The organism is Clostridium niameyense (assembly GCF_001243045.1).
Taxonomy (GTDB): Bacteria; Bacillota; Clostridia; order Clostridiales; family Clostridiaceae; genus Clostridium_F; species Clostridium_F niameyense.
In genome coordinates, this window is the sequence record NZ_LN849007.1 from 230687 (window position 1) to 276969 (window position 46283).

Annotated in this window: 40 protein-coding genes, 10 tRNA genes and 1 riboswitch (1 of these 51 cut by a window edge); of the genes, 45 read left to right on the plus strand and 5 right to left on the minus strand. The window is 28.6% G+C overall.

Annotated features, from left to right (window positions below; all coding sequences use genetic code 11):
* A protein-coding gene (locus BN1711_RS02080) for a TIGR01906 family membrane protein (RefSeq protein ID WP_050606547.1) crosses the window boundary here: on the minus strand, positions 1-455 show its 5' portion. It extends 199 nt beyond the left edge of the window; 455 of the gene's 654 nt are visible here — the first part of the coding sequence; the start codon lies at positions 453-455; the stop codon falls past the left edge of the window.
* A 299-nt stretch (positions 456-754) separates the two neighbouring features.
* Between BN1711_RS02080 and groES the strand changes: the two genes are divergently transcribed.
* Together groES and groL are read left to right on the plus strand one after the other, a co-directional pair.
* Positions 755-1042, plus strand: coding sequence for a co-chaperone GroES (groES, locus tag BN1711_RS02085; RefSeq protein WP_050606548.1), 288 nt, complete (start codon positions 755-757; stop codon positions 1040-1042).
* A gap of 27 nt (positions 1043-1069) precedes the next feature.
* Complete coding sequence (groL, locus tag BN1711_RS02090) at positions 1070-2695, plus strand: chaperonin GroEL (protein WP_050606549.1); 1626 nt, start codon at positions 1070-1072, stop codon at positions 2693-2695.
* Between the two features lie 55 nt (positions 2696-2750).
* Here groL and BN1711_RS02095 read toward each other — a convergent pair whose 3' ends face one another.
* The gene (locus tag BN1711_RS02095) at positions 2751-3488 is read right to left on the minus strand and encodes a tRNA lysidine(34) synthetase (RefSeq protein WP_050606550.1); all 738 of its coding nucleotides are present in this window, start codon (positions 3486-3488) and stop codon (positions 2751-2753) included.
* Positions 3489-3742: 254 nt separating this feature from the next.
* Positions 3743-3840: riboswitch (purine riboswitch) on the plus strand.
* An 87-nt stretch (positions 3841-3927) separates the two neighbouring features.
* On the opposite strand from BN1711_RS02095, the gene guaB reads away from it, so the two are divergent.
* The 19 genes from guaB (at position 3928) to BN1711_RS02190 (ending at position 26123) form a co-directional block, all read left to right on the plus strand.
* Entirely contained in the window at positions 3928-5382 is a 1455-nt protein-coding gene (gene guaB, locus BN1711_RS02100; protein ID WP_050606551.1) for an IMP dehydrogenase, read from the plus strand.
* A gap of 11 nt (positions 5383-5393) precedes the next feature.
* Positions 5394-6926: a glutamine-hydrolyzing GMP synthase gene (guaA, locus tag BN1711_RS02105; RefSeq protein WP_050606552.1), complete on the plus strand. Its 1533-nt coding sequence runs from the start codon at positions 5394-5396 to the stop codon at positions 6924-6926.
* A gap of 482 nt (positions 6927-7408) precedes the next feature.
* Positions 7409-8722: a branched-chain amino acid transport system II carrier protein gene (brnQ, locus tag BN1711_RS02110; RefSeq protein ID WP_050606553.1), complete on the plus strand. Its 1314-nt coding sequence runs from the start codon at positions 7409-7411 to the stop codon at positions 8720-8722.
* 375 nt (positions 8723-9097) lie between these two features.
* Positions 9098-10705 carry an AMP-binding protein gene (locus BN1711_RS02115; protein WP_050606554.1) on the plus strand — a complete coding sequence of 536 codons (1608 nt, stop codon included), beginning with the start codon at positions 9098-9100 and terminating at the stop codon, positions 10703-10705.
* A 182-nt stretch (positions 10706-10887) separates the two neighbouring features.
* On the plus strand, positions 10888-12126 hold the full coding sequence (fldA, locus tag BN1711_RS02120) for a 3-(aryl)acryloyl-CoA:(R)-3-(aryl)lactate CoA-transferase FldA (protein ID WP_050606555.1): 1239 nt from the start codon (positions 10888-10890) through the stop codon (positions 12124-12126).
* Positions 12126-12920 carry a phenyllactyl-CoA dehydratase activase FldI gene (gene fldI / locus BN1711_RS02125; RefSeq protein WP_050606556.1) on the plus strand — a complete coding sequence of 265 codons (795 nt, stop codon included), beginning with the start codon at positions 12126-12128 and terminating at the stop codon, positions 12918-12920. Before fldA ends, fldI begins: the two co-directional genes overlap by 1 nt.
* 5 nt (positions 12921-12925) lie before the next feature.
* Positions 12926-14149, plus strand: coding sequence for a phenyllactyl-CoA dehydratase subunit FldB (fldB, locus tag BN1711_RS02130; RefSeq protein WP_050606557.1), 1224 nt, complete (start codon positions 12926-12928; stop codon positions 14147-14149).
* Position 14150: 1 nt separating this feature from the next.
* Positions 14151-15275 carry a phenyllactyl-CoA dehydratase subunit FldC gene (fldC, locus tag BN1711_RS02135; RefSeq protein ID WP_050606558.1) on the plus strand — a complete coding sequence of 375 codons (1125 nt, stop codon included), beginning with the start codon at positions 14151-14153 and terminating at the stop codon, positions 15273-15275.
* Between the two features lie 137 nt (positions 15276-15412).
* Positions 15413-16546 (plus strand): acyl-CoA dehydrogenase family protein, encoded by a 1134-nt coding sequence (locus BN1711_RS02140; protein WP_050606559.1) that lies wholly within the window; start codon positions 15413-15415, stop codon positions 16544-16546.
* Between the two features lie 12 nt (positions 16547-16558).
* Positions 16559-17353 carry an electron transfer flavoprotein subunit beta gene (etfB, locus tag BN1711_RS02145; protein ID WP_050606560.1) on the plus strand — a complete coding sequence of 265 codons (795 nt, stop codon included), beginning with the start codon at positions 16559-16561 and terminating at the stop codon, positions 17351-17353.
* 17 nt (positions 17354-17370) lie between these two features.
* Complete coding sequence (locus BN1711_RS02150; RefSeq protein ID WP_050606561.1) at positions 17371-18573, plus strand: electron transfer flavoprotein subunit alpha; 1203 nt, start codon at positions 17371-17373, stop codon at positions 18571-18573.
* A 157-nt stretch (positions 18574-18730) separates the two neighbouring features.
* Positions 18731-19867: a YkvI family membrane protein gene (locus BN1711_RS02155; protein ID WP_129582113.1), complete on the plus strand. Its 1137-nt coding sequence runs from the start codon at positions 18731-18733 to the stop codon at positions 19865-19867.
* Between the two features lie 555 nt (positions 19868-20422).
* Positions 20423-21412, plus strand: a complete 990-nt coding sequence (locus BN1711_RS02160) for a D-isomer specific 2-hydroxyacid dehydrogenase family protein (protein ID WP_050606563.1) — start codon at positions 20423-20425, stop codon at positions 21410-21412.
* A 170-nt stretch (positions 21413-21582) separates the two neighbouring features.
* Positions 21583-21882 (plus strand): DUF4491 family protein, encoded by a 300-nt coding sequence (locus tag BN1711_RS02165; RefSeq protein ID WP_050606564.1) that lies wholly within the window; start codon positions 21583-21585, stop codon positions 21880-21882.
* A 111-nt stretch (positions 21883-21993) separates the two neighbouring features.
* A complete protein-coding gene (locus BN1711_RS02170; RefSeq protein WP_050606565.1) occupies positions 21994-22938 on the plus strand; it encodes a DUF1002 domain-containing protein in 945 nt (314 codons plus the stop codon).
* Between the two features lie 262 nt (positions 22939-23200).
* Positions 23201-23875, plus strand: a complete 675-nt coding sequence (locus BN1711_RS02175; RefSeq protein ID WP_050606566.1) for a TetR/AcrR family transcriptional regulator — start codon at positions 23201-23203, stop codon at positions 23873-23875.
* 168 nt (positions 23876-24043) lie between these two features.
* A complete protein-coding gene (locus tag BN1711_RS02180; RefSeq protein WP_050606567.1) occupies positions 24044-24211 on the plus strand; it encodes a zinc-ribbon domain-containing protein in 168 nt (55 codons plus the stop codon).
* 121 nt (positions 24212-24332) lie between these two features.
* On the plus strand, positions 24333-25679 hold the full coding sequence (locus BN1711_RS02185; RefSeq protein ID WP_050606568.1) for a glucose-6-phosphate isomerase: 1347 nt from the start codon (positions 24333-24335) through the stop codon (positions 25677-25679).
* A gap of 3 nt (positions 25680-25682) precedes the next feature.
* A complete protein-coding gene (locus tag BN1711_RS02190; protein ID WP_050606569.1) occupies positions 25683-26123 on the plus strand; it encodes a YaiI/YqxD family protein in 441 nt (146 codons plus the stop codon).
* 18 nt (positions 26124-26141) lie between these two features.
* Here BN1711_RS02190 and BN1711_RS12500 read toward each other — a convergent pair whose 3' ends face one another.
* A complete protein-coding gene (locus tag BN1711_RS12500; protein ID WP_163249016.1) occupies positions 26142-26306 on the minus strand; it encodes a hypothetical protein in 165 nt (54 codons plus the stop codon).
* Positions 26307-26436: 130 nt separating this feature from the next.
* Here BN1711_RS12500 and BN1711_RS02195 point away from each other — a divergent pair, with 130 nt between their 5' ends.
* The 12 genes from BN1711_RS02195 to BN1711_RS02250 all read left to right on the plus strand — a co-directional run bounded on the left by BN1711_RS02195 (position 26437) and on the right by BN1711_RS02250 (position 41966).
* Positions 26437-28440, plus strand: a complete 2004-nt coding sequence (locus tag BN1711_RS02195) for a triple tyrosine motif-containing protein (RefSeq protein ID WP_050606570.1) — start codon at positions 26437-26439, stop codon at positions 28438-28440.
* 59 nt (positions 28441-28499) lie between these two features.
* Complete coding sequence (locus tag BN1711_RS02200) at positions 28500-29168, plus strand: lytic transglycosylase domain-containing protein (protein ID WP_050606571.1); 669 nt, start codon at positions 28500-28502, stop codon at positions 29166-29168.
* A 249-nt stretch (positions 29169-29417) separates the two neighbouring features.
* Positions 29418-30134, plus strand: a complete 717-nt coding sequence (locus BN1711_RS02205; RefSeq protein WP_050606572.1) for a pseudouridine synthase — start codon at positions 29418-29420, stop codon at positions 30132-30134.
* Between the two features lie 279 nt (positions 30135-30413).
* Positions 30414-30713, plus strand: coding sequence for a YerC/YecD family TrpR-related protein (locus tag BN1711_RS02210; RefSeq protein WP_050606573.1), 300 nt, complete (start codon positions 30414-30416; stop codon positions 30711-30713).
* 142 nt (positions 30714-30855) lie between these two features.
* Positions 30856-33066, plus strand: coding sequence for a DNA helicase PcrA (gene pcrA / locus BN1711_RS02215; RefSeq protein ID WP_050606574.1), 2211 nt, complete (start codon positions 30856-30858; stop codon positions 33064-33066).
* Positions 33067-33080: 14 nt separating this feature from the next.
* Entirely contained in the window at positions 33081-35078 is a 1998-nt protein-coding gene (ligA, locus tag BN1711_RS02220; RefSeq protein WP_050606575.1) for an NAD-dependent DNA ligase LigA, read from the plus strand.
* Positions 35079-35183: 105 nt separating this feature from the next.
* Positions 35184-35453 carry a hypothetical protein gene (locus BN1711_RS12890; RefSeq protein ID WP_050606576.1) on the plus strand — a complete coding sequence of 90 codons (270 nt, stop codon included), beginning with the start codon at positions 35184-35186 and terminating at the stop codon, positions 35451-35453.
* Positions 35454-35627: 174 nt separating this feature from the next.
* On the plus strand, positions 35628-36839 hold the full coding sequence (locus BN1711_RS02230) for a dicarboxylate/amino acid:cation symporter (RefSeq protein ID WP_050606577.1): 1212 nt from the start codon (positions 35628-35630) through the stop codon (positions 36837-36839).
* Positions 36840-36983: 144 nt separating this feature from the next.
* Positions 36984-37271, plus strand: a complete 288-nt coding sequence (gene gatC / locus BN1711_RS02235) for an Asp-tRNA(Asn)/Glu-tRNA(Gln) amidotransferase subunit GatC (RefSeq protein WP_050606578.1) — start codon at positions 36984-36986, stop codon at positions 37269-37271.
* 33 nt (positions 37272-37304) lie between these two features.
* Positions 37305-38762 carry an Asp-tRNA(Asn)/Glu-tRNA(Gln) amidotransferase subunit GatA gene (gene gatA / locus BN1711_RS02240; RefSeq protein ID WP_050606579.1) on the plus strand — a complete coding sequence of 486 codons (1458 nt, stop codon included), beginning with the start codon at positions 37305-37307 and terminating at the stop codon, positions 38760-38762.
* A gap of 35 nt (positions 38763-38797) precedes the next feature.
* The gene (gatB, locus tag BN1711_RS02245) at positions 38798-40228 is read left to right on the plus strand and encodes an Asp-tRNA(Asn)/Glu-tRNA(Gln) amidotransferase subunit GatB (RefSeq protein ID WP_050606580.1); all 1431 of its coding nucleotides are present in this window, start codon (positions 38798-38800) and stop codon (positions 40226-40228) included.
* 181 nt (positions 40229-40409) lie between these two features.
* Positions 40410-41966, plus strand: a complete 1557-nt coding sequence (locus tag BN1711_RS02250) for a peptide ABC transporter substrate-binding protein (protein WP_050606581.1) — start codon at positions 40410-40412, stop codon at positions 41964-41966.
* A gap of 4 nt (positions 41967-41970) precedes the next feature.
* On the opposite strand, the gene BN1711_RS02255 is transcribed toward BN1711_RS02250, so the two are convergent.
* Together BN1711_RS02255 and BN1711_RS02260 are read right to left on the minus strand one after the other, a co-directional pair.
* The gene (locus BN1711_RS02255) at positions 41971-42132 is read right to left on the minus strand and encodes a hypothetical protein (protein ID WP_050606582.1); all 162 of its coding nucleotides are present in this window, start codon (positions 42130-42132) and stop codon (positions 41971-41973) included.
* A 177-nt stretch (positions 42133-42309) separates the two neighbouring features.
* Positions 42310-43686: a hypothetical protein gene (locus BN1711_RS02260; RefSeq protein ID WP_050606583.1), complete on the minus strand. Its 1377-nt coding sequence runs from the start codon at positions 43684-43686 to the stop codon at positions 42310-42312.
* A gap of 109 nt (positions 43687-43795) precedes the next feature.
* Here BN1711_RS02260 and BN1711_RS02265 point away from each other — a divergent pair, with 109 nt between their 5' ends.
* The 12 genes from BN1711_RS02265 (at position 43796) to BN1711_RS02320 (ending at position 45859) form a co-directional block, all read left to right on the plus strand.
* Positions 43796-44395, plus strand: a complete 600-nt coding sequence (locus BN1711_RS02265; RefSeq protein WP_050606584.1) for an XTP/dITP diphosphatase — start codon at positions 43796-43798, stop codon at positions 44393-44395.
* Positions 44396-44407: 12 nt separating this feature from the next.
* Positions 44408-44881, plus strand: coding sequence for a metallophosphoesterase (locus BN1711_RS02270; RefSeq protein ID WP_050606585.1), 474 nt, complete (start codon positions 44408-44410; stop codon positions 44879-44881).
* Positions 44882-45009: 128 nt separating this feature from the next.
* Positions 45010-45085: transfer RNA gene (locus BN1711_RS02275), tRNA-Pro, on the plus strand.
* Positions 45086-45088: 3 nt separating this feature from the next.
* Positions 45089-45162, plus strand: a tRNA-Gly gene (locus BN1711_RS02280).
* Positions 45163-45168: 6 nt separating this feature from the next.
* Positions 45169-45245 (plus strand) — tRNA-Arg (locus tag BN1711_RS02285).
* 9 nt (positions 45246-45254) lie between these two features.
* Positions 45255-45330 (plus strand) — tRNA-His (locus BN1711_RS02290).
* A gap of 3 nt (positions 45331-45333) precedes the next feature.
* Positions 45334-45408: transfer RNA gene (locus tag BN1711_RS02295), tRNA-Gln, on the plus strand.
* A 5-nt stretch (positions 45409-45413) separates the two neighbouring features.
* Positions 45414-45489: transfer RNA gene (locus BN1711_RS02300), tRNA-Lys, on the plus strand.
* A 10-nt stretch (positions 45490-45499) separates the two neighbouring features.
* Positions 45500-45583 (plus strand) — tRNA-Leu (locus BN1711_RS02305).
* Between the two features lie 16 nt (positions 45584-45599).
* A tRNA-Gly gene (locus tag BN1711_RS02310) sits at positions 45600-45674 on the plus strand.
* Positions 45675-45685: 11 nt separating this feature from the next.
* A tRNA-Gly gene (locus BN1711_RS02315) sits at positions 45686-45759 on the plus strand.
* Positions 45760-45782: 23 nt separating this feature from the next.
* A tRNA-Arg gene (locus BN1711_RS02320) sits at positions 45783-45859 on the plus strand.
* Positions 45860-46283 lie beyond the last annotated feature (424 nt).

The following is a 46283-nucleotide window of genomic DNA, read 5'->3' on the forward strand; positions in this document are numbered from 1 at the left end:
TTTAGAGAAAAAGGAATTAGTAATAAAGGAAAAGAAAGCAATAAAATAGAAGAATATTTTAAAAACTCTAAATTTTTATTTTTTAAATTTGTATAAATTAAAGGTAATGATATAATTAGTGAAACATTAAATATATTATATATGTTCAATATTATACTTTTTACCTCTTTAAAATGAATTACTCCTTCTTTAGAGGAAGGTAAATAAGGTAATATAAAATCGATATTTTTACGGGAATTTAAATAATAGATTAAATAATCATAAATGTTTTTTATTTGATCTATAGTTAAGTCGACATCTTTATATATGAATAGATTATATATATCATTGTAGTATAATGTTTTATAACTAAGAGTTATTTTTATGGATAGAACTATAAATATTATAGATATTAATATGGATGATATAATATTTATAATAAAATTTCTTTTGTACATAATATTAATTCCTTTCATAGAAAAATTATATATTTATATTTTATCCAAAATTATGTATAAAATATACTATTAAGTGATAATAATAGATATATATGAATAACATAGAAAATAATATTAAAATGATAAAATAACGATATAAACTAAAATAAATTGAAATAATCAATAAAATTAACTTAATTACTAGGTATTTAATATTTGATATTATGCATATAATTATCTATTATAATAATTGTATTAGCACTCAACGATTAAGAGTGCTAACAAAATATAAGAGTTAAAAATATTTAATTTATAAATAAATTGAAGGAGGGGTTTAAATGAATATTAGACCACTTGGAGACAGAGTCGTTATTAAAACAGTAGAAGCAGAAGAAACTACAAAAAGCGGAATAGTTTTACCTGGAGCAGCTAAGGAAAAACCACAAGTAGCAAAGGTTTTAGCTGTTGGACCTGGTGGATTAGTTGATGGCAAAGAAACAAAAATGGAAGTTAAAGTAGGGGATAAGGTATTATTCTCAAAATATGCAGGTAATGAGATAAAACTTGATGGAGAAGAAGTAATTATTTTAAAGCAAGATGATATATTAGCAGTAGTAGAAGGCTAATAATTAAAAAAATAGGAGGGAATGTAAATGGCAAAGACTTTATTATTTGGAGAAGAAGCTAGAAGAGCAATGCAAGCTGGTGTTGATAAGCTAGCTAATACAGTAAAAGTTACACTTGGACCTAAGGGTAGAAATGTTGTTTTAGATAAAAAATTTGGTTCACCATTAATCACTAATGATGGTGTTACAATTGCTAGAGAAATAGAACTTGAAGATGCATATGAAAATATGGGAGCTCAACTTGTAAAAGAGGTTGCTACAAAGACTAATGATGTAGCAGGAGACGGTACTACTACAGCTACAGTTTTAGCTCAAGCTATAATAAGAGAAGGATTGAAAAATGTTACAGCAGGAGCTAATCCTATACAAATAAGAGAAGGAATAAAAATGGCTGTATCAAAAGCAGTAGAAGAAATAAAAGCTATATCAAAGCCTATAAATGGAAAAGAAGACATAGCTAGAGTTGCTGCAATTTCAGCTGCTAGTGAAGAAATAGGAAAATTAATCGCAGATGCAATGGAAAAGGTAGGAAATGACGGAGTTATAACTGTAGAAGAATCTAAATCTATGGGAACTGAATTAGAAGTAGTTGAAGGTATGCAATTTGATAGAGGTTATGTAAGTCCATATATGGTAACTGATACTGAAAAAATGGAAGCATTACTAGATGACCCATATATATTAATTACAGACAAGAAGATAACTAACATACAAGAGATATTACCAATATTAGAACAAATAGTTCAACAAGGTAAAAAATTATTGATTATTGGTGAAGATATAGAAGGAGAAGCTTTAGCTACATTAGTAGTTAATAAATTAAGAGGAACATTTACTTGTGTAGGAGTTAAAGCTCCGGGATTTGGTGATAGAAGAAAAGAAATGCTTCAAGATATAGCTATACTAACTGGTGGTGTAGTAGTTTCAGAAGAATTGGGAAGAGAATTAAAAGATGTTACTATAGATATGTTAGGAAGAGCTGACAGCGTAAAAGTTAGTAAGGAAAATACTACTATAGTAAATGGTAGGGGAGATAAAAATGCTATAAGCGAAAGAGTATCTCAAATTAAAGTACAAATAGAAGACACAACTTCTGAATTTGATAAAGAAAAGCTCCAAGAAAGACTTGCTAAATTAGCAGGAGGAGTTGCTGTTATAAGAGTTGGAGCAGCTACAGAAACTGAACTTAAAGAACAAAAATTAAGAATAGAAGATGCTCTTGCAGCTACAAAAGCAGCAGTAGAGGAAGGAATAGTTCCAGGTGGTGGAACAGCTTATATTGATATAATACCTAAAATGTCTGATTTAACATCTAATGTAATGGATATTAAATTAGGCGTAGATATTATAAAAAAATCTTTAGAAGAGCCATTAAGACAAATTGCTAATAATGCAGGAGTTGAAGGTTCTGTAATTATTGAAAAAATTAAAGCTAGCGAATTAGGTGTAGGTTATGATGCTTTAAATAATAAATATGTAGATATGTTAAAGGTTGGTATAGTTGATCCTACTAAGGTTACTAGATCAGCATTACAAAATGCAGCTTCTATAGCGTCTACATTCTTGACTACAGAAGCAGCTGTAGCAGATATTCCAGAAAAGGAAAATCCAATGCCAGCAGCTCCAGGAATGGGAATGGACGGAATGTATTAATAAGAACTTTTTAAATAAAGTTATAAAAATAAAACCTTATGCAGTGCATAGGGTTTTATTTTTGTTTCCATAAATTTAACATATCTACATTTGATAGTGAAGTTAAGATTCTATCTATAGATTCAGGATATAGATTTTCTAATTTTATTATTAAATTTTTCATTTCTTCTCTAGTGGTTTTTTTATCTTCAGGACAATTACTTTGTATTACTGGTAAATTATATTGTTCTACCAAAGATTTTATAAGATCCTCTCTTAAATACACTAAAGGTCGTATAATGTGAACATATTTATCTTTATAGGTTACGTGAGGATGAAAGGTACCCATTTTACCTATTTTAAGTACATTCATAAATAAAGTTTCAATTACATCGTCACAATTATGTCCTAATGCAATTTTGGTTGCACCTATAGATTTTGCAACTCTAACTAGTGCACCTTTTCTAAGTTTAGAGCAAAGAGAACAAGGGTTTTTTTCTTTACGATCATTAAATATAACATCACCTATATTAGTTTTTTCTATAATCAATTCTATTTCATTTTCTTTACAAAAGTTTATTAGAGGATCTAAATTCATGCCTAAACCTAAATCTATGTTTATTCCTACTATACTTATATTTTTAAAAGCTGTTAGTTTAATAAGTTGTAGGCAATATAATAAGAATATACTATCTTTTCCACCAGAAAGGGCTACAGCTATTTTATCTGTAGGTTCTATCATATTATAATCATCAATAGCTCTTCGTACATATTTTAGAAAAAGTTTATTATAACTTTTATGAAATTTTATCAAATTAACAACCTCCATATATTAATTATATTTTAATTTATATTACAAATAATAAGATAGTTGAATCAAATACGTCAATAATGTTTTAAAAAATATTTAAAAAAACCGAAAAAACAGCTATTTAATTATAATTTTATAGCTAAATTTATATATTTTAGCTATAAAGCATATTTGCTATTGAATTTATTCTTTTTATGAAGTATAATACTAACAAATATTTTTAATAAAAAGAATTTTTTATTTCTTTAAATAGAAATAATGCAATAAAAGATTCAACTCATATATCCCCAAAATATGGTTGGGAGTGTCTACCGGAAACCCTAAATTTCTGACTATGAGTGATTATTAATATAGCTTTTTAGCATATTAATTTTCACTTATAGTTATAGTAAGTAGGGAATTGATATGTTTTTTTATATATTTTAAAGAAAGGATGATAGTTTTGGCAAAAATAATTAAACAAGCATATACTTTTGATGATGTACTTTTGGTTCCAAATAAATCTGAGGTGTTACCAAAAGAAGTTAGTTTAAAAACTCAACTAACTAAAAAGATAAAATTAAATATTCCACTTATGAGTGCAGGTATGGATACTGTTACTCAAGCTAAAATGGCTATTGCAATAGCTAGAGAAGGCGGTATAGGTATTATACATAAAAACATGACTATAGAACAACAAGCAAATGAAGTAGATAAAGTTAAAAGACAAGAAAATGGAGTAATTACAGATCCTTTTTATCTTTCACCAAATAATACTATACAAGATGCATTAGATCTTATGAGCAAATATAGAATATCAGGAGTTCCTATAACTAAGGCGGGTAAATTAATAGGAATAATAACAAATAGAGATATATTATTTGAAACTAATTATAAGAAAAAAATACAAGAAGTTATGACAAAGGAAGATCTTATAACAGCTCCAGAAGATACTACTATTGAAGAAGCAAAGGAAATATTAAAAACTCATAAAATAGAAAAGCTACCTTTAGTAGATAATAATAATAATTTAAGAGGACTTATAACTATTAAAGATATAGAAAAGGTTAAAAAATTTCCTAATAGCGCTAAAGATGAAAAAGGTAGACTTTTATGTGGTGCAGCTGTAGGCGTTACTAAAGATATGATGGAGAGAGTAGATGCTTTAGTTAAAGCTAATGTAGATTTAATTACTGTAGACACTGCACATGGTCACTCTAAGGGAGTTATAGAAGGCGTAAAAAGAATAAAAGATAAGTATCCTGAAATACAAATTATAGCTGGTAATGTAGCTACAGCAGAAGCTACTAAGGATTTAATACTTGCTGGAGCAGATTGTGTAAAAGTTGGTATAGGACCAGGTTCTATATGTACTACAAGAGTTGTAGCAGGAGTAGGAGTACCTCAACTTACAGCAATTATGGATTGTGTTGAAGAAGCTAATAAATATGGAGTTTCAATTATAGCTGACGGGGGAATAAAATATTCAGGAGATATAGTTAAATCATTATCCGCTGGAGCAAAAGCAGTTATGATGGGTTCTATGTTTGCAGGATGTGCAGAATCTCCAGGAGAAACAGAAATATATCAAGGAAGAAGTTACAAGGTTTATAGAGGCATGGGATCATTAGCAGCTATGGCTTGTGGAAGTAAGGATAGATATTTCCAAGAAGATAGTAAAAAGTTAGTTCCAGAAGGTGTAGAAGGAAGGGTTCCTTATAAGGGACCAGTTGCAGATACTATATTCCAAATGCTGGGTGGAATACGTTCTGGTATGGGATATTTAGGAGCAGCTACATTGCAAGATTTATATGAAAATGCTACATTTGTAGTACAAACTTCATCAGGAATAAGAGAGAGTCATCCACATGATATATCAATAACTAAAGAAGCACCTAATTACAGTGTTAATCAATAAAGGAGGAACTTATGAGTAGAGAACTAGTATTAGTAATAGATTTTGGTGGTCAATATAATCAATTAATAGCAAGACGTGTAAGAGATAATAATGTATATTGTGAAATAATACCAAGTACTTATTCAGTAGAAAAGATAAAAGCAAAAAATCCCAAAGGGATTATATTCACCGGTGGACCTAACAGTGTGTATACTGAAAAGGCACCTAGAGTTCAAAAAGAATTATTTGAAATAGGTGTTCCTATATTAGGTATATGCTATGGAGATCAACTTATGGCATATACTTTAGGAGGAGAAGTTACAAGTCCTGATAAAAGAGAGTATGGAAAAACTGAAGTTGAATTAGATAATAATAATTTATTGTTTAGTGAAATGAAAGAAAAAGATCAATGTTGGATGAGTCATACAGATTATATTTCAAAAGTTCCAGCAGGATTTAAAATTATAGCTACTACTGATGAATGTCCTTGTGCAGCTATGATGAACGAAGAAAAGAATTTATATGGTGTGCAATTTCATCCAGAAGTAGAACATACTCTTTTTGGAAAACAACTACTTAAAAACTTCTTATTTAAAATATGTGCTTTAAAAGGTGATTGGTCTATGTCATCTTTTGCAGAAGAACAAATAAAAAGCATAAAAGAAAAGGTTGGAAATAAGAAGGTTATTTGTGCTTTATCTGGTGGAGTAGATTCATCTGTTGCAGCAGTTCTTGTGCATAAGGCTATAGGTAAGCAATTAACATGCATATTTGTAGATCATGGTCTTTTAAGAAAAGACGAAGGAGACCAAGTTGAACGTATATTTAAAAAACAATTTGATATGAATTTAATTAGAGTAAATGCTCAAGATAGGTTCTTAGGAAAATTAAAGGGCGTAGGTGATCCTGAAAGAAAGAGAAAAATAATTGGAGAAGAATTTATAAGAGTATTTGAAGAAGAAGCTAAAAAATTAGGGGATATAAGCTTTTTAGTTCAAGGAACTATATATCCAGATATAGTTGAAAGTGGAACAGATACGTCAGCTACAATTAAGAGTCACCATAATGTAGGTGGACTTCCAGAGGATATGGAATTTAAATTAATAGAGCCTTTAAGAGATTTATTTAAAGATGAAGTTAGAGCTGTAGGAGAAGAACTAGGAATTCCTCATAACTTAGTCTGGAGACAGCCTTTCCCAGGACCAGGTTTAGCTATAAGAGTTTTAGGGGAAGTTACAGAGGAAAAGTTAGCCATAACAAGAGAAGCAGATGCTATATTTAGAGAAGAAATAGCTAATGCAGGATTAGAGGAAAAGATATGGCAATATTTTGCTTGTCTTCCTAACATAAGATCAGTTGGAGTTATGGGAGATGAAAGAACTTATTGTCATACTGTAGGACTAAGAGCAGTAACTTCAAGTGATGCTATGACATCAGATTGGGCAAGGATTCCGTATGAAGTACTAGATAAAGTAAGTAGAAGAATAGTTAACGAAGTTAAAGGAGTAAATAGAATTGTTTATGATGTAACTTCAAAACCACCATCAACTATTGAGTGGGAATAAATTTATTTAGATATAATTAATAGCTTAATATATACATGTGAAATATATTAAAAAGTGTTTATGATATTTCTTAAATTAAAGAAATATCATAAACACTTTTTTGCTTGAAATAAGACTTTGAATCTTTGGTTTATTTTATTTAATTAATAAATATAGAAAAATAAAATCTTATAATTAACAATTATTGTTATTTTTTAGTATATATAATTAATCGTATATTTCTTATAAACCAGTAAAGTATGTTAAAAAGTACAACAAAGTATTAAGATGGAGTAACTTATATTAAAAGAATAGTAATAATTATACAGAAAAAATAATAAAATTGTTATATTTATTTCAATAATATTATATAATATATATTATAAAAAAATATTATAAACCGCATAATTTAAGGCTTTGTGGGATGTAACGTTTTTATTGACTTGCATGTATTTTTATGGTACACTGATAAAAAATAAACAAATTAAAAAGGAGTGTGAAAAATGACAAAACAAAAAAGGTTTAATGATGTTTTTGTACTAGGATTCGCACTGTTTGCTATTTTTTTTGGAGCCGGGAATTTAATTTTTCCACCTAGTTTAGGATTGGCTGCAGGAAAACATTGGCCACTAGCTGCGTTAGGATTTCTTCTCACAGATCCGGTACTGCCAATCTTAGGTGTAATAGCAACATCTAAGGCTGGAGGAAAGGCGGAAGACTTAGGCAAAAGAGTTAGTCCTACTTTTGCAAAAGCTTTAGGAGCATTATGTATTTTAGTTGTTGGACCTTTATTTTCAATTCCTAGAACATCTGCTACAGTATATGAAATAGCAGTAAAACCTTTTATGCCCAATTCACCTATTATAATTACATCTGTTATATTTTTTATTCTTACCTATCTTTTTGTTGTTAATCAGAATAGCGTTATGGAGAAAATCGGAAAATATTTAACACCTGCCTTATTAATTATACTAACTGTTATAATAATAAAAAGTATAATAAAGCCTATAGCACCAATGATAGATCCCAAGCCTAATAATTTCTTCTTACTAGGTTTTAGGGAAGGTTATCAGACTATGGACGCTTTAGGAGCATCCCTTATGTCTGGAATAGTATTAACAGACTTGATTTATAGGGGATATAAAGAAAGAAAAGATCAAGAAGTTATGACTAATAAAATTGGCTTAGTAGCTGGTGCTCTATTACTATTTATATATGGTGGTTTAACATATGTAGGAGCCACAGGCGGAGATTTATTTAAACCAGGTATTAGTAGAGTTGATTTGTTATTAGGATTAGTAACTAAACTTTTTGGAACTACAGGAGCAGTTGCCACTTCAATAGTAGTATCTTTAGCCTGTTTAACAACATCTGTAGGTCTTACAGCCACTACTGCGAATTATTTTAATAGTATAAGTAAAGGAAAAATTTCTTATAAATTCATGTCTATAGCTGTTGTTTTATGTAGTTTATTTTTATCTTTAATTGGTGTAGAAGGTTTAATTAATATAGCAGTTCCAATCTTAGCTACTATCTATCCCGTAATAATAGTTTTAATTGTTATGACATTATTTGATAAGTACATTCCTAACGGTAATACTTACACAGGGGCTGTGTTAGGGGCATTTTTAGTTAGTTTTGTTATAAATGTAAATGATGCTACAGGATTATTAGGTGGACCTATGAAAGTTGTGAAAAAATTACCTCTTTTTGAAGGCGGGTTTCCTTGGATTCTACCAGCTGTAGTTTTAGGAATTATATTTATGATTTATGGAAAGAGCAAAGAAACTAAGAATGTAAATCATGAGAATTTTTAATTATTTATAACATAATATAAAATATTATTTTTTTAAAAAATGGTATCTATTAATGAAAACGTTTTAATGAATTTAAACGTTTTAAACAGTAGGGAGATATACGGCGAAAAATTCCAAAATAAAACAATATTATACTTTAAAAGATATTTTTTTCAACAAAGTCCCATAAAATAATACGAATTTGACAAAAATAAAACAATATAATTTGACAAAAATAAAACAAATGCAATTGACAAAAATAAAACAATGTGATAATCTGGTCTTGATGGAAAAGACAGAAAATAAAAAATAAATGCAATATAAAAAAAATTATTACACTATGCAAATGTTTATTTTATTTTTTATTAATAAATTTAAAGAATTTGAGGTGTATTTATGGGACTTTATAATATTACAATAGGCGATTATCTTAAAAATACTTGTAGAAAATTCCCGAATGATATTGCTATTCAATCTTTGAAAATGCACAAAAATATTTCATGGAGTGAGCTTGATAAAATTACAGATGATATAGCCAAAGGAATGATAGCTTTAGGATTAAAAAAAGGTGATCACTTAGTACTTTGGGGTTCAAACAAAAAAGAATGGATATACATTTTTTTAGCATCAAGTAAAATTGGTGTATGTACAGTAACTTTAAATACTAATTATGTGTTAGATGAAGTAGAAAAGATTCTAGCCATGGCAGATGCTAAAGCTATAGCATTTATGGAGGAATTTTATAATACAAGCTATATAGATATTATTGAGAAGATTAAAGAAAGATATAATAAAGGTATATCTAAGATACCACAATTAATGAAGCATTTTATTTATTTTGGAGATAAAAAACGTCCAGAATATACAAATATAGATGATTTAATTTCATTAGGTAAAAATATTAAAGAAGAAGATTTTAAATTAATTTGTAATAAAGTAAAACCAGATGAAGTAGTTAATATTCAATTTACATCTGGAACTACAAGTGCTCCTAAGGGAGTTATGTTAACACATTATTCGCTTGTAAATACCTCCTATATTACAGGGAATAGTTTAGATATAACACATAAGGACAAACTATGTTTAGTTGTTCCATTTTTTCATTGTTTTGGTTTGTCAGCAGGAATACTTTTATGTATTGGAAGTGGATGTTCTATGGTTTTAGTAGAATCCTATAAGATAGATCCTCTTGTAAATTCTGTTAAACAATTCAAATGCACAGTTCTACATGGTGTTCCTACTATGTTTTGTAGAGTATTAGAGAATTCTAATGTAAATATGAAAGATTTTTCAAGTGTAAGAACTGGATTAATAGCGGGGGCAGCTGTTAGTAAAAAATTGCTTGATGGCATTTTAGAAAAAATGAATATAAAGGATATTCAAGTTGCCTATGGACAAACAGAAACTTCTCCAGGATGCACCCAAACTACAAAGGCAGATTCTGTAGATAAGAAATACACTACTGTTGGCAAATCATTACCTTATGTGGAAATGAAAATTTTCGATACAGTTTCTAAAAAAGAAGTAACTGTAAACAATGTAGGAGAAATATGTGTTAGAGGGTTCAACTTAATGAAAGGTTATTATAAAAATCAACAATTAACTAATAAGACCATAGATGAAGATGGATGGCTTCATACTGGTGACTTAGGTTTTATAGATAAGGAAGGATATTATCATATAACTGGAAGGATTCAGGATGTAATTATAAGAGGTGGAGAAAATATAAATCCTAAAGAAATAAGAGAAAATTTATTATTACATCCAGAAGTACAAAAGGCAGAGATTATAGGAATTCCAGATCAAAGATATGGGGAGGAAATAGCTGCCTGTATTATCTTAAAAGAAAATAGTTCTTTAAATAAAGAGGATATAAAAAAATATATGAGTGAAAGATTAGCTCATTACAAAGTTCCGAAGTATATCAAATTTTATAACGAATTCCCTTTAACAGATACAGGGAAAGTTAAAAAATGTGAATTAAAAAATAATTTCAAAAATTAATTAAAGCACTAATAGATTTCATTAATTAATCATAGGTATATATAAGTTGATATATTTAATTGTTATTAATTATGTAAATGTTTATAAATTGATTTAGTCTATATCATTGATTTCTTTCTACTTAAGAGAAATTAATGTTCATATAACTTAATAGAAAAAATTATATTTAAGGAGGAGTTTTTATGGGAAATAGTACAAACATGTTTGAAGGAGTAAAGGTTATAGAATTAGCTAATTTTATAGCTGCACCTGCAGCAGGAAGATTTTTTGCAGATGGTGGTGCAGAGGTAATAAAAATTGAATCTCCTAAGGGTGATCCTTTAAGATATACAGCTCCATCTGAAGGTAGACCATTAATTGAAAATGAAAATACTACTTATGATTTAGAAAATGCAAATAAAAAGGCAGTTGTTATAAATCTTAAAAGTGAAAATGGTAAAAAGATATTACATGAAATGTTAGCAGAAGCAGATATATTATTAACTAACTGGAGAACTAAAGCTTTAGTTAAACAAGGTTTAGATTATGAAACATTAAAAGAAAAATATCCTAAGTTAGTTTATGCCCAAATAACTGGTTATGGCGAAAAAGGTCCTGATAAAGATCTTCCAGGCTTTGATTATACTTCATTCTTTGCAAGAGGTGGTATTTCAGGTACTATTTATGAAAAGGGAACTGTGCCTCCAAATGTTGTTCCAGGACTTGGAGATCATCAAGCTGGTATGTTCTTAGCGGCAGGTATGGCAGGAGCTTTATATAAAGCAAAAACAACAGGAAAAGGAGATAAGGTAACAGTAAGTTTAATGCATAGTGCAATGTATACATTAGGTATTATGATACAAGCTGCTCAATACCCAGATCATGGTTTAGTATATCCAATAAATCGTCAAGAAACTCCTAATCCATTTATAGTTTCATATAAATCTAAGGATGGATATTTTATTCAAGTATGTATGCCTCCATATGATGTTTTCTATGATAGATTTATGACTGCTTTAGGTAGACAAGATTTAGTTGGAGATGAAAGATATAACAAAATAGCAAATCTAAATGCTGAACGTGTTAAAGAGGTAAGTAAGATACTTACAGAACAAATGGCTACAAAGACAAAAGATGAATGGGATAAAATATTTAGAGAAGCAGATATTCCGTTTGCTATAGCACAAACTTGGGAAGATATATTAGAAGATGAACAAGCTTGGGCAAATGATTATTTATACAAGATGAAATATCCAACTGGTAATGAAAGGGCATTAGTAAGACTTCCAGTATTCTTTAAAGAAGCAGGATTACCAGAATATAATCAAGCACCATTAATAGCAGAAAATACTGAAGAAGTATTAAAAGAAATGGGATATACAGATGATCAAATTAGGGAACTAATTGAAAATAAAGATGTTATGGTAAGGAATGAAAAATAATGGCAGATATTTATACCATGGGAGTGGACATAGGTTCTACTGCATCTAAAACAGTAATATTGAAAAATGGAAAAGAAGTTATAAGTCAGGCTATAGTAGATGTAGGGGCAGGAACAAGTGGGCCTAAAAGGGCAGTAGATGAAGTATTAAAAAAAGCAAATTTATCTATTGAAGATTTGGGGTACATTGTGTCTACGGGATACGGAAGAAATAATTTTGAGTTTTCTAACAAACAAATATCAGAATTAAGCTGTCATGCAAAAGGTGTATATTTTGACAATCCTAAAGCAAGGACAGTGATTGATATAGGTGGTCAAGATATTAAAGTATTAAAATTAGCTGAAAGTGGAAGACTTTTAAATTTTATAATGAATGACAAGTGTGCTGCAGGAACAGGGAGGTTTTTGGATGTAATGTCTAGAGTAATTGAAATTCCAGTTGATGAACTGGGAAAGAAAGCATTACAAAGCAAAAATCCATGTACTATTAGTTCTACTTGTACAGTGTTTGCAGAATCAGAAGTTATCTCTCAACTTTCAAGAGGTGTTACAACAGAAGATTTAGTAGCAGGAATTTGTAAATCTGTAGCATCAAGAGTGGCTAGTCTTGCAAAAAGAAATGGTATTGAAGCGTTAGTAGTTATGAGTGGTGGAGTTGCTAAAAACGTAGGAGTAGTTGAAGCCATGAAAGATGAATTACAGACAGATATTTATGTATCAAAAAATTCCCAATTGAATGGAGCGTTGGGGGCAAGTCTATATGCTTATGAAAGTTTTAAAAAAGAAAGGGGATAGAAAGCATGACTGATAAGAAAAATGAGGTAAAACAAAAAAAAGCAAAGCATTACCTTAGAGAAATTGTTGCAAAGCATTATGAAGATGCTCTTGAAGCAAAGAAAAACGGAGAAAAGGTGGGCTGGTGTGCATCTAACTTTCCCCAAGAAATACCTACAACATTAGGGTTAAAAGTTATCTATCCAGAAAACCATTCAGCAGTAGTAGCTGCAAGAGGAAATGGACAAAAAATGTGTGAACATGCTGAGGCGATGGGATTCTCAAATGATGTATGTGCTTATGCAAGAGTAAACTTGGCTATTATGGATCAAGGACATAGTGATGATCAACCAATACCTATGCCAGACTTCGTACTTTGCTGTAATAATATATGCAATCAAATGATTAAATGGTATGAACATATAGCTAAAACTTTAAACATACCAATGATTTTAATAGATATTCCATATAACACAGAAGATACTATCTCCGAAGATAGGGTTAAATATATTAGAGGACAATTTGAACATGCAATAAAACAACTTGAAGAAATAACAGGCAAAAAGTGGGATGATAAAAAATTCGAAGAAGTTATGGAAATATCTCAAGAAAGTTCAAAACAATGGTTAAGAGCTGCATCTTATGCAAAATATAAACCATCTCCATTTAGTGGTTTTGATTTATTTAACCATATGGCAGTAGCTGTTTGTGCAAGAGGTACAAAGGAAGCTGCAAAAGCTTTTAAAATGTTAGCAGATGAATATGAGGAAAATGTTAAAACAGGAAAGTCGACTTATAGGGGAGAAGAAAAACAACGTATATTATTTGAAGGAATTGCTTGTTGGCCATATTTAAGACATAAGTTAAATGTTCTTAGTGAGTATGGAATGAATGTAACTGCAACTGTATATGCGGAAGCTTTTGGAGTTATATATGAAAACACTAATGAATTAATGGCTGCTTATAATAAAGTTCCAAATTCAATTAGTTTTGAAAATGCATTAAAGATGAGAGTTAATGCTGTTAAAAGCACTAATACAGAAGGTGCAGTAGTTCATATAAATAGAAGTTGTAAATTATGGAGCGGATTCTTATATGAATTATCAAGAAGACTAGAAAAAGAAACAGGAATTCCAGTAGTTTCATTTGATGGTGACCAAGCAGATCCAAGAAACTTCTCAGAGGCACAGTATGATACTAGAATACAAGGCCTTAATGAAGTAATGGTTGCTAAAAAGGAGGCTGAATAATATGTCAAATGTAGATAAATTGTTTAACGAGTTTAAGGACATAGTAGAAGATCCTAAGAAACATATAGAAAGATATATGAAGGAAACTGGTAAAAAGGCTATAGGGTGTATGCCTTTATATAATCCAGAGGAAATCATAGTAGCATTAGGAATGTTCCCAGTTGGAGTATGGGGTTCTAATACAAGTCTTTCAAAAGCTAAAACATATTTTCCAGCATTTATTTGTTCAATACTACAAACAACTTTAGAAGACGCTTTAAATGGAAAATATGATATGTTATCTGGAATGATGATTCCTAATTATTGTGACTCTTTAAAGTGTATGGGACAAAATTTTAAACTAACTGTTGATACTATTGAATTTATTCCAGTAACTATTCCACAAAACAGAAAACTAAAGGCTGGAAAAGAATTTTTAAACAGTCAATATAAAATGAATATTAAACAGTTGGAAAAGATATCTGGTAATAAGCTTACAGATGAATCTTTAGAAAAAGCTATAGAAATGTACAATGAACATAGCAAAACAATGAATGAATTTTCAAAGTTAGCATCAGAATGCCCAGGTATAATATCACCAACTAAGAGAAATTATGTTATGAAATCTGCTTATTTTATGGATAAAGGGGAACATACTGAAAAAGTTAAAGAACTGATGAATGAAATAAGGAAAATAGAGTGTAAGCCATTTGAAGGAAAAAGAGTTATAACTACAGGAATAATTGCTGATTCAGAAGATTTATTAAAAATCTTAGAAGAAAATAATATAGCTATTGTTGGGGATGATATAGCTCATGAATCTAGACAATATAGAACATTGATACCAGAAGCAGATACTCCATTGGATAGATTATCTGAACAATTTGCAAATAGAGAATGTAGTACTTTATACGATCCAGAAAGAACAAGAGGCAAAAATATAGTTGAGATGGCAAAGGAAAGAAAAGCGGATGGAATTATATTCTTCATGACAAAATTTTGTGACCCAGAAGAATATGATTATCCACAAATGAAAAAAGATTTTGAAGAAGCAAAAATTCCACATGTAATAATAGATACTGATATGCAAATGAAAGATTATGAACAAGCTAGAACTGCAATTCAAGCTTTTGCAGAAACACTTTAGCATATTATTTAAGTATTTAGTATAAGAAATAACATTGATTTTTCTTAAAATTAAATAGAATATTTTAATCTAGAGAAAAATCAATGTTTATATTTATATAAGCTAATAGAAATTCTTAAAATATTAGGAGGGATATGATGATTTTCACAGAACAACACGAACTTATTAGAAAATTAGCAAGGGATTTTGCAGAAAAGGAAATAGAAACTATAGCAGACGAAGTGGATAAAACTGCCGAGTTCCCTAAAGAAGTCATCGACAAAATGGCTAAGCTTGGATTTTTTGGAATAAAAATGCCTAAAGAATATGGCGGTGCAGGGGCTGATACTAGAGCTTATGTAACTATAATGGAAGAAATATCCAGGGCTTCTGGCGTTGCTGGAATATATTTATCATCACCTAACTCATTACTTGGAACACCATTTTTACTAGTTGGTACAGAAGAACAAAAAGAAAAATATCTAAAACCAATGATTAAAGGTGAAAAGAAATTAGCTTTTGCTTTAACTGAACCAGGAGCTGGATCAGATGCAGGCGCTATTGCAACAACTGCTAAAGAAGATGGAGATTATTATATATTAAATGGAAGAAAAACATTTATTACAGGAGCTCCAATATCAGATAATATTATAGTATTTGCTAAGACAGACATGAGTAAAGGAACAAAAGGAATTACTACATTTATAGTAGATAGTAAACAAGAAGGAGTATCTTTTGGTAAACCTGAAGAAAAGATGGGTATGATTGGATGTCCAACTAGTGATATTATTTTAGAAAATGTAAAAGTTCATAAGTCAGATATACTTGGAGAAATAAATAAAGGATTTATAACTGCAATGAAGACTTTGAGTGTTGGACGTTTAGGAGTTGCAGCGCAAGCACTAGGAATAGCTCAAGCTGCTGTAGATGAAGCGGTTAAATATGCAAAACAAAGAAAGCAATTTAATAGACCAATTGCTAAATTCCAAGCTATTCAATTTAAATTAGCTGACATGGAAACTAAATTAAATGCTGCAAAATTATTAGTATATAATGCTGCTTACAAAATGGATAAAGGAGAAAAAGCAGACAAAGAGGCTGCTATGGCAAAATACTTTGCGGCTGAATCTGCTATTCAAATAGTAAATGATGCATTACAAATACATGGTGGCTATGGCTACATAAAAGAGTATAAGGTAGAAAGATTATATAGAGATGTTAGAGTAATTGCTATATATGAAGGAACTTCTCAAGTTCAACAAATGGTAATAGCGTCAAATCTTTTAAAGTAAGGAGTGAACGAATTGAAAATAGTTGTATGTGTAAAACAAGTACCAGATACTAATGAAGTAAGAATAGACCCTGTAAAAGGAACCCTTATTCGTGAAGGTGTGCCTGCTATATTAAATCCAGATGATGCTAATGCTTTAGAGCAAGCATTAAGATTAAAGGATCAATATGAAAATGTAAAAGTTACAGTACTTACTATGGGAATACCATCTTCATCTTATATGTTAAGAGAATGTTTAGCAATGGGGGCAGATGAAGCTATATTAGTAACGGATAGAGCTTTTGCAGGAGCAGATACATGGGCTACATCTAATGCTTTAGCTTCAGCTTTAAGAAAGGTAGGAGATTATGACTTAATATTTGCTGGGAGACAAGCAATAGATGGCGATACAGCTCAAGTTGGACCTCAAATAGCAGAAAGACTTAATATCCCTCAAGTAACTTATGTTATGGGCTTTGATTATAATAAAGATAAAAATACACTAATTGTAGATAGACAATTAGAAGATGGATATGAAAGAGTTCAAATTAAATCTATGCCAGCTTTAATTACTGCCATTAATGAATTAAATGAGCCTCGTTATATGACTGTTGGAGGCATAGTAGATGCATATAAAAAAGATATTAAGATATTTACAATTAAAGATTTAGATGTTACTCCAGATGAAGTAGGTTTAAATGCTTCTCCAACTTCAGTATTTAGATCATTCGCACCAGATAAAAAACAACAAGGTGTTATGTTGAATGGAACACCTGAAGAAATGGTAGGAAAATTAGTAACAGAACTTCAATCTAAACATTATATTTAAGTTTTGGGAGGGTTATTATGGCTATTAATATAAACAAAGAAAAATGCAAAGCATGTGGTATATGTGAAAAGCAATGCCCATTTGATGCTATTCATGTAGTTAACGGATTAGCAGAAGTAAATGAAAAGTGTACAATATGTGGATCTTGTGTAGAAGCTTGTCCATTTGATGCAATAGAAAAAGAAGAAAAAAAAGCTGTAAAAAAAGATATAAGTGCATATAAAGGTGTATGGGTATATGCTGAACAAAGACAAGGAGAACTTACTCCAGTAGTAATAGAATTATTAGGAGAAGGTAAAAAATTAGCTGACGAAATAGGAACAGATTTATCTGCAATTTTATTAGGTGATAATGTAGGAGCGTTAGCGGAAGAACTAGTAAAATATGGAGCAAATAAAGTATATGTAGCAGATGATAAAAAATTAGAAAACTATACAACAGATGCTTATACAACAGTAATTTCAGATGCTATCAATGAATATAAACCGGAATCAGTTCTATTTGGAGCCACTCATATCGGAAGAGATTTAGCTCCTAGAATTGCAGCAAGAGTTGATACTGGACTTACAGCTGATTGTACAAAATTAGAAATAGATCCTGAAGCTAAAAACGTAAAACAAACTAGACCTGCATTCGGTGGAAACCTAATGGCAACTATAGTATGTAAAAACCATAGACCACAAATGTCTACAGTAAGACCTGGAGTTATGGAAAAGGCACAATTTAATGAAGATAATAAAGGTGAAATAATAAATTTAAAAGTAACCTTAAGTGAAGATGAGATAAGAACTAAAGTTTTAGAAATAATTAAATCTTCTAAAAAGCAAGTTTCTTTAGTTGATGCAGACTTTATAGTATCTGGTGGTAAAGGACTTGGAGATGCAGATGGATTTAAATTATTACAAGAATTAGCTGATTTATTAGGTGGAGTAGTAGGCAGTAGCCGTGCAGCTGTTGATATAGGATGGATAGATCATTCACATCAAGTTGGACAAACAGGAACTACAGTAAAACCAATAATCTATATTGCTTGTGGTATATCAGGAGCTATTCAACACGTAGCAGGTATGTCAAATTCAGATGTAATAATTGCTATAAATAAAGATGAAAATGCACCAATATTTGAAATAGCTGATTATGGAATAGTTGGTGATCTATATAAAGTAGTACCAATATTAATTGAAGAAATAAAAAAGATTAAAGAATCTAAAGCTGTATAATTCAAGTAATGAAATATATTACAAGGAATAAAACGAGAATCTTCTTATTTTGTTTCTTGTAATATATATTAGCTAACATAGTTAAAAAAATAACAAATATATTATATAAGAGGAATTAGTTACAATAATATATATGTTAAGGGGAGTGAATTTGTCAATGGATAATAAAGATAAGAAAAATGAAACAAAAACAAAAAAGTCTGGGGTTCCTATATATCTAGGGATTGCAAGTGTATGGTTTGGTGCCCATTGTGGTCCAGGAGTAGCATCAGGTAAACAGACTGCAGTTTTTTATAGTGAGTTTGGTAAATGGGCATTTATAACTCCTGTTATAGCAATGATATTAATGGGACTTTGCATTTACTGTTCTATAGAATATGCACGTATAACTAAGGTGAAAAATTTTAGGGAATTAACAGATAGTTTATTTCATCCATATGAGAAAATATTTTCAACATTTTTTGAAGTTACGTTTATAGCAACTGTTCTTATGGTAGTAGGAGGATGTATAGCTACGGGAGCAGAAGTATTAAAAGAATATATAGGTTTACCTATATTTATAGGAAGTATAATATTAGTTGTAATTACTATACTTTTATCTATGTATGGAGCTAATTTAGTACGTTCTTCATCAACTGTTATGACTATATTTATAATAGTTTGTTTAATAGCTATGGTGGTACTAGGCTTACTTTCCCCAAAGGGGAATTTTTCAAGTAATTGGAGCACTAAATCTTTTAGTGATACTTCACCTTGGAAGGCTATAGCTATGGCAGTTGTTTATACTGGTTTCCAATCAGCAGGAAATATTGCTAATGCAGTTTCTGTATCTCAAGGAATAGAAGGAAAAAAAGAGTCCAAAAAGGCAGCTATTTTAGGGGTAATATTAAATACATTACTTATTTTAGGCATCGTATTTTTATTATTTGCGTACCCTCAATCAGTAACTAAAACTTTACCAAACTATTTTGTAGCGGAGAAAGTAGGATCTTCTGTATTATTATTTTCTTATGTATTAATGGTTTTACTTGCGGTTATGAGTACTAATGTTTCTTTTGCTTTTTCTGTTGTATCCCGTTATGGAGAAAAGCTTCCTATGGAACCAGGAGTGAAAAGAGACTTTATTGTAACTACAGTTTTAATGATATTATGTGTAATAGTATCTGCATTAGGATTAGACACTATTGTAAGTAAGGGATATAAGTATTTAGGATATGCTTGTATATTTATAGTAGTTATACCAATAGTACTAGTTGGAAGTAAAAAAATTAAGAAATTAAGTTCAAATAAATAAGATCCTAAAAGGTAGATCTTTTTAGGGTTTACCTTTTATATTTATAATAGTTAGAATCTATAAATATAAAATTTTTATTAAGTACATTAATTATAATTTTGTTTTTTATAATATTTATGTAAATATTTAATAAGGGTAATTACGACATTTTTCTTTTGAAGTTTAAAAAAATTTATAAAAATTAATCTTTTTTTAATATACTATAATAATTGATTTAATAATAGTTTAACAATATTTTCGGTAAGGATAAGTTATTTAAAGGTTTGTGAAAAAATGAAAGAATAATAAAATAAATTAAGATATTAGTTAAATATTAAAATTTTAATATTTGTTAAAGAAGATAGTTCCAAGGAGTTTAACTATATTAATGATAAAAAAATTGTTGAAAAATTAAATTAATAATGTATGGGTATATAAATTTTAAATTTGAATATAAATGTATTGAATCAATAAATGTATATAATTTCTATAAAATGTAACGAATGATTGACAAATAACAAACAATATGATATTCTGGAATTGATCGAATATTATAAAAATTAGGGGGTATATTTCATGAAGATTTTAGCATATTGTGTAAGACCAGACGAAGTTAGTTCTTTTGAAAAATTCTCAAAAAAATATGGACATGATGTAAAGATGATACCACAATCTTTTGGACCAGAAGTAGCTCATCTAGCTGAAGGATATGATGCGGTTTCAATATTGGGAAATTGTAAGGCTAATAGAGAAGCTTTAGAAAAGATAAAATTTTATAATATAAAATACTTAGCAACTAGATCTGCAGGGGTAAATAATATAGATTTCGAAGCTGCTAAAGAATTTGGCATAAATGTAGCCAATGTTCCAGCTTATTCACCAAACTCAGTTTCTGAATTAACAATAGGTATTACATTATGTTTAACTAGAAAAATACCTTTTGCGTTAAAAAGAGTTGAATTAAATAATTTTGGATTAGCTGGACTTATAGGTACAGAATTAAGAAATGCAACTATAGGAGTTATTGGTACAGGAAGAATTGGATTTGAAGTAATTAAGGCATTCTCAGGTTTTGGGGCTAAGATGATAGGTTATGATATTATAGAAAATGAGAAAGCTAAGGAATATATAGAATATAAAACTTTAGATGAAGTATATAAAGAAGCAGATATAATAACTTTACACACTCCTTTAACAAAGGAAAACTATCATATGATAGGAAAAGAAAGTATAGAAAAGATGAAAGATGGAGTTTTAATAATAAATGCAGCTCGTGGGGCATTAATTGATGGAGATGCATTAATAGAAGGATTAAAATCAGGTAAAATTGGAGGAGCAGCATTAGATAGTTATGAGTATGAACAAGGTGTATTCCATAACAATAAAATGAATGAAATTATGAAAGATGATACATTAGCAAGACTTAAGAGCTTTTCTAATGTAGTAATAACACCTCATATGGGATTCTATACAGATGAAGCTGTATCTAATATGGTGGAAACTACTCTTATGAATCTACAACAATTTGAAAAAGAAGGAAAATGTAAGAATCAATTAGGTAAATAATCCTAGCAGATATGAGTAAAAAAGCTATTATAATATATTATTAATTGATTTATTAAAAAGTCCTATGCAAATGCATAGGACTTTTATATTAAATAATATTTAACATATATATAATTAATGTATAATATATCTATAAAATATTATAAAATACCAGAGGGGAAGGAAATATTATGAATTTTCAAGGTGTTTTTATAGGATTAATTACATTTTTAATTATAGGATTATTTCATCCTTTAGTTATAAAGGGGGAATATTATTTTAGTAAAAAAATCTGGCCTATTTTTTTTATAGCAGGAATCATATTTATTATTTGTGCATTATTTACTAAAAGTAACATGATTAGTAATGTTTTAGGGGTAACGGGATTTTCATGTTTATGGAGTATTTTTGAAATATTTGAGCAAGAAAAAAGAGTTCGAAAAGGATGGTTTCCTAGAAATCCTAAGAAAAAAATATTCATTAAACTTTAAATTATATGTAACTATATTTATACTTTTAATATTTATATATATATTATAATATATATATGAACTAAAATATTATTTTTAGTTTTATATAAAAAGATAAAGGAGATTGAAAATATGAAATCTAAAATAATTATAAGCAGACTATTAGTTTTTATGTTGGCTATTACTATGGTAATATCTATATCAACAAAAAAAGTTTATGCAGATGCCTATAAGGTAGTTACGGTAGGTGCAGATTTAAATAAACAACAAAAAGATGATATGCTTAAATATTTTAAAGTTACTAAAGATGAGGCTAATGTAATAGAAGTTACTAATTCTGAGGAAGAAAAATATTTAAATGGAGTAGCATCTAAAAAACAAATAGGAACTAAAGCTATATCATGTTCTTATGTAGAACCCACAGATAAGGGTGGATTAAACGTATCTACTCATAATATATATTGGGTTACAGAAAACATGATAAAAAATGCTTTAATTACTGCGGGAATAGAAAATGCCAACATAAAGGTATCAGCACCTTTTAATGTATCAGGTACAGCCGCTCTTACAGGTATATTAAAGGGATTTGAAAAAAGTAAGGGTGGAGAAAAAATTGATGAAAAAAAGAAAAAGGCAGCTAATGAAGAATTAGTAGTTACAGGTAAATTAGGTGAAAAGATTGGACAAGATGAAGCAGCAGGATTAATTAATGAAGTTAAAAAAGAAGTTATTAAAGATAAGCCTAAAACAGAAAAGGAAATAGAAAAAATAGTTGTTAATGTAACTAATAATTATGGTAAGAATTTAAGTGATGAAGATATTAAAAGCATAAGTAAACTAATGGATAAAATAAATGGACTAGATTTAGATTTCAAACAAATAAAAAGTCAGTTAAATGATGTGACTAAACAATTAAAAGGAAAATTAACTAGTGAAGAAGCGCAAGGCTTTTTCAGTAAACTATGGAAATCAATTAAAGAATTTTTCTCAAACTCTTCTAAAGATAGCAGTTTTAATACAATAGAACAAAATAATAAAAGTAACATAAATTTTTATAATAAAATAGAAAATTTATAAAAATTAATATGAAATTATTCTAAAAGGCTGTATTAAAATAATTATCACAAATTATTTTGATGCAGTCTTTTGTAATAAATTTGTAGGTTATGAATAAAATATAGTTATACTTTTATTACATATGGTAAATATAATTACTTAAATTCCATATTTTATTAATTCTATAACAATAAAATTAATATTTGTATTGCTAGAAATGAAAAATGTAATATAATTAAATTAAGAATGACTTTAAGTCAATATATACTTAGGAGGATTTAGTATGGTTTTAAAAACTAAGGCAAAGTCATCTGGTAGTAGTAAGATTAAGAAGGGTAGTAGATTTTTAGAAAAGAAATTATTAAAAGAAAAAAGATTATTTGACGCTGCCTACGAACTTTTTATATCTAAGGGTATAAATGATACTTCTATAGATGACATAGTAAAAAAAGCTGGGGTTGCTAAGGGTACATTTTATTTATATTTTAAAAACAAATATGATATTATAGACAGAATAATAATAAAGAAAAGTTTATCCATAATAAAGGAAGCTTTAGAATATACCATGTCTAAGGAAAAAGATGATTTTATAGAATCAGTTTTATGTTTTACAGATTATATAATAGAGTACTTAAAGGATAATAAGAGACTTCTTAGATTAATACATAAAAATCTTTCATGGGGAATATTCAGAAAAGCATTAACTAGTTCTACTCAAACGGTAGATATAGAAAATATTAGAACTGCATTTAATGAGGCATTAATTAAAGGTGATGTTGACGAAAAAGAATTTGAAAAAAGACTATTTATGATAATAGAACTTACAAGTACAGTTTGTTATAGCTCTATAATTTTAGGAGAACCATACTCTATAGGAGAAATGAAAGAATGCTTATTTGATGTAATAAGTAAAATACTCCAACCACTAGTTAAAAATAGTACATGTACGGTGGTATAACTTGGAGTAAATATATATTGTATAGTAATTTATTTTATGATATAATAAATTATAGTTATATTTAATAGAGATTTTAACTAGTAATCTTGGAGTATCATATCCCTTTTGTTTGGGAATAATATTCTTTAAAACTGGTTAAATCCCAAATAAAAGGAGGATCATTTAATAATGGAAGATAAGCAATTAGTATGTGAAGACTGTGGAAAAGAATTTGTATTTACAGTAGGAGAACAAGAATTCTACAAAGAAAAGGGTTTTGAAAATGAACCAAAGAGATGCCCTGAATGTAGAAAGGCTAGAAAACAACAAAGAAACAACAGAGGTTTCAGAAAATAATTAATAAGCAAGATTAAGCTGTTGGTAATATATCGACAGCTTTTTGTATTTTAAATAATAAAATAGCATAAAATTATACAACATATATATAGTTTAATAAACAATTGGAGGTACTGAGCATATGTCATTAACATTAGATTTAACTAATACAAAACCTTATTTTAATAAAGGAGAATTGGATTATGTAAAATCTGTAGTAGAACAATTGCATAATAATCTTCATGGAAAAACAGGTGCAGGAAATGATTTTTTGGGATGGATTGATCTTCCGGTAAATTATGATAAAGATGAGTTTAAAAGAATAAAAAATGCTGCTAAAAAAATAAGAGATAATTCAGATGTACTTATAGTTATAGGTATAGGAGGATCTTATTTAGGAGCTAGAGCAGCTATAGAAATGCTTTCACATACTTTTTATAACAATTTATCAAAGGATAAAAGAAAGTCTACGGAAGTGTATTTTGTAGGTAATAATATAAGTTCAACATATATGGCCGATTTATTAGAATTAGTAGATGGAAAGGATATATCTGTAAATGTTATATCAAAATCAGGAACTACAACAGAACCAGCTATTGCGTTCAGAATATTTAAGGAACTATTAGAAAAAAAATATGGAAAAGAAGGTGCAAAGGAAAGAATATTTGCAACTACAGATAAGGAAAAAGGAGCACTAAGAACTTTAGCTAATGAAGAAGGTTATGAAACTTTTGTAATACCAGATAGCGTAGGTGGAAGATTTTCAGTTCTAACACCTGTGGGATTATTACCTATAGCAGCATCAGGTGTTGATATAGATGAGGTTATGAAGGGTGCTGCAGACGCTAGAGAAGCCTATTCATCACCTGATTTAGAAAATAATGATGCTTATAAATATGCAGCAGTTAGAAATGCTTTATATAGAAAAGGAAAAACTACAGAAATGTTAGTTAATTTTGAGCCATGTTTACATTATTTTGGAGAATGGTGGAAGCAATTATACGGGGAAAGTGAAGGAAAAGATGGAAAAGGAATATTCCCAGCAGCAGCAGATTTTTCAACAGATTTGCATTCTATGGGACAATACATTCAAGATGGACTAAGAAATTTATTTGAAACATTTATAAATGTAGAGAAACCAAGAAAATCAATTATCTTACAAAAAGATAAAGATAATTTGGATGGACTGAATTTCTTAGCAGGGAAAGATATGGATTTTGTAAATAATCAAGCTTTAAGAGGAACTGTTTTAGCTCATCATGATGGGGGAGTTCCAGTTATGATTTTAAATGTACCAGAATTAACTGATTATTATTTTGGTCAATTAGTTTATTTCTTTGAAAAAGCTTGCGGATTAAGTGGATATTTATTAGGAGTAAACCCATTTAATCAGCCAGGAGTAGAAGCTTATAAGAAAAATATGTTTGCACTTTTAGGAAAACCTGGTTATGAAGATATGAAGTCTGAGTTAGAGGAAAGATTAAAATAATATATGAGAATATTAGTGGATGGAGATGGATGTCCAGCTAGAAGTATAATAGAAAAGGTTGCTATAAAATATAAGCTTTCATTAATTATATTTTGTGATATTAACCATATTCTAAAAAGTGATTATGCAATGATAAAATATGTAGATCATGGATTTCAAAGTGTAGATATGGTTATAGCTAATGAATGTAAGAAGGAAGATATAGTTATAACTCAGGATTATGGAGTAGCTGCTATGGTGCTTGGAAAAAAGGCTAGAGCTATAAGTCCTAAGGGCAAAGTATACAATGATAGTAATATAGAGCAAATGTTACTAGAAAGACATATAAATTCTAAACTCAGAAGAGCGGGATTAAAAACTTCTAAACATAAAAAAAGAAGCTTAGAAGATGATAAGAGATTAGAAGGAAATCTTATAAAAATTATAGAAGAACTGATGAATTAATCATCAGTTCTTCTATAATTATTTCATATCTTTAAATTCTAAATTGTCTTGAGGTCCTTCAGGAAATAATAATCCATTTACGGTTCTTTCTAGAATTGGATATCCTTTATAAGATTTACCATAAGTTATAGTGTCCTTTTTATATACATAGTCAGCATCATAATTACTAAATTTTTTTTCCATTTTAAGTACCTCCTTTAATATAAGTTTTCCCATGAAGTATAATATTATAAATAGAATAAAATTCTATGACAAATTATGGAATTATAGTATAATAGAAATGTAGTATAATTTAAGCAGGGGATGAGAGAATATGGAAGAATTAAATATTGTTTTTGATAAAGAGAGTCCTCAAGAAAAGGATAGTGTTATAAATATAATAGCTAATATGGAATGTGATAGAAAAATTGTTTATAAGTTTATAATAGGTAAGGATAGTATATGGAATACAGTAAGGCAATTTACCGACAGTAATATTTATAAGTGGCATCCTAAGGAAGATGGTAAATATATTATAATGGTACAAGCTAAATATAAGGGAGAAAGTAAACCTTTTAACGCTATAGCTAAATGTGATTATATAATAGGTGAAAATGATGAAAAGCTTATAAAAAATGTATATTTAAATAAAGATGATTTAAATTTAGGAGAAAAGTTAGAAGTAGTGGTAGAGAGTACTAAATTTCCTTTAATGTTTAGATATTGGATAAGAGAGGATTCTAATTGGAGTATGTTAAAAGATTACTGTACGGAGAATATTGTCTCTTTTACAGTAAAAAAATCTGGTATTCAAGAATTATTAGTAGAGTGCAAAAGTTTGAATTCTACTAGTGAGTATGATGATTTTGCTACAGCAGTATATAAAGTTAATTCTATAGATAATATAGAAATAGTAGATTTCAAATGTTTAACAAATGATATTATATGTAATGAAGAACTAATTTTTAATGTAGAGGCTGTATATTCAGAAGAAAGAAATATACTGTATAAGTTTATAAAGATAAATCCTCAAGGAGAATGTGAGTGTATACAAAATTATTCTAGTAAGAATATGGTGTGCTACAAAGAAAATAAAAGTGGTGAATATAAGTTACTTTGTTTGGTAAAAGATATTTATTCTCAAAATGAATTTGATGATAGAGCTGTTTTAAAATTTGTTGTTAAGCCTTACAAAGATGTAGTTATAAGAAAATTTACAGCAAATTTAAATTCGCCTCAAATGTGTGAAACACCTATAGAATTAAAAATAAACGCAGAAGGTGGACAAGAACTTTTATATAGATTTAAAATAGAAGGAAAGCATTCAGAAAATTCAGGATATACAAGAAGTTCAACATATTTATGGAACCCTATGTTAAAGGGAAAATATAAAATAGAGGCATCAGTTAAGGATGTATCAAGTGAGGAAGAGTATGAAGATATATCTTATATAGACTATAATATAGAAGAAAATTTTAATAAAGAACCTATAACAATAGAAAAAGTTATTTTGGATAAAGGAAATAATGTAGTAAAAGGACAAGAAGTAATAATTAGGGTTATGTCTGATGGCATGGATAATGCAAGATACAGTTTTATCGTAAGAAAAAATGGTATAGAAAAAGAGAGAATAGAATATGGAAGCTGTAATTGGACCAAGTTTTTCCCAGATGAAATTGGCGTTTATGAAATAGAAGTATTAGCAAAACATAGGTATTCTTCAAGGGAATATGATTCTCATTTTATAACTTATATTAATAGTTATAGTTATATACCTGCAAATATAGATTATGTTCTATATCCCATTAAGGAAAGCTATATAGTAGGAGATGAAATTTTAATAAAAGTTATTACTGAGAATTCTAAAGAAAATTTAGTGAAATATATTTTGAATATAAATAATCAAAGAGTAGAGGAAACGGATTTTATATCAGATAAAAGCTTTATGTATGTGACTAAATGTAGTGGAGTCTATAATATAGAAATCTTAGCTAAAAATAAAAATAGTGATAGGGATTTTGACTCAAAGAAAGAAATAAATATAAACGTAAGAGAAGCTATGCCTATAACCAATACAAAAATAAAAATAAATGATACAGATATAAAAATTAATGAAACTGTAACCTTTACAGTAGAAAGTGAAGGTGGTCAAGGAGTGTTGTATCAGTTTTATTTAATGAATAAAGATGAGTGGCAATTAGTGCAAGACTATAGTAGAAAAAATTATTATACATTTATGCCTTTTAATAAAGGGAAATATGAGATATTGGCTCTATCTAAAAGTACTTATTGTAAATGTGCTTATGAGGATTATGATATATTAAGATTTAAAGTATAAATAATCTATAAACTATACGATAAATATAATAATAGCTATTTTAAAATGGTGGTGAATTTATGAAGATAAATAATAATGAAGTTATGGCGCAACAAGTTTTACAGATGCAATTTATGGGACAAATACTAAAAGAGGCCTTCAAGAACTCTAACTCTTTTCAATTAGTTTTAGAAAGTTTATTAAAAGCTATGGAAGATAATGTAGGTAATAATCCTAATGAAGGTTTCTTAGGGTTTTTAGATTCAGATTTAAAAAATCTTGGTTATGGAGCAGGAGAAAAATTAGAAAAAGTCAAATTAGATATGAATAATATAAAGTCACAAATAAAGAGTGGAAATATGACCATAGAAAATGCTGTAGAAAAAGCTGCAAGAAAATATGGAATAGATAGAAATCTAATAAAAGCAGTTATAAAGCAAGAATCAGATTTTAATCCTAATTGTGTATCCCACGCAGGAGCGAAAGGTCTTATGCAACTTATGCCAGGTACTGCAAGAGAAGTTGGGGTTTCAGATCCTTTTGATATAGAACAAAATATAGATGGTGGAACTAAATATTTAAAAAATATGCTAAATATATATGGAAATACAAAATTAGCTTTAGCAGCATATAATGCAGGTCCTGGAACATTAAAGTGGAGAGGTGTAAAAAACGACTCCGATATAAGTAGATTACCTAGTGAAACAAGACATTATGTAAAAAATATAATGAAAAATTATGGAAAGTAAATAAAATACTGACAAATATACTTGAAAAGCATATAAAAACTGGGGAATTAGTAATCATAATTCATTTTCTAAAGTGTGTTATAGTGAATTTGATGATAATTTCCCAGTTTTAGATTGTTTATTTTTACTTACTTTACAAGTTACAATGTTTGTATAATAAGCTCTTATTATATATAATTTAAGTATTCAACTAATAAATCCATAGATTATTGTAAAAATAATAGTGTAGTGAATTTTAGGAGGAGTTTAATGGAGAGATTAGATAGGGTATTAGCTAATTTAGGTTATGGTACTAGAAAAGAAGTTAAATCTTTAATTAAAAAAGGAGAAGTTCAAGTAAATGGAAGCATAACCAAAGATAATGGTATGCAAGTAGATCCAGAAAAACAAGATATATTGGTTTTTGGTGAAAAGATAAATTATAGAAAATACATATATTTGATGATGAATAAACCTCAAGGAGTTATTTCTGCAACTTATGATAATTATGATGAAACTGTTATAGATTTGTTAGAGGAAGAACATATAGTGTTTAATCCTTTTCCCATAGGAAGATTAGATAAAGATACAGTAGGGTTGCTTTTAATAACTAATGATGGGGAGTTAAATCATAGATTAACTTCTCCTAAGTGGCATGTGGATAAAATATATTATGCTCAAATAGATGGTTTAGTAGATGAAAATGATATTAAAAAATTTAAAAAGGGAATTATATTAGATGATGGATATGAATGTTTTCCTGCAAAATTAGAAATAATTCAAGCAGAAAATGAAAGATCAGAAGTTAAAGTTACTATACATGAAGGTAAATTTCATCAAGTAAAAAGGATGTTTAAAAGTGTTGGTAAAAATGTTGTTTATCTTAAAAGGGAGGAATTTGGGCCACTTAAATTGGATAAAAACCTAGAAGAAGGAGAGTATAGGGAACTTACAGACAATGAAATAAAGTTATTAAAAGATATATAAGTTTTAAAAATTATATTAATATAATGAATATTAAGCCATCATTTAAAAAAAATTCATAATAAACATTTGCAAAAAGTATTGCAAATAGTTATTTGTTTTATTATAATTATATGTGCAAGGATAAGTAAAAAGAATAAATAGCCCCCTTTTTATTTATGATGAACAGCCTATACCCCAATAGGCTGTTTTGTTTTTTATTTAGTAATTTTATAGATTAATGTTTTAATACATGATAAGATTAAAGTAGAAAACAAAGAGAGATGTAAGGAGTTGAGTCATATGGAAGAATATAAATCTAAGTTACAAACTGAGGAGATGGACTCTTTATATGAAGCAGTGTTAAGTTTAAAGACAAAAGAAGAGTGTTATAGATTTTTTGAAGATATATGTACTATTAATGAAGTAAAGGCATTAGAACAAAGACTTCAAGTAGCAAAAATGCTTAGAAAAAAGAATACATACTTAGAAATAGCATCAGCTACAGGGGCAAGTACAGCTACAATTAGTAGGGTTAATAGATGTCTTAATTATGGTAGCGGAGGCTATAACATAATTTTAGATAGGTTAGAAGATAAATAAATATTTTAAATAGTTTAAGTTTAAGAGTGTTAGTGTGTTTCCTAACACTTTTAATTTTTCAATTATTTTTTAATGTTTAAGTTAATAGTATAATGTTATAATATTAAAAGATTAAGAGAGTAATAACTAAGGAGTTGGTTACATGGATTTAAAGAAGGAATTAAATAGAGAGCAATTTGAAGCGGTAACTACAGTTAAAGGTCCTTTGTTAATATTAGCAGGGGCAGGTTCAGGAAAAACAAGAGTTTTAACATATAGAATTGCTCATATGATAGAAGATTTAAATATATATCCTTCTAAAATATTAGCTATAACTTTTACTAATAAAGCAGCCTCTGAAATGAAAGAAAGAATTAAAAGATTAATTGGAGATTTAGTAGAAGGCATGTGGGTATCTACATTCCATTCTAGTTGTGTAAGAATATTAAGAAGAGAAATAGATAAATTAGGATATGATAAGAACTTTACTATATATGATACTTATGATCAAAAAACTTTAATAAAACAATGTATGGAAGAATTAAAGATTAGCGACAAGGATAAAGATGGAATAACTGATAGAGAAATAATAAATGTTATAAGTAGTCAAAAAGATAACATGATTTCCCCTAAAGAGTTTAAAAGAATATCTGAAGGAAATTATAGAAAAGAAAAGATTGCTAATGTATATGAGCTATATCAGAAGAAACTTAGGAATAGTAATGCTTTAGATTTTGATGATTTAATATATAAAACTGTAGAATTGTTTAAAAACAACCAAGATGTTTTAGAATTCTATAGAAGAAAGTTTCAATACATTATGGTAGATGAGTATCAAGACACAAATAAGGTTCAATATGAACTTGTAAGACTTTTAGCCGCTTCTCATAGAAATATTTGTGTTGTTGGAGATGATGATCAGTGTATATATGAATGGAGAGGTGCTGATATAAGCAACATATTAGATTTTGAAAAAGACTATAAAGAAGCTAAAATTATAAAATTAGAGCAAAACTATAGATCTAAAGCCAATATATTAAAGGCTGCTAATTCCGTAATTAAAAATAATTGTCAAAGAAAAAGTAAGGCTTTAAAAACACAGGCGGAAGATGGAAATAAAATTAAAACCTATAGAGCTTATTCTGATATGGATGAAGCAGTTTTTGTTGCAACCCAAATTAAAAATTTGATTAAAGAAAACATAAGTTACAAAGATTTTGCCATTTTATATAGAACTAATGCTCAATCTCGTATACTAGAGGATGTATTTATGAAAAGAGATATACCATATAGATTAATAGGTGGTTTAAAGTTCTATGACAGAAAAGAAATAAAAGATATAATGGCTTATTTAAAACTTATAAATAATCCTTTGGATGACATAAGTCTTAGAAGAATAATAAATGTACCTAAAAGAAGTATAGGAGATACTACAGTAGGTAAGGTACAAAATTTTGCAAATGAAATGGATGAATGTCTATATAGTGTATTACTGGATGCAGATCAAGTTTTAGATTTGTCGGCTAGAACTTTATCTTCTATAAGAAAATTCGTAAGTTTATTAAATAGTTTTATAAGAAAGAAAGATGAAGTACCTGTTTCAAATTTAATAAAAGAGGTTTTGGAGGAAACAGGATATTTGAAGGGGCTTAAAAACTCCAAGAATGCAGATGATATAAGTAGAGTAGAAAATTTACAAGAATTAGTTTCAGCAGCTATGGATTTTGAAAGAGAATCAGAGGATAAGTCATTAGGTGCATTTTTAGAAAAGGTAGCATTAGTTACAGATATTGATAATTATGATGAGAATTCTGATAGTGTAGCTTTAATGACTGTACATAGTGCGAAAGGATTAGAATTTCCAGTAGTATTTATGGTTGGTATGGAAAATGGTATTTTCCCAGGAAGTAAGTCTTTAAATGATCCTAAAGAAATGGAGGAATCAAGAAGATTATGTTATGTAGCTATAACTAGAGCAAAAGAGCAATTGTATATAACATCGGCCCAAATGAGAAAAGTTTTTGGTAGAACTGTATGTTATCCTATATCAGATTTTATAACTGAAATTTCTAAAGAACTAATAGAAGAAATGAATATGGCTATGAAAAGTAATAAAAATTCTATGATGACTAATAATTTTAATAATTATAAAAGTAGATTTTCAGGAAGTACAGCTCCTGTTAAAAACCAACCCAAAAATGATTTAGATAAATCTTTGGTTAAGGTAGGAACAAAAATTAAACATAAAGAATTTGGAGTGGGAACTATAATTACTACAGCTCAATCAGGAAATGATGTAAAATTAACTATAGCTTTTGATCGCATGGGAATAAAAAATTTAATGTTAAGTATGGCGCCTATTGAAATAGCATAGGAGGTAATAAGACTATGGAAGAAAATAAAGTTAAACAAATGGAAGAATTAATTAGTTTATTAAATAAATATTCTTATGAATATTATACTTTAGATAATCCTACTGTTTCAGATAAGGAATATGATTTAAAATATGATGAATTAGCAAAGCTTGAAAAAGAAACAGGAATAGTGTTGTCTTATTCACCAACACAAAGAGTTGGTGATATAGTTTTAAAGGAATTTAAAAAGTATACTCATAAAGGTAAATTGTGGAGCTTAGATAAAGCTAAAAGTATAGAAGAAATAATAGATTGGCATAACAGGAATATAAAAGCAGTAGATCAATATAATTTAGAACACGAGGATAAGTTACCACCCATTGAATATGTAGTAACGAAAAAATTTGATGGTCTTACTATAAATTGTACTTATAATGAAAAGGGTGTATTAATTAAAGGGGCAACCCGTGGAACTGGAGAAGTGGGGGAGGACATAACATCTCAAACTAAAACTATTAAATCTATACCGCTTAAAATAAATAACAATAGCGTGATAGAAGTTCATGGGGAAGCTATAATGACAAAGGAAGCCTTTGAAGAATATAATAATAATGCAGATGTTCCTCTGAAAAATTTAAGAAATGGAGCAGCAGGTGCTCTTAGGAACTTGAATGTAGTGGAAACTGCAAAAAGAAATTTATCAGCTTTTTTCTATGACGTAGGGTATAATGAGGGAAAAGAATTTAAAACTTATGTAGAAATGATGGAATTTATAAATGTTATGGGATTACCACAAGATAATTACATTAAAATATGTAATGGAATAAGTGATATAAAAAAAGAAATAGAATATATTGAAGATATAAGAGATGATTTAAACTATGAAATAGACGGTATAGTAATTGTAGTAAATGATATGAAAACTAGAGATATATTAGGATATACTGTAAAGTTTCCTAAGTGGGCTATAGCTTATAAATTTGAAGCAAAAGAAGTTACAACCAAACTTTTAGATGTAGAGTGGAATGTAGGTAGAAGTGGAAGAGTTACACCTACAGCCATACTAGAACCAGTAGAATTGGGTGGGGTCACAGTTAAAAGGGCTACATTAAATAATATGGATGATATAGAAAGAAAAAATGTAAGAATAGGATGTAACGTATTTGTAAGAAGGTCTAATGATGTTATTCCAGAAATTATGGGAGTAGTTGAAGACAGTTTAGAAGGTAGTAAGAGTATAAATCCTCCTGAAGTATGTCCTTATTGTTCTAGTAAGCTTATTCAAAATGGAGTTCATTACTACTGTGAGAATTCATTATCTTGTAAACCTCAAATGGTAAAAAGTATAGTTCATTTTGCTAGTAGAGAAGCTATGAATATTGCAGGATTTAGTGAAAAGACGGCTGAGCAACTTTTTGAAAAATTAGACATAAAGTCTATATCAGATTTATATAAAATAAAGAAAGATGAATTATTAAATCTAGAAAAGTTTGGTGAAAAAAAATCACAGAACTTAATTAATGCAATAAATAATAGTAAAAATTGTGATCTTGCATCTTTTATATATTCATTGGGTATTCCCAATGTAGGAAAAAAGACTTCTAATGATTTAGTTAAGAAATTTAAAACATTAGAAAGTATACAAAAATCTACATTGGAAGAGTTAATGGAAGTCCCAGATGTAGGAGAAATAGTAGCTAAAAGCATATTCGAATTTTTTAATGACGATAAAATAATAGAAAATATAAATGAACTCTTAAATTTAGGAGTAACCCCAATTTATGAAGAAATAAAGGTAGAAGAAAATACTTTCACTGGAAAAACTGTAGTGGTTACGGGAACTTTAAGTTCCTATAGTAGAACGGAAATAAAAGAAAAATTAACATCATTGGGTGCAAAAATATCAAGTAGTGTAAGTAAAAAAACCGATTATGTATTAGTAGGAGAAAATCCTGGTTCTAAATATAATAAGGCATTAGAGTTAGGTGTAAGAGTCATAAGTGAAGAGGAATTTAAAACTATGATGAGATAATATTAATTATATAAATATAGGTTTACAATAAATTAAAAAAAGTATATTATGTAATTGGTCTATAAACGTATATAATACTATAATGTATTAGTGGAGAGGATAATTATGAAAAAAACTATAAATGCATTAGGGTGGATTATGGTTGTTTTAACTACAGTAGTTTTAATATGTACATTGCTTACAATATATCAGTTTACCTATATAAAGTATTTTGATACCTACTATACACTTCAGTGGTGTATATTTTTTACAATGATAATTTGGTCCGCCAAAATGTTAGAGAGTAAGAGGGGTTTAAAAAATAAATTTTATTCTATTCTATGCATTCTTTTTGCAATTGCAAATATTTTTTTTATATATATGCAGGTATATTAAACTGGCAAGTTATTGCCAGTTTTTTTATTTTTGTATTTAATATAAAATACAATTGTTTTTAAAATAAATACAAAAAATTATTGACAATAGAAATAGAGGGTGTTATTATAGTTTTGTACTCAAAAAATAAACATGTGTACGCAAAATGTGGACACCAAAATCGGGGGGATAGTAATGAAAAAAATAGGACTTTTAGGCAGACTTATATTAGGAATCATATGTGGAATATTAATAGGTTTTATATCAAAGACATTGGAAATGTATCATGTAGTGAGAGTGCTAACTACGTTTACCGGATTATTTGGTGGATTTCTTAACTTTTGCATACCACTTATAATAGTTGGATTTGTAGCTCCAGGTATTGCAGAACTTGGTAAGGGTTCAGGAAAATTATTAGGAATTACTGTTATATTTGCTTATGTATCTACAATAATATCTGGAATTGCAGCATTTTTATTAGGAAAATCTATATTACCAAGTGTTATAAAAAATGCAGGAAGTATAGCTAAATCTAAAGTTTATTTAGAACCGCTTTTCAAAATAGAAATTCAACCTATAATGGGAGTAATGTCAGCCTTAGTTATTGCATTTATATTAGGAATTTGTATGCCTTATATAAAGGGTAAAAATTTATTTGAGATAACAAAAGATTTTAAAGATGTAGTAGAGATTATAATTAGAAACGTAATTATACCACTAGTACCTATTCATATAGCTGGTATATTTGCTAAATTAACAGCATCAGGAGAGATATTTCAAACTTTAAAAACTTTCTCAGCAGTATATTTAATTATAATACCTCTTCAAATTGTATATATTTTATTTCAATATTTAACATCTTATTTACTTACAAGAAAAAATCCGGTTAAATCAATAAAAAATATGATACCTGGATATATGATGGCTTTAGGAACTCAATCATCTGCAGCAGCTATACCAGTTAATCTTGAGTGTGCTAGAAAAAATAATTTATCTGATGATATAGTAGATTTTGTAATACCACTATGTGCTACTATACATTTAGCTGGTGATACAATAACATTAGTATTAGGAGCTATGGGAATAATGTTTATGTCAGGTCAAACTCCTACAGCAGCTATAATGATACCTTATATATTTATGCTAGGAGTAACAATGGTAGCAGCACCTGGAATACCGGGGGGAGGAGTTTATGCTACATTAGGACTACTAAAGGATATGCTTGCATTCAATCCAGCACAACAAGGATTAATGATAGCAATACATTTTGCGCAAGATAGTTTTGGAACAGCTACAAATGTCTGTGGTGATGGAGCTATTGCTATAATGATAGATAGGATATTTAAAAAGAAGGAAATATCACAAAAAACAGTTATAAAAAATGAAGAATTGGAAAATGCTATATAATATATGAAAGCTGCCTTTATTTTACAGGCAGCTTTCATTTTGGAATGTAAAAACATAATATTTGTGGTAAAATAAAAATGTTAGACTTAAAGAAAAATATGTTATTATTTTTAAATATATATGTATAAGGAAGTGAGGGATAAAATGTCAGTTTCAAAGAAAGATGTAGAATATGTAGCAGAACTTGCAAAACTAGAGTTTAATGAAGAACAAAAAGAAGAATTTGTAGATGATTTGAACAAAATATTAACTTATATGGAAAAGTTAGATGAGTTAGATACTAACGATGTAGATATAATAGTAAATCCATATTATATTGAAAATAAGTATAGAGAAGATGAAGTTCAAGAATCTATGAAATTAAATGATGTTATAGAAAATTCACCAGATCATTTAGAAGAATATATAATAGTTCCTAAAGTTATAGACTAATAAAATTTAATTTCTGAAAAAGGAGGAAAGAAAATGGATGTAACTAAGCTTACAGCACATGAACTTAAAGAACTTTTAAAAAATAAAGAAATAAAAGCAGAAGAAATTACAAAAGCTTTTTTAGATAGAATAAAGTCTGTAGATGATAAGTTAGGTGCATATTTATATGTAGCGGAAGAAGAGGCTTTAAATAAGGCAAAAGAAATAGATAAAAATTTAGAAAAGGGTGCAACTCTAAAAGGGTTAACAGGCATACCTGTAGGTGTAAAAGATAATATAAATGTTAAAGGAATGCAAAATACTTGTGCTTCAAAAATATTACAAGGTTATACATCTCCTTATGATGCTCATGTAACTCAAAGAATAAAAGAAGAAGAAGGTATAATAATTGGAAAGTTAAACATGGATGAATTTGCAATGGGATCTTCTACAGAAAACAGTGCATTGAAATTATCAAGAAATCCATGGGATATAAATAGGGTACCAGGTGGATCTTCAGGTGGTTCAGCAGTATCAGTTGCAGGTCTTGAATCTCCATTATCTATAGGAACAGATACAGGTGGTTCTGTAAGACAACCAGCTTCATTTTGTGGTGTAGTAGGTTTAAAACCTACTTATGGAAGAATATCAAGAAGTGGAGTAGTTGCTTTTGGTTCTACATTAGATCAAGTTGGACCTATGGGAAGAGATGTAGAAGATTGTGCTTTATTAACTAATTGTTTAGCAGGATTGGATCATAAAGATTTTACTACAGCAAATATAAAAGTTCCAGATTACTCAAAAAGTTTAACTAAAGATATAAAAGGTAAGAAAATAGGAATTCCAAGCGAATTCTTTAAAGAAGGATTAGATGAAAATGTAAGGTCTGCAGTAGAAGAAGCTATAAAGGTTTTGGAAGCTAATGGTGCAGAAGTAAAAGAATGCTCACTACCTTTAGCTGATTATGCTTTAGCTGCATATTACATAATATCTAGTGCTGAGGCTTCTTCAAATTTAGCTAGATTTGATGGAATAAGATATGGATATAGAGCAAAAGAATTTGCAGATTCTAATGATATATATTTAAAATCTAGAAGTCAAGGTTTTGGTGATGAAGTTAAGAGAAGAATAATGCTAGGAACTTATGTGTTATCAGCGGGATATTATGATGCTTACTATAAAAAGGCATTAAAAGTTAGAAATCTTATTAAAAATGATTTCCAAAGAGTATTTAAGGAATTCGATGCTATGGTTTGTCCAACTTCACCAACTACAGCATTTAAAATAAATGAAAAAAAAGATGATGTAATGGCTATGTATCTTTCAGATATATATACAGTACCAGTAAGTGTAGCAGGAGTGCCAGCTATATCTTTACCATGTGGTATGGTAGATGGACTTCCAGTGGGTCTTCAAATTATAGGAGATTATTTCAAGGAAGATGTCCTATTTAACTTAGCATATAGTTATGAACAATCAACAGATTGGCACAAAATGATAGCGGAAATTTAAAAATAACTAGAAATTAAAAGGAGTGAAAAGTGTAGATGGAGTTTGAAGCAGTTATTGGATTAGAAGTTCACTCAGAACTTTCTACTAAAACTAAGATATATTGTGGATGCAGTACGGAGTTTGGAGGACAGCCAAATACTCATGTTTGTCCAATATGCCTAGGATTGCCAGGAGCATTACCTCAATTAAATAAAAGAGTTGTGGATTATGGAATAAAAGCAGGATTAGCTTTAAATTGTTCTATAAACAAACTTTGTAGAATGGATAGAAAAAATTATTATTATCCAGATTGTCCAAAGAATTACCAAATTACTCAAGATGAGCTTCCACTATGTTATGATGGATATATAGAAATAGAATTAGAAAGTGGAGAAAAGAAAAGAATTGGTATTGAGAGGATACATATAGAAGAAGATGCAGGAAAGCTTCTTCATACTAATGCGGGAACTTTAGTAGATTATAACAGAGCAGGTGTTCCTTTAATAGAAGTAGTATCAAAACCAGATATAAGAACTCCAGAAGAAGCAACAAAATACTTAGAAAAATTAAAGAGTATTTTATCTTCTATAGAAGTATCTGATTGCAAAATGGAGCAAGGTTCTTTAAGATGTGATGGTAATATATCTGTAAGACCTAAAGGTTCAGAAGAATTTGGAGTAAGATCTGAAATAAAAAATATGAACTCATTTAAAGCTTTAGAAAAAGCTTTTGAATATGAATATAAAAGACATATAGAGGCAGTTCAAAATGGAGAAAAACTTGAACAAGAAACTAGAAGATGGGATGAAACCAATGGTGTTACTATATCTATGAGAAGTAAGGAACATGCAAATGATTATAGATATTTTCCAGAAGGAGATCTTGTTACTTTAAATATTTCTGATGAGTGGATAGAAGAAGTTAGAAGTACTATTCCAGAATTGCCACACGAAAAAGCTGAAAGATTTGTTCAAGAATTTGCTATACCAAAATATGATGCTAGTGTATTAACCTTAACTATGGATATGGCTAATTTCTATGAAAGAACAGCTATAGAAAGTGAAGATCCTAAGGCTGCATCTAACTGGTTAATGGGAGATATATCTAGACTTATGAATGAAAAAGCTATGGAAGTTACAGATTTAAAATTTACTCCTTCTCAGTTAGCAGAATTAATAAAGTTAATAAATAAAGGTACTATATCTAATAATATAGGTAAAAAAGTTATAACTGAAATGTTCAAAACAGGAAAAAGTCCTAGAGACATAGTGGAAGAAAAAGGATTGGTACAAAATAATGATGAAGGTGCTATACTTGAAGTTGTAAAAAAAGTAATCGAAGCTAATCCTAAATCCATAGAAGATTATAAAAATGGTAAGAAAAGAGCAGTAGGGTTCCTTATAGGACTTGTAATGAAAGAAACAAAAGGTAAAGCGAATCCACAAATAGTAAATAAATTAGTAAATGAAGAAGTAAGTAAATTATAATAAATAAAATTAAAAAGCTACTAATGTAGAATATACATTAGTAGTTTTTTATAATTAAAATATGATTAATAATATATTAAAGTTTTATAAAATTATGTTAGATTGGTTTATTTTTCGTTTGGAGGGTAATAATTTAAATATGTAAATTAGAAATTAAATTATTCTAATTAGGGGGGAAAATATGAAAAGAATTTTATGTATTTTTTTAATGTTTTTAATGGTTCTTTTTGGTGGATGCGTAGAAAAAAATAAAAAGGTTAATTCCTATAATAAGGATAGAAATTATTTAATATATAATATAGAAACTATACCTAAAGATTTAATTATGTTACATAATAAAAATGAAAGGGAAGAGGACTTATTAATATGTTTATTTGATGGATTAGTTACATTAGACAAGGAAAATAATATTGTACCTGAACTAGCAGAAAAGTGGGAAATAAGCGATGATGGCATAAGTTATAGATTTCATTTAAAAAATAATATATATTGGAGCAATGGTAAAAAAATAACCGCTAGTGATTTTGTTGAATTTTTTAAAGATATATTAATATATAGAAGAGATTATGATATTAAAAATAATGAATTAGATTGTATCTATGGTGCACGAGATTATAGGTATAAAGGTAATTTAGAAGGTTTAGCTATAAGAGAATTAGATAATGAAACTTTAGAAATAAGGTTAAATAGTAAATGTCCTTATTTTTTAAAATTATTAGCTAAACCACAGTATAAATTAAGAAAAATAGATATGAATATTAAGGATTATAAAAATCATTATAAAGATTTAATTTATACTGGAGCATTTATTATAGATAGTATGAGTGATGATAAAATAGTGCTTAAGAAAAACAACCAATATTGGGATAAGCAAAAGATAAAAAGTGACAAGATAGTATTAACAGCTATAAAGGGAAGTGAAAATTCTTTAGCTGCCTTGAAAACATCTCAAATAGATGCCTTTATTAATCCCCCTATTTCCGAGATAGAGAGTTTAACTTCTGAAAATTTAATAAAAAAGAGAGAGACATTACAAGGAGCTGCTATGATTTTTAATAAAAACCGTAATGATATAGATGAAGATTTAAGAGCATCTATAAGTTATTGTATAGATAGAGGTCATATATGTAAGGACATTTTGTGTGATACGGCTACACCAGCAAAAGCGTATATACCAAATTATATCTATAAAAATAATAATTTAAACTGTTTTTATGAAAATAAAAATATTAATAAAGCTAAAGAATATTTTAATAAGAGCAAATGGAATAAATCTGAAAATACTATAAAGGTAATATCGTTAAATAATTGTATGTTTAAAAATATTAGTGATGATTTGGTTCAAAATGTAAAGAAAAATTTAAATATAAATATAGATTTTCAAGGATATGATGATGAAGTAAAATTAAAAAATGCACTTAAAAATGGAGATTATGATTTAGCATTAATACCTTATAAAGGTTCATACAATGGAGAAATAGGGTTTTTACAAAATTGGAGAGGTGATTATAATAAAGAATATAATGATATTTTAGATTCTATAGATAAAGAAGAAAATGAATGGAAGAGACAACAACTAATAATTAAAGCACAAAATTTATTATTAAAAGATAATTACATAATACCTATTGCTTTTTTTGATATGGTATTATGTAAAAAAAGTAGGGTTAAAGATATATATATAAATAATTTTGATAATGTAATTATAAAAAATTCTTATAAAGCTCCTTTAAATTAGTTTACTATAATTTTTCGGGAGCTTTTTTAATTTTTTCTATATTTTTAGGTATAAAATAAGCACAGTGCGCATCACAGTTGTGAATACTTAAAAAGGAATCGATATAATTTAAAATACATCTCCCATCTTTATTATGTTTACATTTTTCAGAACAAGCTATAGTCATATACATTATTCCTCCTTATAAAAAAGTATTTTATTACCAATGCTTGTACTATACCAATAAATTTATTATATGTAAAAATAAAAATTTTATATATAATTTAATCCCATCTAATGATTGGCATTAGATGGGATTAAATTTTTGATATAATAAAAATTTAAAATAAGGTCTTTCATATAATTAGAGATTTTTTAAATATAATATTAAGAATAAAATAAGCATATTTTTATTGCTATCAAAAGAAACTCTACATTTAGTATATTTTTGTTTCTTTTTATTAAAGGTTACATATTTGCCGAATACGGGAGCTATTTCAATACTATCAGGAGATGGAACAGAAGCCATTCTAAAGCATTGTTCTTCAAGTAAATCTTCAGATTTCAATGAGTAGTTTTTATATCTTTCTGGACTGCTTAAACTTGGAGCTTCAGGCCAACTTAATATTATTCCACAATCAATTAACTGATTTTTATAATATTCAATTAATGTAGTTTTGTTCTTCTCATCTGCATTTTTATAATTAATAAGTAAAATTAATAAGTATAACATTAATTCAGCACAAGTAAATTTAATTTCTTTATCATCACTTTCTTTTAAGAAGATATTTAAATCATTATTATACAAATTTAAGAGATTTTCATATATACTATTTGCTTGTTGCTTAAATTTTAAAATACCTATGTTTTTATAAAGGAACATAAAGTTAAGGTAAGTTAAACAAGATATTTCTATATTATCACCTTTATATAAGTTATTTAATTCTTTATATTTTTCAAGCAAAAATTCAGATAAATCTAGTAAGAGCATTTTACTTTCTTCATTTTTAGAGTATTTATAAAATATGTTTAAGCCTAAGCATGTTCTAGAAATTTCATCTAATGAAAGAGTATAGAGTTCATTTTTAAATTCTAAGAACATATTAAGTATATCCAATGAGAAAGTTTCGTAGTTTGAACTGTACTCGTCATCATCCAATAAAGAAGTACCATAGTAAGCTGCCATTAATAAAGCTTGATTTCCATAATTGAATTTTTTATTTTTTTCTTTGAAATTTATTTTTCCTATTATAGAGTCAGATGTATCAGCTTTATCTACAAAAATACCTTCTTCATTTCTTAAGTAAGTTGCAAAGAATTCTAATTGTTTTTTACATAGTTTGCTGTATAATTTAGAATATGAATATAAATTTTTATTTTTATCTTTAAATTGTTTATAATATTCAATTAATTCTAATAGACTTAATGTCATTAAGCTATTACCTAATATATTTACTTCTTTTTTAAATTTATCTTCGTTCCACGTTAATTTATCATTAGAAGTGATTAATTTAGGATTTGCTTTTTTATATATACAAAGTAGTGGAAATTTAGATTGAAATTGATCAAAATTTGATTGATCTTTATTTTTTAATTTTAGTTCTTTAAAGGGAATACATATTCCACATTTTGAGTTAAGTACTATGTGATTTAAAGATTCTTTAGCTAAGAAATTTATTTGGGAATATATGTCTTCAGCTTTTAATGTATTTATTCTTAAAAAAGGACCTATATATTTCAAAAAAATACACCTACCATAAATTAATTCTTATATTATAATATGATATGTATGTAATAAATATTGATATTAAAACTAAATATTTTTTACTTAAAGGAAAGGGGTAAAATATATGAATAAAAAAGTTATAGTAGCCAGCAATAATTCACATAAGATAAGAGAGATAAAAGAAATATTAATAAAATATAATATGGAAGTTATGTCTATGAAGGAAGCTGGAATAGAGGTAGACATAGAAGAAAACGGAAAGACATTTATGGAGAATGCTTTTAAAAAAGCAGATACTATACATAAACTTATGCCGAAATGCATGATAATAGCAGACGATTCAGGTCTTATGGTAGATGCATTAGGCGGTGCTCCAGGAATATATTCTGCTAGATTTGCAGGAGAGCATGGTAACTATAAAAAAAATAATGAAAAATTATTAAGTCTTTTAAAAGATGAAAAAAATAAAAATGCAAAATTTGTTTCTGCAGTAGTTTTTATAATTAATGATGAAGAAATAATAAAGGTTCAAGGAGAAATAAATGGTGTTATTATAGATGAAGAAAAAGGGGAAAATGGATTTGGATATGATCCATTGTTTTATGTACCAAAATATAATAAAACATTTGCTCAAATGGAATCAGAATTAAAAAATGCAATAAGTCATAGAGCTAATGCATTAAGTAAATTACAAAGGGAAATAGAGAAGTATGTAGAAAAATAGGGGGAATTAGTTTTGAGAATAGGAGTGATAAGTGATACTCATAGATATATATATGATATAAATTTTCTATTAGAGGAACTTGGGAATGTAGATGTAATTATACATTTAGGTGATAATGTAGAGGATGTAAAAAGTATATACAAATATTATGATGGAAAAATAATAAATGTTAGAGGAAATTGTGATTTTAATTTAAGTGCTCCCTTAGAATTGGTAGAAGAAATAGAGGGAAAAAGATTTCTCATAACTCATGGACACAAGTATAATGTTAAATATAGTTTAGCAAATCTAAGATATAAGGCTTTAGAAGTTGAAGCAGATGTAGTTTTGTTTGGTCATACCCATGTATCACAGATAGAATTTATGGATAATATATGGTTTATAAATCCTGGAAGTGTTTCTTTACCACGAGATGGTGGGAAAAGTATAGGAATTATAACTATAGAAAATGGCCAAATTAAGCCAATTATCAAAAGAATAAAATAAAAATTATAAAAAAATAAAAAAAAATTAAAAAAAGTATTGACGAATATGAATATATCGTGTAGAATAGTTTATGTCGTTGAGAGTTGCAAGAAACAAGTTCTTCCAAGCAACTCAAACAAATGACCTTTCGGGGTGTGGCGCAGATGGGAGCGCGCGTGGTTTGGGACCATGAGGTCGCAGGTTCAAGCCCTGTCACCCCGACCACTTGCGGGTGTAACTCAATGGTAGAGTGCTAGCCTTCCAAGCTAGTTACGAGGGTTCGATTCCCTTCACCCGCTCCAATATATGCGTCTTTAGCTCAGCTGGATAGAGCAACGGCCTTCTAAGCCGTGTGCCAGGGGTTCGACTCCCTTAAGACGCACCAAAATTTGCGGTGGGTATAGTTCAGTTGGTAGAGCGCCAGATTGTGGTTCTGGTTGTCAAGGGTTCGAATCCCTTTACTCACCCCATGTTGGGATGTCGCCAAGCGGTAAGGCATAGCACTTTGACTGCTACATGCGTAGGTTCGAATCCTGCCATCCCAGCCATATATGATCTACTAGCTCAGTCGGTAGAGCACATGACTTTTAATCATGGTGTCCGGGGTTCGATTCCCCGGTAGATCACCAATTTAATTATGCAGATGTGGCGGAATTGGCAGACGCACTAGACTTAGGATCTAGCGCCTTTGGCATGGGGGTTCGACTCCCTTCATCTGCACCATATTTTTTTTTATTATGCGGGAGTGGCTCAGTGGTAGAGCGTCACCTTGCCAAGGTGAACGTCGCGAGTTCGAATCTCGTCTTCCGCTCCAATTAATTACATGCGGGTGTAACTCAATGGTAGAGTGCTAGCCTTCCAAGCTAGTTACGAGGGTTCGATTCCCTTCACCCGCTCCATTTTTATGTTTAAAATTAATTTAGCACCTATAGCTCAGCTGGATAGAGTTACGGACTTCGAATCCGGAGGTGGCAGGTTCGAATCCTGCTAGGTGCACCATAGTTTTTTAAAGTGTTTCGTACAGGGTTAATAGAAAAGAAGAGGTCTTATAGAATATTATTCTATAAGACCTCTTTTTTATTATAGAGGAGAAGAGTATTTTTGAACGAGTTTTAACATTATTAGTACAAGTTCTATAAAAAAGTATTATAATACTACACTATAATCATAAATTTTTAAAATAACTTCTACTGTTTAGGTGTGTTAAAATAAAAATAAAGCATTTAATTATTAATTATGGAGGGTAAGTATATGGGGGATTATAGAAAACTTTGGACAGATTTAGGAGTTAATTTAGAAAAGCATGATCAATTATGCGCAGTGTTACCAGAACTTTATGGTGCTACATATTTAAATCAAGAAAATAGACCTGAGGGAATGAATTACTTTAATTTTGTAGTTTCAGAAGTGCATGGACTTAGAA

Excerpts from the sequence above, each read along its gene's own strand:
- groES (WP_050606548.1), top strand. The coding sequence starts at position 755 with ATGAATATTAGACCACTTGGAGACAGAGTCGTTATTAAAACAGTAGAA.
- groL (WP_050606549.1), top strand. The coding sequence starts at position 1,070 with ATGGCAAAGACTTTATTATTTGGAGAAGAAGCTAGAAGAGCAATGCAA.
- guaA (WP_050606552.1), top strand. The coding sequence starts at position 5,394 with ATGAGTAGAGAACTAGTATTAGTAATAGATTTTGGTGGTCAATATAAT.
- brnQ (WP_050606553.1), top strand. The coding sequence starts at position 7,409 with ATGACAAAACAAAAAAGGTTTAATGATGTTTTTGTACTAGGATTCGCA.
- BN1711_RS02115 (WP_050606554.1), top strand. The coding sequence starts at position 9,098 with ATGGGACTTTATAATATTACAATAGGCGATTATCTTAAAAATACTTGT.
- fldA (WP_050606555.1), top strand. The coding sequence starts at position 10,888 with ATGGGAAATAGTACAAACATGTTTGAAGGAGTAAAGGTTATAGAATTA.
- fldI (WP_050606556.1), top strand. The coding sequence starts at position 12,126 with ATGGCAGATATTTATACCATGGGAGTGGACATAGGTTCTACTGCATCT.
- fldB (WP_050606557.1), top strand. The coding sequence starts at position 12,926 with ATGACTGATAAGAAAAATGAGGTAAAACAAAAAAAAGCAAAGCATTAC.
- fldC (WP_050606558.1), top strand. The coding sequence starts at position 14,151 with ATGTCAAATGTAGATAAATTGTTTAACGAGTTTAAGGACATAGTAGAA.
- BN1711_RS02140 (WP_050606559.1), top strand. The coding sequence starts at position 15,413 with ATGATTTTCACAGAACAACACGAACTTATTAGAAAATTAGCAAGGGAT.
- BN1711_RS02150 (WP_050606561.1), top strand. The coding sequence starts at position 17,371 with ATGGCTATTAATATAAACAAAGAAAAATGCAAAGCATGTGGTATATGT.
- BN1711_RS02155 (WP_129582113.1), top strand. The coding sequence starts at position 18,731 with ATGGATAATAAAGATAAGAAAAATGAAACAAAAACAAAAAAGTCTGGG.
- BN1711_RS02160 (WP_050606563.1), top strand. The coding sequence starts at position 20,423 with ATGAAGATTTTAGCATATTGTGTAAGACCAGACGAAGTTAGTTCTTTT.
- BN1711_RS02165 (WP_050606564.1), top strand. The coding sequence starts at position 21,583 with ATGAATTTTCAAGGTGTTTTTATAGGATTAATTACATTTTTAATTATA.
- BN1711_RS02170 (WP_050606565.1), top strand. The coding sequence starts at position 21,994 with ATGAAATCTAAAATAATTATAAGCAGACTATTAGTTTTTATGTTGGCT.
- BN1711_RS02175 (WP_050606566.1), top strand. The coding sequence starts at position 23,201 with ATGGTTTTAAAAACTAAGGCAAAGTCATCTGGTAGTAGTAAGATTAAG.
- BN1711_RS02180 (WP_050606567.1), top strand. The coding sequence starts at position 24,044 with ATGGAAGATAAGCAATTAGTATGTGAAGACTGTGGAAAAGAATTTGTA.
- BN1711_RS02185 (WP_050606568.1), top strand. The coding sequence starts at position 24,333 with ATGTCATTAACATTAGATTTAACTAATACAAAACCTTATTTTAATAAA.
- BN1711_RS02190 (WP_050606569.1), top strand. The coding sequence starts at position 25,683 with ATGAGAATATTAGTGGATGGAGATGGATGTCCAGCTAGAAGTATAATA.
- BN1711_RS12500 (WP_163249016.1), bottom strand. The coding sequence starts at position 26,306 with ATGGAAAAAAAATTTAGTAATTATGATGCTGACTATGTATATAAAAAG.
- BN1711_RS02195 (WP_050606570.1), top strand. The coding sequence starts at position 26,437 with ATGGAAGAATTAAATATTGTTTTTGATAAAGAGAGTCCTCAAGAAAAG.
- BN1711_RS02200 (WP_050606571.1), top strand. The coding sequence starts at position 28,500 with ATGAAGATAAATAATAATGAAGTTATGGCGCAACAAGTTTTACAGATG.
- BN1711_RS02205 (WP_050606572.1), top strand. The coding sequence starts at position 29,418 with ATGGAGAGATTAGATAGGGTATTAGCTAATTTAGGTTATGGTACTAGA.
- BN1711_RS02210 (WP_050606573.1), top strand. The coding sequence starts at position 30,414 with ATGGAAGAATATAAATCTAAGTTACAAACTGAGGAGATGGACTCTTTA.
- pcrA (WP_050606574.1), top strand. The coding sequence starts at position 30,856 with ATGGATTTAAAGAAGGAATTAAATAGAGAGCAATTTGAAGCGGTAACT.
- ligA (WP_050606575.1), top strand. The coding sequence starts at position 33,081 with ATGGAAGAAAATAAAGTTAAACAAATGGAAGAATTAATTAGTTTATTA.
- BN1711_RS12890 (WP_050606576.1), top strand. The coding sequence starts at position 35,184 with ATGAAAAAAACTATAAATGCATTAGGGTGGATTATGGTTGTTTTAACT.
- BN1711_RS02230 (WP_050606577.1), top strand. The coding sequence starts at position 35,628 with ATGAAAAAAATAGGACTTTTAGGCAGACTTATATTAGGAATCATATGT.
- gatC (WP_050606578.1), top strand. The coding sequence starts at position 36,984 with ATGTCAGTTTCAAAGAAAGATGTAGAATATGTAGCAGAACTTGCAAAA.
- gatA (WP_050606579.1), top strand. The coding sequence starts at position 37,305 with ATGGATGTAACTAAGCTTACAGCACATGAACTTAAAGAACTTTTAAAA.
- gatB (WP_050606580.1), top strand. The coding sequence starts at position 38,798 with ATGGAGTTTGAAGCAGTTATTGGATTAGAAGTTCACTCAGAACTTTCT.
- BN1711_RS02250 (WP_050606581.1), top strand. The coding sequence starts at position 40,410 with ATGAAAAGAATTTTATGTATTTTTTTAATGTTTTTAATGGTTCTTTTT.
- BN1711_RS02255 (WP_050606582.1), bottom strand. The coding sequence starts at position 42,132 with ATGACTATAGCTTGTTCTGAAAAATGTAAACATAATAAAGATGGGAGA.
- BN1711_RS02265 (WP_050606584.1), top strand. The coding sequence starts at position 43,796 with ATGAATAAAAAAGTTATAGTAGCCAGCAATAATTCACATAAGATAAGA.